We start from the raw sequence: 57311 nt of genomic DNA, 5'->3' as shown, positions 1-57311 counted from the left end.
GGCCACCGGGACCCGCACGGCTGCGCCGGCGCTGGTCTTCCAGGCCGAGGCAGTGACGCCCACGGAGCGGCGCTCCGGGACAATGACGCCGTGACCGCTGAAGGCGGAAACAGAGCGGATGATGGCACCCAGGTTGCGGGGATCGGTGATGCCGTCCAAGGCAACAAAGAGCGGCGCGTTGGCAACGTGCCCCTTCTTCCACTTGTCCACGGTTTCCTCGGCGAGGTCGTAGGCGTCCTGGTACTCGTACGGCGGGATCTGCAGGACCAGGCCCTGGTGCACGGCGTCGTCGGTCATCCGGTCCAGCTCGGGCTTGCCGGTTTCCAGCAGCGGGATGCCGCGTTCGGCGGCGAGCTTCAGGGATTCCTTGACCCGGTCATCCATTTCGATGCGGATCGCGATGTGCAGCGCCTTCGCGGGGATGCCGGCACGCAATGCCTCCACCACGGAGTTGCGGCCGGTCACCACTTCTTCGGTGGCGCGGCCCTTGGGTCCGGTCCTGCTGGCGCCGGCGCTGCGGGCACCCGTGCCGCGCTTGGCGGCGGAACGCTCGGACAGCTGCTTGGACTTGTGGGCCTTGTGGTACGGGCGGTCCTCGGCTTTGGGGGTGGGACCCTTGCCTTCGAGAGCCTTGCGGCCATGTCCACCGGTTCCGATGGTTGGGCCCTTCTTTGCCTTAATAGACCGGCGACCGTTGTTGGCCATTGTGTTCCACCCTTGATTGTGTTGACTGAGTCTGCCTACCAGTCTACGGACAGCAGAAAAATCGGCTCAATCGGGGCGGATCCGAGGGCTCAGCCGCGTTTCAGGCTCCAGGTGGCGCCGTCCGGGCCGTCCGCCACCACCACTCCCGCCGCGGCAAGGGTGTCCCGGATGGCGTCCGAGGCTGCCCAGTCCTTGTCTGCCCGTGCTTTGGTCCGGGCGGCGAGCTGGGCCTGGACCAGGACGGCGAGGGCGCCGGTTTCGCGCCCATCCCCCGCCGGGCCGGAAGCAACATCGTTCAGGCCCAGGACCCGGAGCATGTCGTGGACCTGGTGCAGGGCTCCTCGGGCCTCCTCCAGCCGGCCTTCGGTGAGCGCTGTGTTGCCCAGCCGGACCGTCTCGTGGAGCACCGCCAGTGCCGCCGGCACGTTCAGGTCATCGTCCATGGCGTTGCCGAAGGCTTCGGGAACGGTTCCGTAGGTGGCGAAACTGTAGGTCCCGCCGTCGGCCAGGGCCTGGACCGCCCGGCCCATAAAGCCTTCAATGCGTTCGACGGCGGCGGCGGCCTCCTGCAGCGACGTGGGCCGGTAGTCCAGGATGGACCGGTAATGGGCCTGGCCCAGGTAATAGCGGACCACGCGGGCGGGGGCCAGTTCCAGCATCTCCGCCGGGCTGACGGTGTTTCCGATGGACTTGGACATTTTTTCGCCCTGGTAGGTGACCATGCCGTTGTGCATCCAGAAGTTGGCGAAGCCGTGGCCCGCCGCCTGCGACTGGGCCATTTCGTTCTCATGGTGCGGGAAGCGGAGGTCCAGCCCGCCGCCGTGGATGTCAAACTCGGTGCCCAGGTATTTAGTGACCATGGCGGAGCATTCCAGGTGCCAGCCCGGCCGGCCGGTCCCCCAGGGGGATGCCCAGCCGGCGGACGCGGGTTCGCCTGCCTTGGCGCCCTTCCAGAGGGCGAAGTCGCGGGGGTCCTTTTTGCCGCGGGGGTCGGCGTCCGGCGCGGCCTGCATGTCATCGATGTTCTGGCGGGTCAGGGACCCGTACCGGGCCCAGGACCGGACGTCGAAGTACACGTCCCCGGAGTCGTCCACAGCAGGGTACGCGTGGCCGCGGTCGATCAGGTCCTGGATCAGGGCATGCATTTCCGGGATGTGCCCGGTGGCCCGCGGTTCATAGGTGGGCCGGCCGACGCCCAGGGCGTCGTAGGCCTTCAGGAATTCCTGCTCGTAGCGGTACGCCAGCGCCCACCACTCTTCGGCCACAATTTCACCGGGGCCGCCGCTGAACTCCGGGCTGAAGGACTGGGCGGACTTAGCCAGGATCTTGTCGTCGATGTCCGTGACGTTACGGACCACCGTGACCCGGTGTCCGCGATGGGTGAGCCAGCGTGTCAGCTGGTCGAAGGCGATGGCGGAGCGGATGTGCCCCACGTGCGGCATCCCCTGCACCGTGGCCCCGCAGTAGTAGAGGCTGGCCGTGCCCGCGACGAGGGGAACGAAGTCGCGGACTTCGGCGGAGGCAGTGTCATAGAAGCGCAGGGTCACCGGTCCAGATTAGCCGATGGGGCCGGCTGCCCGGGGATAGACCAGGGCGGTGGCCATGGCGGAGATGCCTTCGCCGCGGCCGGGGAATCCCAGCCCGTCGCTGGTGGTGGCCGTGACGCTGACGGGCGCCCCCGCTGCATCGCTGAGGACGGTCTGGGCTTCCTCGCGGCGCGGGCCGAACTTTGGCCTGTTCGCCACGAACTGGACGGCGACGTTACCGATCTCAAAACCGGCGGCGCGGACGATCCGCGCCGCTTCTGCGAGGAGGGTCACACCGGAGGCGCCGGCGAATTCGGGCCGGTCCGTCCCGAAGTGTGTGCCCAGGTCGCCGATGCCGGCGGCGGAGAACAGCGCATCCGCCGCGGCGTGGGCCACGGGGTCGCCGTCCGAATGGCCCGCGAGGCCGCGTTCGCCCGGCCACAGGAGTCCGCCGAGCCAGAGGGGACGGGCAGGTTCGCCGGGGTCGTAGGCGTGGACGTCGATGCCGATGCCGGTCCGGGGAATGATCATTGCGGGCTGGTCCACGGTCATCCCTCCACCCAACGGGCGCCGAGCGGGCCTTCCAGGAGGCCTTCGGCGAGGATCAGGTCCAGCGGTGTGGTGATCTTCAGGGACTGGGTGGAACCCCGGACCGCGTAAACGGGAGTCCCCAGCATTTCCACCAGCATGGCGTCGTCCGTCACGGCAGCCGCCGATGCCGGGTCGAGCGCCGCTGCCGCGGCATGTGCCTTCAACAGGGTTGCCAGCCGGAAGCCCTGCGGGGTCTGGACGGCGCGGAGTTCCTCGCGGGGCGCCGTCCCGGTCACGAGTTCGGGGGCGATGGCGGCGTCCCCGCCGTCCGTGGCCACCACGGTCTTAACGGTATCCACTACGGCGACGGCGGGAATCACCGCTTCCGCCCCCGCGTCCAGCGCGTCGGCCACGCGGTGGAAAACGGCTTCGGGGGTGAGGGCGCGGGCGGCATCGTGCACCAGGACCGCCTCCACGCCTTCCATCAGGGCAGCGAGGCCGGCCCGGACCGAGCCGGCGCGGGTGGCGCCGCCGTCCACCACTGTCAGGAGGGGTCCGCCGTCGGCCAGCTCGTCCCGGAACGCATCGCACTGGGCGCGGAGCCCGTCGTCGCCGGCCGGCAGGGCCACGCAGATCTGCACGCCGACGCCGGCGGCAACAATGCCCCGCAAGGCATGGATCAGGATGGTGTCGCCGCCCAGGGGCACTGCCGCCTTGGGCATGCCGTAGCCGAGCCGTTGCCCTGATCCTGCTGCCACCAGGATCACCGCGGTGACCGGGCGGGTGGATGAATTCCTCATGCGGACCAGCCTACGTCCAGGAAGCCTTGCCCGGCCAAGCCCCCAGCCGGCCCTGTTTTTGGGCAAAAAGAAGCCCGGCGGCACTCCAGGTGCCACCGGGGTTCGATTCTTAGGAAGCCAGGACCTCGTCGAGAACGCTTGCTGCCTTCTCTTCGTCGGTCTTTTCTGCCAGCGCCAGTTCTGAGATCAGAATCTGCCGGGCTTTGGCCAGCATGCGCTTCTCGCCTGCGGAAAGGCCCCGGTCGTGATCGCGGCGCCACAGGTCGCGGACGACCTCTGCCACTTTGATGACGTCACCGGAGGCAAGCTTCTCGAGGTTTGCCTTGTACCTGCGCGACCAGTTGGTGGGTTCCTCGGTGAACTCGGCACGGAGGACGTCGAAGACATGCTCCAGGCCTTCCTTGCCCACCACGTCCCGGACCCCAACAAGATCTACGTTTTCTGCTGGAACTTCAATGGTCAGATCACCCTGGGCCACCTTGAGCTTGAGATACATTTTCTCTTCGCCCTTGATGGTGCGCATCTTGATTTCTTCAATTTTCGCAGCACCGTGGTGAGGGTAAACTACTGTCTCGCCAACCTCAAATACCATGTGGACATTTCCCCTTTCCCGGCACCCAGTTTATCACGATTAAGGCATATGACCGGCCGCGGAACGGCCCCGCAACCGCAGAAATACGCGGAAAATAGGCCCAATCAGCCCGTCGGGACCCCTTGACGAAAGCGGATAATAGTGCATCTGGCCGGGGCTGCCAAGGGTGTTGCGCAGGTCTTCGAATCCGCGTTTGAGCCCCTTTGCGGATAGGCTAAGGGCTGAATAATGTTTCAAGACTCTCGAGGAGTACTGACGTGCGTTTCACTGCGATGAACCGGGCCGGGCGCGGCAAAATGGCACTGACGGCTGCCGCCCTGTGCGCGGGCCTGCTGACGGTATCGGGCTGCGGATACATCACGCCGCAGCAGACCAAGGAGCAGTACGCTGCCTCGGACGGCATCGTCGCCGACCTGGGCCCGCTGCAGCTGCGGAACTTCCTGGTCGTTTCCGCTGGCGAGGATCAGCCGGGCCGAGTGCTGGGCGCCGTCTACAACTCCTCCTCGCAGGATGTGACGCTGACCGTCAACGGCTCCGAAGGCTCGCAGACCGAGGTCCCCGTCAAGGCCAACTCGTACACGCTGCTGAACAACAGCACCGACGAGGCCATCCTCAGCACCACCGGCGGCATTCCCGGGTCACTGGTGGACCTGAAAATCAGTGAGAGCGGCACCAACGTCAACGAAACCGTCAAGGTTCCGGTGCTGGACAGCTCCATCGCCGAGTACAAGGACTACGTCCCGGCAGGCACCACCGCCGAACCCACGGACACCGCGTCGCCCACGCCGTCCGCCTCCGAAGAAGCTGCCCACTAAGGCGGCCACCGCAGCGCAACACAAAAGGGAGGGGCCAGCTGGCCCCTCCCTTTTGTGTTGCCGCGCCGCGGCGCGGTTTACGGTTCGAACTTGTAACCCAGCCCGCGGACGGTCACCAGGTACCGCGGCGCCGAGGGGTCAGGCTCGATTTTGCTGCGGAGCCGCTTGACGTGTACGTCGAGGGTTTTGGTGTCGCCCACATAGTCCGAGCCCCAGACGCGGTCGATCAACTGGCCCCGGGTCAGTACCCGGCCCGAGTTGCGGAGCAGCATTTCCAGCAGCTCGAATTCCTTGAGCGGCAACAGGACCTGGCCGCCGTCCACGCTGACCACGTGCCGTTCGATGTCCATTCGCACGGGACCGGCCTGGACCGTGGCGGAGATGAGCTCTTCCGGCTCCCCCTGGCGCCGCAGCACGGCCCGGACCCTGGCCACGAGTTCGCGGGACGAGTAGGGTTTGGTGACGTAGTCGTCAGCACCGAGTTCCAGGCCCACCACTTTGTCGATTTCGGAGTCCTTGGCGGTCAGCATGATCACCGGGACGCTGGAACGCTGGCGCAGCTGGCGGCACACCTCGGTGCCGGAGAGGCCCGGCAGCTGCAGGTCCAGGAGCACCAGGTCCGCCCCGTTGCGGTCGAACTCGGTGATGGCGTCCAGGCCGTTGTCCACAACCTCCACCTCGAATCCTTCCTTGCCCAGCAAATAGGACAGCGGATCGCTGAACGATTCCTCGTCCTCCACAATCAAAATCCTGCTCAAGCGCTAGCTCCTCGTTCTGTGGCGCCGGTGGCGCGGGGTACATGGGTGAGAGTAGGTTTACGGGCGGTGGCCGGCGCACTGGCGGGCTCCGCCGCGTCGTCGTCCTGGCCTTCCATTTCCGGCAGCCGGAGGGTAAAGGTGGAACCCTGGCCGGGCTGGGACCACAGGGTGATTTCCCCGCCGTGGTTGGCAGCGACATGCTTGACGATGCTCAGGCCCAGGCCCGTGCCGCCGGTGTGCCGGGAACGCGCGGCGTCCACGCGGTAGAAACGCTCAAACACGCGCTCCTGGTCCTCGGGGCTCAGGCCCTCGCCCTGGTCGGTCACTGAGATGGCGACCAGGCCTTCCTTCGAGCGGACCCCGATCCCCACACGGGTGTTGGGTGGCGAGTAGCGGATGGCGTTGTCGATCAGGTTGCGCAGCGCGGTCACCAGGAGGTCCTGGTCGCCGAAGACCCTGCCTTCGGTCCGGCCGCCCACCACGATGCTGATGTTTTTGCTTTCGGCAGGAAGCTGCGAGCGGTCCACGGCTTCGGTGATGACGGCGTTGACGTCCACCGGTCCGCCCTGCTGGGTGACGCTGGCGCCCTGCAGACGGGAAAGCTCGATGATGTCCTGCACCAGGGCCGCGAGCCGGCCGGATTCCTTGTGCATGCGCTTGGCGAACCGGCGGACGGCCAGCTCGTCATCCGCGGAGGACTCCAGGGCCTCGGCCAGCAGCGAGATGGCGCCGACCGGGGTTTTGAGTTCGTGGGACACGTTCGCCACGAAGTCGTTGCGGATTTCCTCGGTGCGGGTGATCTCGGTCCGGTCATCCGCGAGCAGGAGGATGAATTCCTCGCCGAGCATGGCCGCCCGGATCTGGACGATGATGGTGCCCTGGCCCAGCGGGCCGCGGGGCAGCTCCAGCTGCTTTTCCAGGATCACACCGTCGCGGCGGACCCCGGCTGTCATGTCCAGGAGTTCCTTGTGCACCACAGTGTGGCCGCGGACCAGCCCGTAAGCGTAGGCGGCGGGACTGGCGCGCACCACCCCGTCCACGGCGTCCACCACCACGAAGGCACGGCCGACGACGGCCAGCACCTCGGCGGCACCGGCCGGGAGTGCGATTTCGCCGGCGTCGACGTCCAGGATTTTGCGCTGCCGTTCGCTGACCCGGTACGCGAGCACGCCAAAGGTGCCAAGCGCCAGTCCGATCAGGCCGGCCAGCATACCGATGAGCATAGGATCCACAGCTCCACCTTATGCTCTGGCCGGGACCCCCACGGCGCGTCCGGGCGGCCTGCGCCGACGGTTCAACTAACGTTCACCTGCAGGGGCTCAACCGTTCACCGGCCACTGGCAGAGTAACGGGTTGGAGTGCCGAACGGCGACATGATTCCTGCTGCCCGCACGCGGGCGGGCGGGAGTTCCAAGGAAAGGACGCCCCGTGCGTAAGGTTTTTCAGGAAGAGCTCACCCAGGTAGGTGACCAGCTTGTGGAGATCTCCAGGCTGGTCAGCGAGGCGATGGACAAGGCCACCACGTCTTTCGAGGTGGCCGACGTGGACCTCGCCCAGGATGTTATTGCTGCTGACGCACGCATTGACTTCCTGCAGAACAGCCTCGACGAACGGGCCATCGACATCCTGGCCCTCCAGGGTCCCGTGGCCAGCGACCTCCGGATGATCGTGGGTTCCCTGCGGATGAGCGCCTCGCTCGAACGCATGGGTGACCTGGCCCGGCACATCGCCCAGCTGGCGCGCCTGCGGTTCCCGTCCACGGTGATCCCGGCAGCCATGACGGAAACCTTCAGCCGGATGGCGGAACTGGACCAGAACATCGCGGACAGCCTCACCAAGCTGCTCGAAACCCGCGACCTGGAAGTGGCCCGGGACATCCTGAAGGCCAACTCCGCCATCAACGACCTGCACTTGAGCGTGTTCAAGGCCATCGCGGCTCCGGAGTGGGCCGAATCGCCGGCAACCACGGTGGATGTGGCCCTGGCCAGCCGCTACTTCGAGCGCTTCGCCGACCACGGCGTTTCCGTGGCGCAGAAGGTCACCTACCTCGTCACGGGCGCCTGGCAGCCCAACGGCACCGACCACGGCTGAGGCTTTCCCACAAAATGGGCTGAACGGCAGCAGGACGACGGCGGGCCGGTGACCTTGGATTTCCAAGGTCACCGGCCCGCCGTCGTACGTCCTGAAGTCCTACTTTTTGCCCTGGTTCGCCACGGCCTGGATGGCTGCCGCCGCGGCGTCCGGGTCCAGGTAGGTACCGCCGGCCTTGACGGGCTTGAAGTCCTCGTCGAGGTCGTATACCAGCGGGATGCCGGTGGGGATGTTCAGGCCGGCGATGGCGTCGTCGCTGATGCCGTCCAGGTGCTTGACCAGGGCCCGCAGCGAGTTGCCGTGCGCGGTGACCAGGACCGTTTTACCGGCCTTGAGGTCTTCCTTGATGTCCGACTCCCAGTAGGGCAGCAGCCGGACCAGGACGTCCTTGAGGCATTCGGTGCGGGGCACGGCGTCGCCGATGTCCGCGTAACGGGGATCGCCCACCTGGGAGAACTCGGAGTCGTCGGCCAGGGGCGGCGGCGGGGTGTCGTAGGACCGGCGCCATTCCATAAACTGCTCCTCGCCGTATTCGGCGAGGGTCTGGGCCTTGTCCTTGCCCTGCAGCGCGCCGTAGTGGCGCTCGTTGAGGCGCCAGTCGCGCTTGACGTCGATCCAGCCACGGTCGGCCTTTTCCAGTGCCAGGTTGGCGGTGTTGATGGCCCGCTTCAGCCGGGAGGTGTAAAGGACGTCCGGCAGGACGTTGTGCTCCACCAGCAGCTCGCCGCCGCGGACCGCCTCCTTGAGGCCCTGCTCGTTCAGGTCAACATCCACCCAGCCGGTGAACAGGTTCTTGGCGTTCCATTCGCTGTGGCCGTGGCGCAGCAGAATCAGCTTGTAAGTCATGATTTTTATCCTAACCGAGCGGGGTTGCCGCCCGCCCTGCGTTACACGGCACCCTGCGTAACCCGCCCCGGGATAAAGTGGGGCCGTGGTGCAAAAGGCTGAACGGGTGGTTGCCCCGCAGATTTCCGGCAGGGGTGTCCCCCGCCGGCAGGGCGGTCCGGTGGGAAACGTCACCCGCGGCACCACCAACCCCAACCGGATGCGCCGGGTGGACCGCTGGCTGACCGGGCCGCAGGCGTGGCGCCTCCGGTCCGCGGCTGAGCCCCTGGTGGTTGACCTGGGCTACGGCGCAACGCCGGCCACCGCCGTCGAACTCTATGAGCGGCTGGCGGTCGCCAGGCCTGACGTGCGGGTCTGCGGCATCGAGATTGAGCCCGATCGGGTCCGGGCGGCGCTCCCCCTGCAGCGGCCGGGGCTGAGCTTCCACGTGGGCGGTTTTGAACTGCCTGTCCCCGGCCGGCCGGTCCTGGTCCGTGCGTTCAACGTGCTGCGCCAGTATGAGGAAGCGGACGTGGCCGGGCTGTGGCGGCTGGTGCAGGACCGGCTCGCGCCGGAGGGGCTGTTCATCGACGGGACCTGCGATGAGATCGGCCGCCGGGCGTCCTGGATTGCCCTGGACGCCCGGGAGCCGGTGTCGCTGAGCTTCTCCGTCCGGTTCGGCAGCTTCGCGATGCCTTCGGACGTGGCGGAGCGGCTGCCCAAGGCGCTGATCCACCGCAACGTGCCCGGCGAGCCGGTCCACGCTCTGTTGCAGGCCATGGACAGGGCCTGGCTGGAGAGCGCTGCGCTGGCGTCATTTGGCAACCGGCAACGCTGGCTGGGCATGTGCCGGCGGCTCCGCGCCGGCGGCTGGCCGGTCCAGGACGGGCCGGCGCGGTGGCGGCTGGGTGAGCTGACGGTCGGTTGGGCGGCGGTGGCGCCGCTACCCGTTCCGCCGGCGGGTCACCAGGGGCCGTAGGGGCCCATGTTGCGGCTGCCGCCGCGGCCTGCGTCCTTGACGGCGGGCCGGACGTCGGCGAGGTACACGGACGCTGCCACCACTGCCGCAAGGCCGAAGAGGCCTAGGGTGCCGAAGATCCCACCGCCGCTGCCGAACAGGGAGATCACGCCCACCAGGGCTGCGCCTCCGGTGAGGGCGAGCCAGAAGGGCTTGGTCCGCTTTCCGGTGGCCTCGAAGGCGTTGGCGCGGTGCCGGGCGCAGTCCACCACGGCCCACAGCTCGAGTCCCAGCGCCACCAGCGCCAGGATAAAGAACACTGCCCGTTCTACGGGCACAATAATCAGTTCACCGTCCACGGACCCAGCCTAGCGTCCCAACCGGTCCAGCGCCTGCTGCAAATCGGCCCAGAGGTCTGCGGCGTTCTCCACACCGACGCTGAGCCGGACCAGGTTCTCCGGAACACTGGCCGGCTCCGCGGCGTGCCGGCGGCGCCGCTCGATCAGGGATTCCACCCCGCCCAGCGAGGTTGCGGGCAACCACAGCTCCAGTCCCCTGACCAGCGCATCGGCGGCTTCGGCGCCCGTGAGCCCTGCCACGGGGGCCACCTGGATGCAGACAATGGACCCGAAACCGTTCATCTGGCTCCTGGCCCGTTCGTGGCCCGGATCCGTGGCCAGGCCGGGGAACCGGACGGATTCGATCCGCGGGTGGGCGCTGAGCTGCTCCGCGAGGATCTGGGCGGACGCCTGGGACCGCTCCACCCGGAGCGCCAGGGTGCGCAGGCCACGCAGGGCAAGCCAGGCTTCGAACGGCCCGGCGATGCCGCCGTGGATGATCCGGTGGTGGAGCAACGCGGCCCGGATTTCGGGGTTGGCGGTCACCAGGGCGCCGAGGACAACGTCCGAATGGCCGGCCAGGTATTTGGTCACCGAGTGGAGGACGACGTCGGAACCCAGTTTCAGGGGCTGCTGCCCCAAGGGCGTGGAAAAGGTGTTGTCCGTCACCACCATGGCACCGGCCCGGTGGGCGGCTTCGGCCAGGACGGAGACTTCGGCGATGCCGAGCATCGGGTTGGTGGGGCTCTCCAGCCACAGCATGCTGGCCTGGCGGCCCTCCGGACCGGCGGGGGCCAGGGCTTCGATCACGGCCGCAGTATCCGCGATGTCCACGGTGCGGAGCTCGATGAAGCCCTTCTGCGCCAGTTCGGCTGCCATCACCAGGGTGCCGGAGTAGCTGTGGGTGGGCATCACCAGTACTCCTCCTGCGGGGATCAGTGACAACGCGGAGCTGACGGCTGCCAGGCCGGACGCGTAGAGCAGCCCGGGCAGGTCCGAGCCTTCGAGCTGGCCCAGTGCCTCCTCGAAGGGGTCCCAGGTGGGGTTCGAGTACCGGCCGTAGCCGCGGTCGCCGTCGGCCAGCGGGCCCGTACCGAAATAGGTGGAGGAGAGGACCAGGGGCGGGTTGACGGGCTGGTCGCGCTCCCGCGGCGGGCGTCCGGCAGCCACCACCAAGGTGTCCGGGGACAGGGCGGCTGCCTGCTGTTCAGAAAGGCTCATGCGCAAAAGCGTACTGTCCGGCAGGGAGCGGGCGGAAAGCAGGGCCGCCGGCCGGGCACCGGGCGGTTATCCCCAGCGCGGCGCCCCAATCGGGGATTGCGGGCCGGGATCGGTAGGCTGGTGCGGTGAGCACACTAACGGCCGGCCTATTCATCGCGTTTGAAGGCGGCGATGGTGCCGGCAAGTCCACGCAGGCAGCCCGGCTGGCTGAATCACTGGAATCCCGCGGGCTGACAGTGCTGCGCACCCGCGAGCCCGGCGGGACTCCCATCGGCGAAAAGCTCCGCTCGCTGGTCCTGGACCATGGCCACGGCCACATCGACGCCCACACCGAGGCGCTCATCTTCGCGGCATCCCGCGCGGCACACGCCGGCCAGGTGATCAGGCCGGCACTGGAGCGTGGCACGGTTGTCCTGACCGACCGGTATATCGACTCCTCCGTGGCGTACCAGGGTGCCGGCCGGAACCTGGGCCAGGACGCCGTCCGGACCCTGAACGAGTGGGCCACCTCGGGCCTGCAACCGGACCTGACCGTCCTGCTGGACGTTGACCCGGCCATGGGCCGCCGCCGCCGCACAGCCGGCGAAGCTGCCGAGGACCGGCTCGAATCCGAGGCGGATGAGTTCCACTCCCGGATCCGCGACGCATTCCTTGCCCTGGCCGGCGCCCGGCCCGGAACCTACCTGGTGCTCCCGGCGCACCTGTCCGTGGCGGACCTCGCCGCGCGGATCCTGGAACGGGTGGAGGCGCTGCTGGCCGGCGGCGCAGCAACCCCTGCCGGCCTCCCCGCGCCTTCCCAGCCGGCCGCTTCCCCTCCCGCCGCTTCCCTTCCCGAGGTTTCCCACCCGGCCGCTTCCCTTCCCGAGGTTTCCCACCCGGCCGCTTCCCTTCCAGCTGCTTCCCTTCCGGCCGACGGCGGCCCAGGTGATCTGCCGTGACCGTCTGGGATGACCTGCAGGGCCAGCCCGCCGTCGTCGAACAACTGCGCCAGGCGGCCAGCGGCGACAGCCTGACCCACGCCTGGCTTTTTACGGGACCGCCCGGCTCCGGCCGCTCCAACGCGGCGCGGGCGTTTGCGGCGGCCCTGAACTGCGACCAGGAGGATGTGGCGCTCCGGGGCTGCGGGCACTGCCCCGCCTGCCGCACCATCCTGGGCGAGACCCACTCCGACGTCACCTTCGTCCGGACGGAAAAGGTGACCATCACCATCGACGAGGCCAGGGACCTGGTGGCCACCGCCGGTAACCGTCCCTCGTCCGGGCGGTGGCGGATCATCGTGGTGGAGGACGCCGACCGGATGGCCGAGCGCACCACCAACGTGCTGCTCAAGGCCATCGAGGAACCAACGCCGCGGACCGTATGGATGCTGTGTGCCCCCTCCCCCGCCGATGTGCTGGTGACCATCCGGTCCCGGTGCCGCAGCGTCGCCCTGAGGCTTCCGCCGGCTGCAGACGTTGCTGCGCTGCTGGTCAAACGCGACGGGGTGGAGCCCGGACTCGCGGAACGGGCCGCCCGCGCCGCGCAAAGCCATGTGGGCATCGCGCGCCGGCTGGCCCGCGACCCGGCCGCCCGGGAACGCCGGCTGGAGACGGTGCGTTTCCCGTTGGGACTCCGCGGTGTTACCACGGCGGTGATGATGGCGGATAAACTGGTGAAGATCGCCACCGCGGAAGCGAACAGTTCCAACGAGGAGCGCGACGCCGCGGAGAAGATTGCGTTGCTGGCCACGCTCGGTGCCCCCGAGTCAGGGACGTTGCCGCCGGCCATGCGGAGCCAGGTCAAACAGCTCGAAGACGATCAGAAACGGCGGGCCAAGCGGTCCATCACAGACTCCCTGGACCGGACCCTGACTGACCTGCTGTCGTTTTACCGCGATGTGCTGATCATCCAGCTGGGGAACGCTGTGGAGCTGGTGAACATTGAACTGCGCAGTGAGCTCGAAGAGTTCGCCCGGCGGTCAGCTCCCGAAGCCACCCTGGCCCGGATGGATGCCATCAATAAAGCCCGCGAACGCATCACCACCACCAACGTTGCACCGCTGTTGGCCATAGAGTCCATGGCAGCCAGCCTGATCTGAGACCTCCAAGGAGACCCGATGACTGCCCGCCCCCTGCCCGCACGCGCCCGACCCCTTGCCGTGGCGTTCCGTGCCGCCGGCGCCCTGGCCCTCTCGCTGGTACTGGCCTCCTGCACGCTGGTTAATGGCAGCGGGAACCAGGAAGCCGCCACCGCCAAGGCCGATCCCTCCATCGTCGCCTCGGCGCCGGAAGGCCTGGCGGACTTCTACGCCCAGGAAGTGGTCTGGGAGCCCTGCGAGCAGGAATTCCAGTGCGCCAGGGTCACTGTTCCCGAGGACTACGCGGATCCGGACGGTGAAACCATCCAGATTGCGGCGCTGCGGGCACCTGCCACGGGCACCAAAACCGGCAGCCTCCTGGTCAACCCCGGCGGACCCGGCGCCTCCGGGTACGACTTCGTCAAGGACGCGGCCGGGACCCAGTTCCCCACCACCGTCCGGGACGCTTTCGACCTGGTGGGCTTCGACCCGCGCGGCGTCAAGCGCTCAGCGCCAGTCACCTGCCTGAACGATGCCGAGCGGGACGAGGCACGGGCCAAGATCTACGACCTGGAGACCGACGCCGGCCTGGCCGCCGCACTGGCCGACAACAAGGCCATCGCCGCCCGGTGCGCGGAGCAGACCGGCCCCGTGATGGCGCACCTTGACACCGTCAGTTCCGCCAAGGACATGGACATCCTCCGCGCCGTGGTGAATGACGCGAAGCTCAACTACGTTGGCTACTCCTACGGAACGTTCCTGGGCTCCACCTACGCCTCGCTGTTCCCGGACAACGTGGGCCGGATGGTGCTCGATGGAGCCCTGGATCCGTCCATCAGCAACGAGGAGCTGACCAGCGGCCAGGCGAAGGCCTTTGAAAAGGCCATCCGCGCCTACGTTGCCAGCTGCCTCCGCCAGGACGGCTGTCCGCTGAGCGGCGACGTTGATTCCGGGGTCCAGCAGATCCGGGACCTCATTGCCGCCGTGCAGCAGACCCCGCGGACGGCAAAGGACGGCCGGCTGGTTAACGCCAACATGTTTGTGAGCGGCCTGATTACCCCGCTGTACAACGACCAAAGCTGGCCGGCCCTCACGCAGGCCCTGGAAGCGGCCACGTCGGGCGATGTAAGCCTGGTGCTGCGGCTGGCCGACCTCGGCGCGGACCGCACTGCCAACGGCACCTATTCGTCCAACTCCACGTTTGCCTTCAACGCCATCAACTGCCTGGACTACCCCATGGTCACCGATCCCGCCGCCATGCGGGCCGAGCAGCAGCGCCTGATGCAGGAGTCCCCCACCTTCGGCTACTTCTTCGCTTACGGCGGCACCAACTGCACGGACTGGCCATACGGCAACATCCGCACCCCGGCGCCGGTGGAGTACACCGGCGGGTCCCCGATTGTGGTCATCGGCACCACGGGAGACCCCGCGACGCCGGTGGAATGGGCCGGGTCCCTCCGCAGGCAGCTGGGCAACGCCGCGCTGATGACCTGGGAAGGCGAAGGGCACACCGCCTACGGCCGGTCGAACAGCTGCCTGGAGGACGCCGTGGACCGTTACCTGCTGAGCGGCCAGGTGCCGGCCGACAACACCGTGTGTTGAGGCGCCGGCCATTTTGACCCGGGCGCCGGGACTCCATTACAGTTGACTCTTGCATGAAGCGCCCGGTTCGCCGGAAAGTTCGTGCGGTGCTTCCTTAGCTCAGTCGGTAGAGCGTTTCACTCGTAATGAAAAGGTCATCAGTTCGATTCTGATAGGAAGCTCGGGAAAAACCCCGTATCGTCGCGGAAATCTGCGACTGTATGGGGTTTTTTGCTGGTTAACGCTGCACTTAGGCCAACCGTGCGCGCACGATCTCGCTGACTGCCTTGCCGTCGAACCGGCCCGCAATGCGGGGCGTGACTGATTTCATCACCGTTCCCATGGACCGGACCGTCAACTCGTGGCCGTCGGCCTTAAGCCCGGCGACTACCTCGTCCACGATGGCTTCGGCATCTTCGCGCGTCAGCGCCTGGGGCAGGTACGCCTCGATGATGTCCGCCTCTGAGATTTCCGCTGCGGCGCGCCCGTCCTCGCCGGCCGCGGCGTAGATGGCTGCGGTGTCCCGGCGCTTGGCAGCTTCCTTCTGCAGCAGGGCCGTGACCTGCAGGTCGTCGAGCTCAACGGGGGTCTTGCCGGATTTTTCCCGCGTCTCAATCTCGCCCAGCACGTTGCGGACGGTGGTCAGCGCCGTCTTGTTCCCATTCTTCATATGGGTGACAACATCGGCTTTCAGGGTGTCCTTCAGGGACATGTCGATTCCTCGTTCCTCGCTCGGGCCACGCGCTGCGGGGCTGCCCGCACCGTGACGGCGGCGCACCCTTTGTGGCGCGTCCCCGCACCCATTGGATCATCCACGGTGGGCACTACGCCCCATCCTCCGTTGCAGGAACCGGGAGCTCCTGATGTTACCGTTCATTAATGTCATCTCTGCGAACTGCACTGGCCGGGCTCCTCACGCGACCGGCCGGGAAAATCTCCGCCCCGCGACTTATCGGCGCCGTGGCCCTGGGCGGTGCGCTGGTCTTTGCCGGCATCAGCCACCTTACGTTTGCGCGGCAGGAATTCCAGGCGCAGGTTCCGCCGTGGTTCCCCGCGGACAAGGACTTTGTGGTGCTGGCATCCGGCGTTGTGGAGGTAAGCCTGGGGGCGGCGTTGATCGTCCTGCGGCGGCGCCGGGTTCCGGTGGGGCTGGTGGCCGCCGCCTTCTTTATAGCCATTTTTCCCGGCAACATCTCCCAGTACGCGACCGGCACTGACGGGTTCGGACTGGATTCGGACCGGAGCCGCCTGATCCGGCTGTTTTTCCAGCCGGTGCTGGTGGTGTGGGCGCTCTGGTCCACCGGTGCCTGGCGGGAGCTGCAGACGGCGCTGGCGGAAGCCAAGCTCCGGCGCTGACCGCCCGGGACATCAGCCGGTGCGTACGGCAAGCCCCAGCCGGCCATCGCGCATGGTGGCCACGTCATCGGTCAGCGGCACAAACTCGGTGTCGTGCGTAACCATCACGGTTGCCACCTGGAACTCGTCGGTGATGCGACGCAGCAGTTGCACGATTTCCCGGCTTCTGTCGTGGTCCAGGGCTGCCGTGGGTTCATCCACCAGCAGGATCCTGGGTTTCCCCATCAACGCGCGCGCAATATTGACGCGCTGGCGCTGCCCGCCTGACAGCTGGTGCGGACGCTTGCCGGCGCAGTCCGCCAGGCCCACCAGTGACAGCAGCTCCTTAGCCTTGGCGCCCGCATCCCGGAGCGGTGCACCCCGCAGGTGGGCGCCGATAATAAGCTGTTCGACGGCGGTCAGGGACGCCAGAAGGTTCGGCTGTTGGAAGATGATCCCGATGGTTTCCCGCCGCAGGGCACTGAGCTCCCGCTGCCCCAGTCCGCCGGCGTCGGTGCCGGCTATCAGCACCAGCCCGGACGTGGGCCGGACCAGGGTCGCGGCAACGGCGAGCAGACTGGACTTTCCGGATCCGGACGGACCCACCAGGGACATCATCCGGCCGGCCTGCACGGTGAGGTGGACGCCGTCGAGGGCCGTGACGATGCCTTCCCCGTCCGGATACTCAAGGGTAGCGTTGACGAGGGACAGCGGCGCGGAATCGGAGTTGGCTGACATGGGTTAAATCCTTCTGATGGCTGGAGATGGCGTGCAGGCTGGGTTGGCTGCGGCATTATGGCGGGGCAGGTCAGTTGCCACCGAGGGCAAGCAATGGGTCAACCCCGGCGACGCGGCGTACCGCCAGCGCTGCGCCGGCCAGGCCCAAGCACACAATGCCGAGCACGGGTACCAGGGTGGTGACGGGTGAGACCAGGAACGGCGCCGCCTGGCCGGCGAGCAGGCCGCCAACAACGCCGGCACCACCACCAACGGCCGCGCCGGCCACCAGGACCAGCGCCGCCTGCGCCATGGCGTCCCGCAGGATGTAGCCGCTACCGGCACCCAAGGCCTTCAGCACCGCGATGTCCCGGGTCCGCTGGATGGTCCACACGGTCAGGAACGCCACAATGACCAGCGCGGAGATGCCGTACAGGAACCCCTGCATCAACATCAGCGATCCGTTCTCGCTCCGGAACGAACCCAAAGCCTGGAACGAGCCTGTGCGGGTGGCACTGACGGTGCCGGCAGCTGCGTTGGCCGCCGCTTCGTCCGCGCCGGCCGGCCCGAGCGTGACGGCGGCCACGGTGCCGGCCTGGGCAGGCCCGGATACATGGGCCAGCGAAGCCCAGACGGGCAGGTCCACCCACACGACGCTGGTATGGGAGTACCACTGGTCGGCCACAACGGCGGCGACGGACAGTTCCATGCCGCCCACAGTCACCGGGTCGCCGACAGACAGCGACAGGTCGTCCGCAACCCCCGAGCCGAGCACAGCGGTACCTGCCGTGACCGGGCCAGGCGCCAGGCCGCCGTCGGGCGCTACCCCGAAGACTGCGACGTTCGCGGTGGCCGTGACCTCCCCGTCCGGGCCGGCAGCCTGCACGCGGGACTGGCTGATCCCCACCGCCTGGGCGGCCTCGACGCCTGGCTGGTCCCGCCAGAGTGCCACCTGGTCCGCAGTGACGGCGCTGTCGGTAAAGGATGCCTTGGCGCCTGCACCGGCCGGCCCGCCGAACACTATCCTGTCCACGGTCCCGGTGCCGCCGCTGCCCAGCCGGGCGATCGCGGACGTGGACTGGTCGGCCAGGCCTGCTGTCAGGCCGGAGAGCAGGACCAGGAGCAAGGTGATCAAAGCGACCACGCTGCCCATCAGGGCAAACCTGCCCTTGGCAAAACGGATGTCGCGGATGGCGAGGAACACGTTGGACTTCTTCCGGTAGGGCGGGGTGGCTTTCCCTTTCAACTCTCCGCCGGTGCACGCCGCGTGCCATCGTGCAGGCGGTTGATCCCTGCGGCCCATGGTGTGGAGACCGGACTCAACCGATCGGTTGATCCGCTGGTTGCCGCCGGCGCATAGGCTGGACAGATGCCAGCCACCGAACCAGCCAGCCCGCCTGCGGCGCCTGGTTCCGCCGCCCCTCCCGCGCCGCCGGCAGGTCATGAGGGCGGATCTTCGGCAGCCATCCTCCGCGTCCTGCGGATCACCCTGCATGTGGGCTTTGCGGTCCTGCTGGCCGTGGCAGCGGCAAGGCTGTTGCTGGCCGGCGATCCCCATCCGCTGCGGCCGGCCCTGATGGGCGGCGCCGCACTCCTGGCGGCCGCCTACCTGGCGGGCACCATCCTTGAAAAGCGGTTCTCGGCCAGCGGCCAGGGCTTCGATCCGCGCCGTTACGGCCTGCCGTGGCTGGCGACGGTCACGGTGCTGTGGGCCGTGCTCCTGGCCGGCAGCGCGGACTTTTCCTGGCTGGCGTTCCCGCTGTTTTTCCTGCACCTGCACCTGCTGCCCCGGCGGGCTGCACTGGTGGGCATCGCCGTGATGACGGCCGCGGTCATCGGCGCCCAGTGGGCTGCCGGCGGGCTTCCCGTTCCACATGCGGCGGTGGTGCTGGGGCCCGCGCTGGGCGCGGCGTTTTCGGTGGTAACGGGGCTGGCGTACCGGGCCCTCTACCTGGAGGCGGAAAGCCAGCGCCGGGCCGCCGACGAACTCCGCAGGACCCGGGCGGAACTCTCAGCTGCCCAGCACAACACCGGTGTCCTGGCCGAGCGCACCCGGCTGGCCCGCGAAATCCACGACACCCTGGCCCAGGGGCTTTCCAGCATTGTGCTGATGGCCCGGGCCGCGGAGAAGTCTTTGCAGGACGGCGACACCACCACCGCCCGCGACCGCCTCCGGGTGGTTCAGGAAACCGCCGCCGGCAACCTGGCCGAGGCCCGCAGCTTTGTCCGCGGCCTCTCCGCCCCGCAGCTGCAGGACGCCTCCCTGGTGGACAGCCTGCGCCGGCTCTGCGCGGCCACGGAAGCCGCAGTTGCGGCCCGCGGGAAGGTGCTCCGCTGCCGCTTCGAACTGGACGGTGTCCCCGTTGAACTGCCACCGCCGCACGCCGTGGCACTGCTCCGGGCGGTCCAGGCCAGCCTGGCCAACGTCACTGCCCACGCGCAGGCCTCCGCAGCCGTGGTGACGCTGGCGTTCCTGGGCAACGAGGTCACGTTGGATGTTTACGACGACGGCATCGGCTTTGACCCGGCAGCACAGGTCGCGGAGGCGCGCCCCGCAGCGGACGGGCGGGGCTTTGGCCTGGGTTCCCTGGCCGCGCGGGTGGCGGCGCTGCACGGCACCCTGGAGCTGCAGTCGGCGCCCGGGGAGGGCACCGTGGTGGCCATCCGGCTGCCGTTGCCCGGACCGGGCACCCCATGACCGCCATCCGGGTGCTGCTGGTGGACGACCACCCCGTGGTGCGGGCCGGCCTGCGCGCCATGCTCACCGATTTTGCGGGCATCCTGGTGGCGGCCGAAGCCGCGGACGGGCAGGCCGCCGTCGACGAACTGCAGCGCCGGCAGGTCCTGGGCGATCCAGTGGACCTGGTCCTGATGGACCTGCAGATGGGCGCCGGGATGGACGGTGTGACCGCCACCCGGCTGATCCGGCTGCTGGACCCGGCTCCGCCCGTCCTGATCCTCACCACATACGACACCGACGCCGACATCCTTGCCGCCGTCGAAGCGGGCGCCAGCGGCTACATGCTCAAGGACGCGCCACCGGAGCAGATCCAGCAGGCGGTGCTTGCCGCCGCTGCAGGCCAAAGCGCCCTGGCACCCAAAGTGGCCGCGCTGCTGATGGACCGGATCACCAACCCCGGCACGGCCCTCACCCGGCGTGAGGTGGAGCTGCTTGAACTGCTCGCCACCGGGCTGTCCAACCGGGCCATGGCGCAGCGGGTGTTCATCTCAGAGGCCACAGTCAAGACCCATCTGGTCCACATTTACGGAAAGCTGGGCGTGGACAACCGCACGGCCGCCATTGCCGAGGCGACCCGCCGCCGCATTATCCGGTCCCCCGGCCAGCAGGCCTGACTCCGCGCGCATGCCTAAGATGGCGTGCATGGACGACGACCAGCTGGCCGGCATCGCAGACACGCTGTACAGCACATCCCTGGACGACTTCGTGGCCGTCCGGGCGGCCGCAGCCAAGGCGGCGGCCGCCGGAGACAAAGCCCTCGGGGCCGCGGTCCTGAAGCTGCCCAAACCATCGGTGGCGGCCTGGGCCGTGAACATGCTGGCCCGAGACAAGCCGGACGTCCTGGCGGGCCTCGCGGACCTGGGCCACCGGATGCAGGCCGCGCAGGCGGACCTCGACGCGGCGGCCCTCCGCGGGCTGGCCCGGGAGCGCCGCACCCTCCTGGCAGCCGCGGTCGACACCGCCCGGACAGTGTCCACTGATCACGGCAGGACCATCAGCGGCGCCATGGCCACGGACGTCGAAGAGACGCTGCGGGCCCTGACGGCCGATCCCGGGGCCGCCGGCGCCGTACGCAGCGGCCTGCTCCTCAAGGCGCTCGCGGCTGATGGCGTGAACGCCGTGGACCTTGACGGCGCCACTGCAGTCCCGGGAGCAACAGCACCCGCGGGCGTTTCCTCCGCGTCGCGGGCAGAACCCGCCGTCGACGAACCCGCGGACACCGAACCACTACAGAAGCGCCCGACGCCGGAACCCGCCAAAGCCCCGGCCCGCACCAAGCCACGGCTCGAGGCGGTCCGGCAAACCCCCCGGGCGGCCTCCGCACCAGCGCTGGACCGGGCGAAGGAATCACTCGCCGGGGCCCGCGCCGAGGAAGCCAGGACCGCGCAACTCGCGGCGGACCTGCTGGAACAGTCGGAACGCTCGCGTGCCACTGTCGCTGACCTGGAAACGGAAACCGGGCAGCTCCGCAGCCGGCTCAAGGCAGCCGAGGAGCAGCTCGCTGCGGAGCGGAAGGCCCTGGCCGCGGGCGCAGCGGAGGCCAAGCAGGCCGCCCGGGCAGCGGCGAAAGCTGAGCGGACGGCCATGCTGGCGCAGGAACGGGTGCTCCGCCTGGGCAACACGCGGGACTGATCCCGGGGAATGTCGTACCCCGGTTGCAGACTTGAAGCATGGAAACGCACACCGTTCAGGAATTTCACGTCACGTACTTTGACGCCGACTGCGGCCGCGCCCGGGCTGAAGTCTTCGACACCTTGGCCGGCGCCCGGCGGTTCGCCGACCGGCACAGCACCGGTGCGGACGGCTGGGCCGTGGTGGACACCGTCACCGTCGAGCAGGTCCGCCTCGCCGCTTAGCGCCGGGCACAGCGGGGCGCCGCAGCAACGCGGTTAACGCGGGAACCCGCACCGCCCATGCGGGCAGTACGGGTTCCGGCGGCTTCACGCGGCCGGCGTGGGGGCCGTGCCGGTGCCTGACCGTGGTGGTCAGGCGAAGTCGGAAACGGCCGGGTCGGCACCGATCCGGCCTTCGCCGGCAGCGGTGCGGTCCAGGCCGTTGAGGGCCTCGATGTCGCCGGCGTCCAGGGCCACTTCGAGGGCCGCGAAGTTCTCGCGGATCCGGGATTCGGTGACGGACTTGGGGATGACCACGTTGCCGATCGCCAGGTGCCAGGCGATGACGACCTGCGCCGGGGTGACCTGGTGCTTGGCCGCGACGGCAGCCACTGCCGGGTCTTCCAGGAGCTCGCCGCCCTGGCCCAGCGGAGACCAGGCCTGGGTGAGGATGCCGTTCGCAGCACCGAACTCGCGGAGTTCGCGCTGGCTGAAGTAAGGGTGCAGTTCGATCTGGTGGATGGCCGGAACCACGCCGGTTTCATCGATCAGGCGCTGCAGCCCGGCCGTGGTGAAGTTGGAGACACCGATGGACTTGACCCGGCCGCGCTTCTGCAGCTCCACCAGGGCCTTCCAGGTGTCAACGTACTTGTCCTGCTTGGGCTGCATCCAGTGGATCAGGTACAGGTCAAGGGTTTCCAGGCCGAGCCGGGCCATGGACTCTTCGAAAGCGGCCAGCGTTTCCTCGTAGCCCTGATCCGCGTTCCACAGCTTGGTGGTGATGAACAGCTCTTCCGGGGAGATGCCGGAGGAGGCGATGGCGCGGCCCACGCCGGCTTCATTGCCGTAGATCTTCGCGGTGTCGATGTGCCGGAAGCCTGCTTCGAAAGCCTGGCGGACCACTTTTTCCGCTACGTCGTCCTCAACCTGCCACACGCCATAGCCGAGCTGGGGGATCGTGTTTCCGTCATTGAAAGTCAGTGTTGGTGAAGAAGTCATGCCCTCATCCTGCCAAACCGCTGCCGCCTGAAGGGGTGAATCCGGCCGGACTATGCCAGGCGCTTAACCGGGAATATCCTGCTGTCCTGCTGCCGGAGCGTCCCCGCGAAGGTGCCTCTCGGCGTCGGCCACCTGTTCAAAAACCGATTCGGCCCGGCGCCGCACAGAGGCTGCCCCGACCGGAACCGGGCCAACGGCCAGCCGCAGCATGGCGGCAGCTTCAGCGGTGGTGGCCAGGGAATTGCCGGCCTTGGACAACGCCCGGTGCACCCCGGACAGGGCCACGGGAATGTCCAGCCCCTCGCTGGGGGAACGCCGCTGGGCTTCCACGCAGATGATCCGGACGCGGTCCAGGAGGGCTGCGAGGCTGTTGGCGACCTCCACCAGCTCGGCATACAGCTGGTCGTCCTCGACGCCTTCCAGGACCTGGTGGAACCGGTCAAGGCCGCGGTGGAAGCGGTCGTGGGCGCGCCGCCACAGCCCCTTGCCCAGTTCTGTGTCGTCCTTGCGCCCTTGCCTGGCGGCGCTGAAAAAACCCAAGCTGGCCTACAGGTACTGTCCGGGACCGTGGTCCGGATCGTTGGGCTGGCCAGGCTGCGCGGGCGATCCCGGCGGGGTGCCGGCTCGTTGGGGTTCGCCGTTGTCGCCGATTACTACCCCGGGGGCAATCACAGTGCCGGGCGGCAGCTGGCGCAGCTGGAGCTGGGCGGAGTGTTCCCTGGCTGCGTGCTGGGCAGCGATGGCGGTTTGGATGCCGTGGAACAGGCCTTCCAGCCAGCCCACGAGCTGGGCCTGGGCGATGCGCAGCTCGGCGTCCGAGGGCGTGGCGTTATCGTCAAAGGGCAACCGGATCCGGTCCAGTTCCGCCACCAGCTCGGGCGCCAGCCCGTCTTCGAGTTCCTTGATGGAGCGGGCGTGGATCTCGGCCAGCCTGCCGCGTGCGGCGTCATCCAGCGGCGCGGACTTCACCTCGGCAAGGAGCTGGCGGATCATGGTGCCGATCCGCATCACCTTGGCCGGCTGGTCCACCAGGTCCTGCAGGTTGCCGCCTTTGGTCCGGGCGCCGGCCCCGGGCGCGGGTTCCGCCGGAGCGGACCCGCCGTCGCCGGGCCGGTCCCCGTCAAGGGTGGTGCCTTCCACCGGTAGGTCCTCGGCTGCCTGTGCGGGGATCGGATCGCTCATGCGTTCATACTCTCATGAGCGATCCGTCCCCGGCCCCCGTGTGAACGTCCCTGACGGGGTTGTCCGCTTCAGGCTCAATCAGCAGCAGCGGCCCTGGGGGTTGGCGTCCTGGCGGTCCGTACGGTCACGCCAGAACTCCCGCTCTGTCAGGGGCGCCGACTGGTGCCCCATAGCCTGGTGGTGTTCCAGGTACCGGGTGTAAGCGTCGGCGCCCATCACGCTGCCCAGGTAGCGGGCAGCGCCCCTGACGCCTTTGGCCAGGACCGCCATGGGCGCCGGCATCAGTGGTGTCCCGCCCGTTCGAACCGCTGGCTGGCGGGCACCTTGTCCCACTCAGCCAGCAGGGCACGCTCGGCGGCCGTGGGGATGACCCCGGCCGGGGCGAACACCTTCGATGGCACGGCCGGGTCCTCGTTGCCTTCAGGCCGCCCGGCGGCGTCCCGGGTCCGGAAGGCCTTTACGGTTGCCAGCAGGGCGGTGGCGATCACGATGATGCTCAGCACCACAAAGATCACCGACAGCCAGCCCTGGATCCCGGTGTTGCGGACCACTGCCTCCATGGCAGCCACAGACTTGGCCGAGCCGAACTCGGTTTTCCCGTCCGCCAGCGCCTTGCTGAATGCTGCGTTGTTGGCGAAGTAGCCCACCGACGGGGTGGCGGAGAAGATCTTCTGGAAGCTCGCCGTAATGGTGACGACGGCGGCGAATGCCAGGGGCAGGGCCACAATCCACAGGTACTTGAACGTGCCCTTCTTGGCCACAATGGCCAGACACACGGACAACGCGATGGCGGCCAGCAGCTGGTTGGCGATGCCGAACAGCGGGAACAGGGTATTGATCCCGCCCAACGGGTCCGTGACGCCCATCAGGAGCACCGCACCCCACGCCCCCACCATGATGGCGGTGCAGAGCCAGGCTCCGGGCCGCCAGGAGGCTTCCTTGAACTTGGGAATGAAGTTGCCCACCGAGTCCTGCAGCATAAAGCGGGCAACGCGGGTGCCGGCGTCCACGGCGGTCAGGATGAACAGGGCCTCAAACATGATGGCGAAGTGGTACCAGAACGACATCATGGCCGTGCCGCCGATGAACTGCTGCATGATGTGGGCCAGGCCCACTGCGAGGGTGGGGGCGCCGCCGGTGCGCGAGATGATGCTTTCCTCGCCCACGTTGGCAGCTGTCTGGGCCAGGAAATCGGGGGTGATGTTCACGCCGGCGAGGCCCAGGCTGTTCACCCAGGTGGCGGCAGTTTCGACGGTGCCGCCGGTCAGCGCGGCCGGGGCGTTCATGGCGAAGTACAGGCCGCGGTCGATCGAGATGGCAGCCACCAGGGCCATGATGGCCACAAAGGATTCCATCAGCATTCCGCCATAGCCAATAAAACGCGTCTGCCGTTCCTTCTCCACCAGTTTGGGGGTGGTGCCGGAGGAAATCAGGGCGTGGAAGCCGGAGAGCGCGCCGCAGGCGATGGTGACGAACAGGAAGGGGAACAGCGCTCCGGAGAACACCGGGCCGTTGTCGCGGCCGGCGAACTCGCTGAACGCCGGCACGGTGATTTCAGGCCGGACCACAATGATGGCAAGTGCCAGCATCACGATCACGCCGATCTTCATAAAGGTGGACAGGTAGTCGCGGGGGGCAAGCAGCAGCCAGACCGGGAGGATGGCGGCGATGAAGCCGTAGATGATCAGGCCCCACGCCAGGGTGACCTTATCCAGGGTGAAGAGTTCGGCGCCCCACGCGGTCTCGGCCACAAAGCCGCCGCCGATGATGGCGGCCATCAGCAGGACAAACCCGATGAGGGAAACCTCCATGATTTTGCCGGGCCGCAGGTAACGCAGGTAGACACCCATAAACAGCGCAATGGGGATGGTCAGTCCCACGGAGAAGACACCCCAGGGGCTTTCGCCGAGCGCGTTGACCACAACGAGCGCCAGGATGGCCACGATGATGACCATGATCAGCAGCGTGGCTACCAGGGCTGCGGTGCCGCCCACCACACCAAGTTCCTCGCGCGCCATCTGGCCCAGGGAACGGCCGCCGCGGCGCATGGAGAAGAACATCACCAGGTAGTCCTGGACTGCGCCGGCAAGGACCACGCCGATGATGATCCAGATGGTGCCGGGAAGGTAGCCCATCTGGGCTGCGATGATCGGCCCCACCAACGGGCCCGCGCCGGCGATCGCGGCGAAGTGGTGCCCGAACAGGACGTTCCGGTCGGTCCGGACGTAGTCCTTGCCGTCAGCCTTATATTCGGCGGGGGTGGCGCGTTTGTCGTCAGGTTTGGTCAGGTAGCGCTCGATGACCTTCGAGTAGAAGCGGTAGCCGATGAGGTACGTGCAGACGGAGGCGAAGACGAACCAGATGGCGTTGACGGTTTCGCCGCGCACAATGGCCAGCATGAACCAGGCCACGCCGCCCAGCAGCGCAATGGCGGCCCACAGGGCGATTTTCGCCGGTGTCCACTTCCTGTCCTCGGCTTCCAGGACGGCGTCGTCCACGGCGACGGCGGGCAGGGCCGGGTCAGTGGCCACGGCACCTTCCCCCGGCGATGGATTCCGTCGTTGCTCAGGTGTTGGTGCCATGTCTCCTCCTTGAGAGTGTTCACTGTTGCTTGCAGGCACCTTACCAACGCATCCGGCTGCGGGGACGGCTTTCGGGTTATGCCGCCGGCGGGGTGCGGCGAACGGCGGGCATGGGGCGGCGAACGACGCCGGCACCTGGCTTGCAGGGTGTGCTCACGTCTTGGGCGGGCCGGGCAGCGGGCGTCCGGCCGGGCAGTCCGGCCGGTCGGATGGATGGGGTTTGCCGCTGTTGGGTCGGTACGGGATTGGCGGCTGGGTTGCAGCTGTCGGTACCTGCGTGGCAGTGCCGCCAAACAGGCAGGGCCCCCGGCCGGGTGTCCGGTCGGAGGCCCTGTCCCGGGGCAGTGGTGTCCGGTGGTCAGGCGTGCGAGTAGGTGAGGCAGTCGGCGTTGTCCGCGCCCGGGCCAACGTGCACGGCGGGGGCGTTGCACATCAGGTGGTCGTTGTGAACGCATTCGGAGCGCTGGCAGGCCCCGACATCGGCGAGGACCTTGGGCAGGCCGCCACTGTGGCCGGTGTCGATGAAGGTGGCGCAGGAGGCGTGGTCTTCCGTTCCCCCCACAGTGATGGCATGCGCTGTGCAGCCTTCATGGTCGTTGAACGAACAACGGGTGACACTGCAATCGGCAACGTGGGTTGTCATGAGCTTCCTCCGTGGGCTCCGCCGCCCCTGGCAGGCGGCTCCTGCAACCCACGCTAGGCCTGTTGCGGTCAATCAAAAAGACCCAATTGTGTGACCTATTGGCTTCTGGCCCCAGCCCGGACCCGGCCATGCCCGCAGGCCGTCAGGTTCCTTGCTCCCGCCGGCCCGTGGGCAGGGCCGCCCTGGTGAACGTCCAGGCGAGGGCGGCGGCCACCAGCGGGACTGCCAGCACCAGGACCAGCAGGTACGTCCACGGGACCGCCAGCGCGATCCGCATTTCCGTGGCTGCCACGAGCAGCACAGCGGGGACCACGCCGGCCGCTGCACCCAGTGCCGCGCCCAGCCCGGCCGTGAAGAGCGCCTGGCTTCCGGCGAGCGCTTTGCGGAGCCTGGGTGCGGCACCCACCGCGGCCAGGGTCCTCTGGTCCCGGCGGCCATCGGCGAGCGCCAGACCGGTGGTGATGCCGGCGGCGCTGACGGTGATCAGCGCGCTGGCCAGCACGATGGCCCACATCTGCCAGGAACTGTCCCTGGGGATCCCCGGTTCCACCCAGAGGGCGGCGCCGGGGTGTTTGTACGTCGAGGCAATAACGCCGTTGGCAGTGTCAACCTGGGCCGCGGAGGGGTGCTCCGTGAGCTGGACCAGCAACTCACTGGGACGCGGCTCCATCCCCAGCCGCGCTGCCGTGCCGGCGGAAATGACGCCGTAGTAGGGAACCGGAACCAGCGGTTCCACCACCGCCGCCACCAGGGGGACGCTGCCGACCGGGTCATACTGCATTTGGCGCCCCGCTGGTTCGGCCATGGGCCGGCGAAGGTCCAGGGTTTGAAGTTCCACCGTCCCGTCGCGGACAAAGACCTGGTTGGTCACCACCATTCCGCCGTTCGCCAGGACGGCCAGGGCAGCCGGCCCGGGTTCCACGCCCAGGACGGCACGGATCTCGTCAGCGCCGCCCACCACGATGGACCGGGGCGAGCCGGTCCCCTGGGCCAGCGGTCCCTTGCAGCGCGGGTCGCCGGGATCCTGCAGCCGCCCCATCGGCGTCACGGGGCAGGCGTTGCCCGGCGGGGTGCCCAGCGCGTACTGGAGGCAGTTCCTGGTGGCCGTCCGGGCGGGGGCAAGGTCTGCACCGGGACCATCGAAGCAGTTCAGCGGCGGGGCGGGCGTGGCGACCACCCTGGTCCAGGCCACGGTGCCCAGGGCTCCGCTGAGCGCGGCGGAAAGCTGCTCCGGCGCCACTGCGGTGGCTGGCTGCGGGGTGCCGTCCACCAGGGGCGGCTGCTCCAGCGACAGGGGCAGGAAGGCCTGGTTCTCAAGGGCGGTCCAGGAGTAGGTTTCGCGGATCCCGGCCTGCTGGCTCGCCGCCAGGACCAGGGCACTGCTGGCCAGCGCCGCCGCGGCCAGGACTGCGGCCACTGCGGGCACCGTGCGGTTGCGGTTCCTGGTGGCATCGCGGGCAGCCAGGCGGAGCGCCAGTGGCAGCCGCCCGGTCCGGCGCGGGAGAAGGGTAAGGAGCCACCCGGTCAGCAGTGACAGCGCCACCACGGTCAACACCGCACCCCCGGTCAGCAGGCCCGAGGCTGCGGGGAACAGCTCCGCCAGCCGGTCCGGATCGCTGGTGGAGTGTCCCACGAACCAGCTTCCGGCGAAGGCACCGGCGGCGGCCAGCAGTAGGGCAGCGCCGGTGATGGCACTCTTTTTCGCGCTTCCGGCCGGGGCGCGCCCGGTCTTCAGCGCCCCCAGCACCGCCCGGCGGGCCACGTGGTGTGCAGGCGACCGCGCGGCGAGAAGGCAGGCGGCAAGCCCCATCACCATGGCGACGGCTGTAGGCACCGGGTCCGGGTGCACCCCGGCCAGGCGGGCCGAACCGGCAGCCCGGACCCACAGCACCACAAGGGCTGCCGCGCCGAACCCCAGGGCCGCGCCCAGCACAACGGCGGTCCCGCCCAGCCACAGGCCTGCCGCCGTGACGACGGCGCGGAGGGTGGGCGCTTCGGCGCCGGAAGCGGCCAGCAGTGCAAGTTCGCGGATCTGGCCTTTGGCGCCAACGGCAAAGGCGGTGCCCGCCAGCAGGCCGACCTCCAGCAGTGCCAGCGCTCCGATCAGCGCAAACGTTGCATACATGCCGAGTTCCGCGGCCAACCCCTGGTCCGGCAACGGGCCGCCGTCGAACGTTTGCTGGTCCGCGGGCGGCGGATTGAGCACCACGTCACGGGACAGTACGGCCACCCCCGCCCGGTTGGCCGCCCGGACCTGCTGCCACGTGACGGGTTCGGGTCCGGCGAGGTAGTAGGACGTGGTGACAGAGTCCGCGGCCACCCCGGCCAGCAGCCCGGCCGGAACCTGGTCCGCCGCAAGGTAGAGGAACGAATTGCCGTCAGAGGTGTCGGCGTCACGGAGGATGCCCACGGGTGTGAACGTGCCGGCGGAAGTGGTGATGGTGGTGCCCGGCTCCAGGCCGAACCGGTCCAGGAACCCTGGGGAGGCCAGTACCTCGGCCGGGGACTGCGGCGCGCGGCCGGAAAGCAGTGAGTAGCGGCCGGCGAAGGCCGGGTGGAGCGCGTCGACCACCCTCGCGCCGAAGGAGGCGTCGCCGTCGCCCACCCGGGTGATCAGCTGGAGCTGCCGGTGCGGGACCACCTCATACCCCGCCGGGACAAGGTCCAGCGGGTCACTGCCAACGAACCCGGGATCGTGCGCACCGGAGCTGGAGACCACCCTGGTGTCATCCAGCGGGTCCTGGACGGAGTCGCCGTTGGGAACGGGAAGAGTGCTGAACCGCGCCTGCATGCCGCCCAGTTCATAGCGGACGGTCTCATCGGGAGTGCGGTGCAGGCTTTGGTTCAAGGTCGCAGCCCCGGTCATGGCCGCGACGGGCAGCAGGATCAGCAGGACAATCAGCACCGACCTGCCGCGGTGGCGGCGGATGTCCCGGCGGGCCATCCGGAGGGCAACGCGGAAGCTGCCCCGCCGCCCGCCAGGCGCCGGAGCCAGATTCAACGGCATCAGAGGCCGGCCTGGGTCAGCAGCATCGTGGGATCATGCATGGCCGAGGCCTGGTCCACGATCCGGCCATCACGCAGGAACACCACCCGGTCGGCCCAGGCCGCGTGCCGGGCCTCGTGGGTAACCAGCATCACGGCGGCACCCGCATCGGCGCGGGCCCGCAAAACCTCCATCACCCCGTGCCCGGTGGTGGAGTCCAACGCTCCGGTGGGCTCGTCGGCAAGAATCAGGCGCCGCTCGCCCACAATGGCGCGGGCGATTGCCACCCGCTGCTGCTGTCCGCCGGACATCTGGTCCAGGAAACGGTCCGCCAGCTCCGGGATACCCACCTGGCGCAGCGCGTCGGCGGCCTGCCGGCGGGCCTTTTTCAGGGGTGTGCCATCCAGTTCCAGCGGCAGGCTGACGTTCTCCGCGGCCGTCAGGGTGGGGACCAGGTTGAAGTCCTGGAACACATACCCCACAGCGCGGCGGCGGAGCCGTGCCAGGTCATTCAGGCCCAGCCCGGCAAGGGGGGTGGATTCCACAAAGACCCCGCCGCCCGTGGGCTTATCCAGTCCGCCTGCGAGAGCGAGGAGGGAGGATTTCCCGGATCCGGACGGCCCCATCACGGCCACAAATTCTCCTGCTGCCACGCTCAGGTCCACTTCGCGCAGGGCCGCCACCGCCGTGGCGCCCGCGCCGAATGTCCGGCTGACTTTGGCGAGTTCGAGGACCTGCTGCGGACCCTGGACGCTCATCGGCGGGTATCCGCGGTGGGCGTGGCGTCTTCCGGGACCCCGGCGGATAATGGGCGGGTGACGGCCTGGCCGGCGGCCTGCGCCTGTTGGACCATCCGCGCCTCGCAAAGGTCAAGCCACCGGACTTCCGCTTCGGTCTGGAAGATCAGCGAGTCGAGCACCAGCAGCCAGGCCGTATCTCCTGTCCGCGGTGTGCCGGCGGCGTCCCGGCGGGCCCTGGTGTAATCCTGCAGCGCCCTGATGGAGGCAACGCGCTGCGCCTGGATGATGGCCTGGACATCCACTCCCGGCAGCGTCATGGCGAGCGCGAGCTTGATGGCGAGCTCATTCCGCGGCGGGTTGTTCCGTTCCACCGGTGCGGCGAACCAGCCCCGGACTTCAGCAGTCCCGGCGGCGGTGATGCTGTACACCACGTGGCCTTCGCCGTCGTCGCCCTCCTTGGCCACCAGGGCGTCGCGTTCCAGCCGGTCCAGGGTGGTGTAGACCTGCCCGATGTTCAACGGCCAGGTAGCGCCCGTACGGTTTTCAAACTCGACCCGGAGCTGGTAGCCGTACCGCGGCTGGTCCTGCAGGAGGGCGAGGAGGCTGTGGCGGATGGACATACGGCTCCCTTGCGTGGCTGGCTGCCGGTATGCACGGACCCCCAAGACCCGTGCATACCGCGTATAGACGAGCCTAGCCGGAGTGAAGTCCCCTGGCAATACTGAGTATCTAGCGCCTGCGCCGCCGGAACGGCGGACTACATCACCAGCAGGATCTTGCCCACGTGATCGCCGGTATCGAAGTACCGGTGCGCCGCCCTGACCTGTTCCAGCGGGAAGGACCTGGCCACCAAGGGGCGGATCCGGCCGTCACTGACCAGCGGCCACACCGCGTCGCGCACCGCCGTCATGATGGCGCCCTTTTCGGCGACAGGCCGGGGCCGCAGGGCCGTGGCCACCACCGCACCGCGCTTGGACAACAGCTTGCCGAGGTCGAGTTCGCCCGTGGCACCACCCTGCAGCCCGATAACCACCAGCCTGCCGTATTCGGCCAGGGCATCCACGTTCTGGCGGAGGTATTTGGCTCCCACCACATCCAGGATCACATCGGCCCCCTTGCCCCCGTTCTGGCGGCGCAGGCTCTCCGGAAAGTCCTCTTCCCGGTAGTTGATGGCGATATCCGCACCGAGGAAGGCCGTGGCGGTGCCAACCTTCTCATCGGACCCTGCGGTGGTGGCAACCCGCGCGCCGAAGGCTTTGGCCAGCTGGATGGCGAACGTGCCGATCCCGCCGGTGGCCCCGTGGATCAGGACCGTTTCGCCGGCCTGCAGCTGCGCGGTCATGATCAGGTTCGAATAAACAGTGGCCGCAACCTCGGGCAGGGACGCGGCGGTGACCAGGTCCACGCCGTCCGGCAGCCGCAGGACCTGCTCGGCGGGGACCGCCACCTGCTGGGCATAACCGCCGCCGGCCAGCAGGGCCACCACCTTGTCGCCCAGGGAAAACGCCTTGGCGACCCCGGGCCCGAAACCCGCGATCCGGCCGGAAACCTCCAGGCCGGGAATTTCGGACGCACCGGGCGGGGGCGGGTATACGCCCTTGCGCTGCTGCACGTCCGCGCGGTTCAGGCCGGCAGCCACCACGTCGATCAGCACCTCGCCCGTACCCGGCACGGGGGCGTCCACCTCGCGGACTTCCAGCACCTCCGGGCCGCCCGGTTCCGATATAAAGACGGCTTTCATGGACCTCTCCCGTTCCTGACTGAATACTGGCCTGCCACCAGTGTGCACCGGACACTTTCCGGGCTCTGTTTTGTTGCACGCAAGTGCCTATGAAACACTACTCGTTGAGGAAGGTTGTCCGAGCGGCCGAAGGAGCTAGTCTTGAAAACTAGTGTGCGGTAACCCCGTACCAAGAGTTCGAATCTCTTACCTTCCGCGGAATAACCCCGGCGTGCCAGTGATCTGGCCGCCGGGGTTTTTTGCTTAACCGCCCGATCCGCACCCGCCGCACAGGGCGCTTGCCAGTGTCAGGGGCCCGCCATAGTCTCTGGAGTGATCCGGCCGCTGGGGCCGGACAGCTGACCTTGCACCCAGGAGATTCCATGCCCACTCCGGATTTCATCAACGGTTCGCCCTGCTGGATCGACCTTATGACCAGCGACACGGACCAGGCCTGCGCGTTTTACGGCAGCCTGTTCGGCTGGGAATTCGAGGTGGGCGACACCGAAAAATACGGCGGGTACATCATGGCTGCCAGGAACGGCAGCACGGTGGCGGGCATCATGGCCCGGCAGCCGGACCAGGTGGGCATGCCGGACCTGTGGTCCGTCTACCTGCGCACCGATGACGCTGCAGCCACCGCCGACGCCGTGGTGGCGCATGGCGGTTCCATCCACCTGGGTCCCCTGGAGGTCCCGGAGCAAGGCACCATGCTGTTCTTCCAGGACTCCGCCGGGGCCGCCACCGGCGCGTGGCAGCCAGGGGCCATGCACGGCTTCGATATCGCGGCCGAGCACGCCGCCCCGGCCTGGTTCGAACTCCATGCGAAGGACTACCGGGGCGCCCTGGAGTTCTACGCCACCGTGTTCGGCTGGCAGCCCGCTGTCCTGAGCGATACCCCGGAGTTCCGGTACGCCACCTCCGGCGAGGGTGAAAACGCCCACGCCGGAGTCATGGACGCGTCCGCCTACCTGCCGGCCGACGTCCCGCCGCACTGGCAGGTTTACTTTGCCGTGGACGACGCCGACGCCAGCGTGGCCGCGGCGCTGACCCTGGGTGCCACCTTGCTGGAGGGGCCGCAGGACAGCGGTTTCGGCCGGGTGGCGCAGCTCGCCGACCCCACCGGCGCGCGGTTCAGGATCGTGGAAGACAACCGGCAGCAGCCTGCCGGCTAGAACCTCCGCAGCCCGTTACGGGGGCGTAAATTCTTCGCCGGACCAACCCCAGCCGGCCAACCCCAAACACTACCCGCGGGTAGTGTTTGTGATGTCCAGCACACAAGCCGAATGCACGTCCCATCAATACTGCGTTCATTTGGAGGTGTTGTGATGGCCCGGGCCACGCCTTTTCGGCATTGCCCCGATCAGCACACCTGGCGGCAATCCCCACCCCTTCCGTCGCGTCCCTACAGGGGCAAACCAACGAAAGCCGGAGCAGAATGCATCACTCAACCTGGAAACTGGCGCTGGGCACAGCGCTGTCAGTGGGGCTAATAGCCGCCCCGCTGGCAGCCCTGCCCGCCGCCGCCATGGACGCCGCACCAGCGGCCGCGGGCACTTCCCCCGTCACCATCAATGAGGCCTACCTGAGCGGGGGCAGCGGCGGGGCAGCGTTCAAAAACAAATTTGTCGAACTCTACAACTCATCGGACACGGCCGTTCCGCTCAGCGGCTGGTCGCTCCAGTACCGGGCCGCCGGCTCCACCGGCAACCCCAGCGGAGTGGCTCCCCTGACGGGCAGCATTCCCGCCAAGGGCCACTACCTGGTCCAGGGTGGAAGCAACGGCGCCAGCGGCGCGGCCCTGCCTACCCCTGACCTGGTGGCCGGCAGCATCAACCCCGCCGGCGCCGGCGGCACCCTGATCCTGGCCAGGCAGCCGGGTGCCCTCGCGGTGACCACCGGCAGTGCGGTCGAGCCCGCCGACGTGGCAGACCTCCTGGGCTACGGCGGCTCCAACACCTTCGAGACGGCCCCGGCGACGGCGCCGTCGGGTAACTCCGATGTCCGGTCCCTGAACCGCGCTCCCGGGGTGGACACCAACAGCAATGCAGCTGACTTCACCCTCGCCGCGGCGATCACGCCGACGAACGCGGGCGGCACCGCCCCTGACCCGGATCCCACGCCGGATCCTGATCCCGAGCCCGCCCCGGATCCGGTCACGCGCACCATCGCCGAGATCCAGGGCACCGGAACGGCCAGCCCCATGGTGGGGGCCACTGTCACCACCCGCGGAAAGGTCACGGCAGCCTTCCCCACCGGCGGCCTCAACGGCTACTACCTGCAGACGCCCGGCACCGGCGGTGACCTCAATGCCACCAACCACGCGGCCTCGGACGGCATCTTCATCTACTCCCCCGCCACCGTGGCCGGCGTCCGGATCGGTGACCATGTCGAGGTCACCGGCGCCGTTGCCGAGTACTACGGCATGACCCAGGTCAACGTGACCGAGGCCGCCGGCTTCACCAAACTTGCCGAAGCCGCGCCCGAGGTGAAGGCCACCGCCTTCACCCTTCCGGCCAGCGAAACCTTCCGGGAATCCCTCGAAGGCATGCTCCTGGCCCCGCAGGGTCCCCTCACGGTGACTGACAACTACACCTTGAACCAGTACGGCGAAATCGGCCTGGCCGGCGGCACCGGACCGCTGGTCCAGCCCACCGCCGTCGCGCCCTTCGGGTCAGCCGAATACACCGCCACCGTGGCCGGCAACACGGCGCGTGGCATCAAGCTCGACGACGGCTCCAGCACCAACTTCCTCAAGGACGCGGGCACCAAGGCAGAGATCCTGCCGTACCTGACCACAACGGACCCGGTCCGCGTCGGATCCCCCGCAACATTCACCACGAACGTGGTGCTGGGCTATTCCAACGACGCCTGGAAGTTCCAGCCGCTGACGCACCTCACCGCAGCGAACAAGGACACGGTGCAGCCGGCATCCTTCGGCGCCACCCGCACCGAAGCGCCGCATGCTGTAGGCGGCAACGTCAAGATCGCCTCGTTCAACGTGCTGAACTACTTCCCCACCACCGGTGACACCCTTGCCGGCTGCACGTTCTACCCGGACCGGGCAGGCAATCCCATCACGGTCCGCAGCGGCTGCGACGCCCGCGGTGCCGCCAACGCAGAGAACTTCGAGCGCCAGCAGGCAAAGATCGTTGCCGCCATCACCAAGGCCGGCGCGGACGTGGTCACGCTGATGGAAATCGAGAACTCCGCCCAGTTCGGCAAAAACCGCGACGACGCCCTGGCCAAGCTGGTGGCGGCGCTGAACATCGAGACGCCCGGTATCTGGGACTACGTCCGGACCCCCGCCAACGCTCCCCCGCTGTCCGATGAAGACATGATCCGCACGGCCTTCATCTTCAAAAAAGCGGCAGTCGAAACGGTGGGCGAGTCCATCATCCACAACGACACCGCGGCATTCGCCACCGCCCGCAAACCGCTGGCACAGGTTTTCAAGCCGGTGGGCGGCGCAGCCGGCACCGAATTCATCGCCATCGCCAACCACTTCAAGTCCAAGGGCTCCGCAGCCACCCCGGACGACACCGACAAGGGCCAGGGCGCTTCGAACCTCGCACGTACCGCCCAGGCCAAATCCCTGCTGGCGTTCACCGAGGGCCTGCAGGCCAGCAAGGCCACCGATAAGGTCTTCCTGATCGGCGACTTCAACTCCTACGGCCACGAAGACCCCATCAATGTCTTCACCGCCGCCGGTTACGTCAACCAGGACAACAAGGCCCGCAACACCGACGGCTCCGCGAAGCATTCCTACCTCTTCGGTGGCCTGGTGGGTTCCCTGGACCACATCCTCGCCTCCCCCGCGGCTGACGCCGTGGTGTCCGGTGCCGACATCTGGAACATCAACTCGGTGGAGTCGGTGGCCCTTGAATACAGCCGCTACAACAACAACGTCACCGACTACTACGCCCCGGACCAGTTCCGCGCCAGCGACCACGATCCCGTGGTGGTGGGCCTGAACCTGCAGTCCGCTCCAGCCAGCGTTGACCTGAACTTCCTGGGCATCAACGATTTCCACGGCCGGATCGACACCAACACCGTCCAGTTCGCCGGCACCATCGAGAAGCTGCGGGCAGCCGCTGCCCCGGGCGCCACGGCGTTCCTCTCCGCAGGCGACAACATCGGCGCCTCGCTGTTCGCATCCGCCGTTGCCAAGGACCAGCCCACCATCGACGTGCTGAACACCCTGGAGCTGAAGGCATCCGCGGTGGGCAACCACGAATTCGACGGCGGCTGGGCGGACCTGCGGGACCGCGTGATCGCCGGCGGCACCAACGCGAAGTTCCCGTACCTGGGCGCCAACGTCTATGCCAAGGGCACCACCACCCCGGTCCTGCCGGAGTACACGGTCCTGGACATGAACGGCATCAAGGTGGCCGTGATCGGCACCGTCACCCAGGAAGTCCCGTCGCTGGTCACCCCGGCCGGCATCACCGGCCTCGAGTTCGGCGACCCCGTAGCGGCCATCAACCGGGTGGCTGCCACCATCACCGCCGGGAACCTGGCGGACGTCATCATCGTGGAGAACCACGACGGCGCCGGCTCGGGAACCCCGGACGGCGCAACACTGGAGCAGGAAGTGGCAGCCGGCGGACCGTTCGCCAAGCTGGTCACCGAAACCTCAGCCGACGTGGACGCCATCTTCACCGGCCACACGCACAAGGAATACGCCTGGGACGCACCCGTCCCCGGTGTTGACGGCAAGACCCGGCCGATCGTCCAGACCGGCAACTACGGCGAAAACATCGGCCAGATCCAGCTGACCGTGGACACCGCCACCAAGGCCGTGACCGCGTACAAGGCCGGGAACGTCAAACGCACCACCGACCCCGCCGCCGGGCTGATCGCCGCCTACCCCCGCGTCGCAACGGTGGACGGCATCGTCAAGAAGGCCCTCGCCGACGCAGCCGTCATCGGCGACCAGCCCATCGGTTCGGTCACCAAGGACATCACCACCGCGTTCACCCCGGACCCCGCAGGAGGCCCCGCCAAGCGTGATGACCGTGCCAGCGAGTCCACCCTGGGCAACCTGGTGGCCGATTCCCTGTTGGATTCGCTGAAGTCCGCGGACCTCGGCGGCGCTGAGATCGGCGTCGTCAATCCCGGCGGCCTGCGCAACGAGCTGTACTACGCCCCGGACGGCACCATCACGTACGCCGAGGCCAACGCGGTACTGCCGTTTGTGAACAACCTGTGGACCACGTCGCTGACCGGCGCGCAGGTGAAAACCCTGCTGGAGCAGCAGTGGCAGACCAACGCCGACGGTTCGGTTCCCAGCCGCGCCTACCAGCAGCTGGGCCTGTCCAAAAACGTCAATTACACCTACGACACAGCCCGCGCCGCCGGTGACCGGATCACCTCGATCCGCGTGAACGGCACCCTGATCGATCCGGCGAAGTCCTACCGGATCGGCACGTTCAGCTTCCTGGCAACGGGCGGCGACAACTTCCGGGTCTTCACGCAGGGCACCGGCACCAAGGACTCCGGCCTGGTGGACCGCGACGCCTGGATCGGGTACCTGCAGAAAAGCGGTCCCGTGGCACCGGACTTCGCCCGGCGCTCCGTGGCCGTAGCCAACAGCACAGCGGCCGGGGTCAAGCCCGGCGAGCCGGTGACGCTGGCCATCACCAGGCTGGACCTCACCTCCCTGGGCAGCCCGGTGAACACCTCGCTCACCGCGGTGTTTACCGACGCGGCCGGAAAGGTGACCCGGCTGGGCACGGTTCCCGTGGCAGCCGGAACCGCCGCCGTCAGCCTGCCGGTTCCCGCCGGAGCTGCGGCGGGCGCTGCCACCCTGGTGCTGACCGCCGCGGAATCCGGAACGACCGTGACTGCGGACGTGACGGTTGCACCCGTCACTCCGCCGGCACCGGTCTGCAAGGCCCCCACGGCCCCCACCAAGTGGTACGACGTGCTGGGCTGGATCCGCTACGGCATCCAGTGGCTCCAGTACCAGGTGTGCCTGCGGGGCTGATCCGCCCCTGACGTCCAACGCCCGCCCACATCCCTGGGCGGGCGTTGTGCGTTAACCGGGGCGGGGGTCAGGCGGCCAGGATGGCGGCGGCGATTTCGTCGGCGTCCCTGAGGGTCCGCTGGGCGCTGCGGTAAGCGGGGCTGCCGGGCTGGGCCGCTTCAGCGGCGATGGCGGTACCCCACTGGGCCGATGAGAGCTGCAGGCCCAGCACGTAGAGGCCCTCGGTGACCGACCCGTTCGCGGCAAGCGGCCGGTACGGGTGCGGCGCCACGTCCAGGCCTGTTGACTGGATGGGGGCGCCCTCGGCAGTCATCATCAGCCGGGGCCGGACCAGGCCGTCCGCCAGGAGTTGTTCCAGCAGCGGCGAGTCATTCGCGGACACCCGGTTGCCCGGCGCCAGGGCCTCCACCATGGTCCGGGCTGCCACCGGCGCATCGTGCACCCAGGGCGAGGTGACGGTGAACGTCCGGCTCTTGCGGTCCACGCCGAACTTGGGGTCGGGTCCGGCAAAGCTGACCACCCCGGCGGTGGCCAGGGCTGCGAGCTGCTCGGAGCGGAGGGCGGGCGGGCCGCTGGCCAGGCCCTCCACGAAGTTTTCGAACCAGCCGCGCAGGCCGGCCACCCACGATTCGTCGGTGATGCCGCCGTCGGCCACTGCGGTTTTGAGGAGCGCCCGGCCGTGGTGCAGGGCACCGATGGCCATCTTGACGGGATCGTCCTCGCCCAGGCCGGACCGGCGGGCGTCATCCAGCAGGTATTCCACCACTGCGGCGTCCTGCTCCGCCCGGGACGCGAACGTCCGGCCGGCCAGGGGCGCAGCCAGCCCACGAAGGTCCAGGCGGTGCCGCGGTCCCACATGCACGGCCAGCACACTCTCCACGGTGTCTTCCCAGTTCGCGGCCGTGTGGGCGTGCGGGTGCAGCGCCTCATCCAGGGCAGCCAGGAAAGCGTCAGCGTCCGGGACCGCGCCGGGCTGCGAGCGCACCAGCGTGGCGTAGTAGGCCCACAGCGTGTCCCGGTGCAGGAGCGGCCACAGGTCGAAGTCGAAACCGGGCCTGATCCCTGCCTTCCGGAGCCGGCCCAGGGCCTCTTCGGTGAAGTAGCGGAGGGATACCGACGCCGGGTAGTAGCCTTCCAGCGCCGCCTTGGCCCGGTACGGGGTTCCGCGGCGGGACGCGGCAATGATGAGGGGTTCCTGGCCGGAGGGCTGATACTCCAGCCGGCCGCCGTTGCTGAGGAACGTGCCGCCGCGGCCTTCGGTGAGCTGGCCGATGGTGTCGAAGAAGTTCAGGCCCATCCCGCGGACCAGGACGGGTTCGCCGGCGGGGACACTGTCCCAGTCGACGTCGGCGGGGACCGCGGGCGGCAGGTAGCGCAGGCCAAGCTGCTGCGCAGCGGCCTGCAGTTCCCGCTGCTCCGGGTTCAGGCGTGACGGGATGTGCCCCAGCGCCAGCACCACGGACCCTGCCGTCAGCACGGCCCCGGCGGCCAGGCCGACGTCGAACATCCCGTCGTCGCGGCGGTGGACCGACAAGGCGCTGGTTTCGTGGAACTCAAGGGTGACATCCTGCGGTGCGTGGTCCACCAGCTGCTCGAGGGTGCTGCGCAGGTACCGGCCGTAGAGGGCGCGGCTGGGGAAGCCGGTGGAACCAAGACCCGCCAGTTCGGCCCGTTCAGCTGCTGAAAGGGAGGACGCCGGGTGCTCCTGCTGACGGATCCGCCACTGGTCGAAGGTGGTGCCGGCCACCGGAGCCGGGAGTTCGGGGTCCTCGGGAATCAGCGTCGGATAAAACGACTGGGTGTTCATCAGGAACAGCCGGGACTGGTGCGGCTGCCAGACATGGCCGGGCCCGGCCGGGTAGGGGTCAACCACGTCGATGTGGAGCCGCGGACCGGCCGTTGCGGCGGGACGGGCTGCGGTGTGGGCGAGCAAACGCTCCAGCACACTGGTGCCGCGGGGACCGGCACCGATGATGACGGTCCGGATGCTCTGCGTTGTTTCCACGGCATCCAGCGTATCCGCTAAGGGCTGAACGCTTGACTTGCCCGCAGGCGGAAGATGTTGTTTGGATGGGGCGCATGACCACCACAGCAGCTGATTCATCGTCCGCCACGGGTGCGGCGCCGGAGCCTACCGACGAAAACGTCTGGCTGGAGGAGATCTACGGCGAAGAACAGCTGGCCTGGGTCCGGGAGCAGAATTCCCGGACGGAGGACCTCCTGGAGGACGCGGAGTACGCAGCCCTGGAAAGCAGCATCCTGGAGGTGCTGGACGCCACGGACCGGATCGCCATGGTGGGCAAGCGCGGGGACTGGTACTACAACTTCTGGAAGGACCAGGACAACCCAAAGGGCCTGTGGCGCCGGACCACGTGGGAGAGCTACTGCACGGATACGCCCGAGTGGGACGTCCTCCTGGACGTGGACGCCCTGGCCGCCAGGGAAGGCGTGGAGTGGGTCTTCCACGGTGCCACGTTCCTGCGGCCCGCACCCGGGGAACCGCACCGCCTGGCGCTGCTGGCCCTCTCCCCCGACGGCGGGGACGCCAACCGGTACCGCGAATACGATGTCCAGTCCCGCGGGTTTGTGGACCCGGCCGACGGCGGCTTCGACCTCCCCACAGCCAAGGGCAACGTGTCCTGGCTCGACGCCGACACCCTGCTGGTGGCCTCCACGGCCGAAGGTCTGCCCATGACCGCCTCCTCGTACGCCCGGACGGCCGTCACCCTCAAACGCGGTACGGCCCTGGCTGACGCGCCGCTGCTCTTCGAAGTGCCGGCGGACCACATGGTGGCGGTGGTGGCCCACGACTCCACCCCCGGCTTCGAGCGGACCTTCGCCATTGACTACATCGATTTCTACAACCAGACCAACCTGGTGCTGCGGGACGGCGGCTGGGTGGCGGTCGACGTGCCCACGGACGTCAACCTGAGCGTGCACCGGGAGTGGCTGCTGTTCCGTCCCCAGCAGGACTGGACCCTGGCCGGCACCACGTATCCTGCCGGCTCGCTGCTGGCCACGAAGTTCGAGGACTACCTCGCAGGCGGCCGGAACATCTCGGTGCTGTTCGCCCCTGACGCCGCCACGTCATTGCAGTCCTGGAGCTGGACCCGGAACTTCCTGCTGCTGAACCTGCTCAAGGACGTCTCCGCCGAGATCCGGGTCCTGGACCCCGCCACACCATCGGGCAGCCCGGACGCCGCCTGGACCTCCACGATCCTGGATGCCTGCCCGCCGCTGCACGACGTGAACGCCTACGCGGTGGACGATGAGGACACCACGGACGGTGGCGGCGCGGGCGACGATTTCTGGCTCATCGCCACGGGCTTCACCACACCCAGCACCCTGTTCCGGGGCTCACTGGAGCGCACGGACGCCGGCGGCCAGGACTCCGGCGCCCCCGCGGTCCTGAGCCGGCACGCCGAAGTGAAGTCGTCGCCGTCGTACTTTGCCGACGGCGGCTACGAGGTCCAGCAGCACTTTGCGGTTTCCGAGGACGGCACCCGGGTCCCCTACTTCCAGATCGCCGCTCGCGGCCTGGCCCTGGACGGCCAGAACCCCACGCAGCTCTCCGGCTACGGCGGCTTCGAAGTGTCCCGGACCCCGGCCTACAGCGGAACCGTGGGCCGGGCCTGGCTGGAGCGCCGCACCACCGGCGCGGCCGGGGCGGACGGCGGCGGGACGCACTCGCGCGGCGGCGTCTACGTGGTGGCCAACATCCGCGGCGGCGGCGAATACGGGCCGTCCTGGCACCGCGCGGCCCTGAAGGAAAACCGGCACAAGGCGTACCAGGACTTCGCGGCCGTGGCCCGGGACCTGATCTCCCGCGGCGTGACCTCAAGGGAGCGGCTGGGGTGTGTGGGCGGGTCCAACGGCGGCCTGCTGGTGGGCAACATGCTCACCTCGTACCCCGAACTTTTCGGCGCGGTCTCCTGCGGGGTGCCGCTGCTGGACATGCGCCGGTACACCAAACTGTCCGCCGGGCACTCGTGGATCGCCGAATACGGCGATCCGGACGTAGCGGACCAGTGGGAGTACATCCGGACCTTCTCGCCCTACCACCTGCTCAAGGACGGTGTGGAATACCCCGAAACGTTCATCTGGACCGCCACCTCGGACGACAGGGTGGGTCCCGTGCAGGCCCGCAAGATGGCTGCCCGGATGCTGGCCATGGGCATCCCCAACGTGTGGTTCCACGAAGCGCTTGAGGGCGGCCACGCCGGCGCCTCCGACAACCGGCAGGCAGCAGCGCTGCAGGCCCGAAGCCAGCACTTCCTGTGGAAGGCCCTGGCCGGCGGGGCCGGGTGAGCCCCGTGCTGTCCATAAGGCCGCCCACGGCGGCGGATGCCGGCCGGCTGGCCGAGGTGCACGTCCGCTGCTGGCAGGAGGCCTACCGCGGCATCCTGTCGGACAGGTTCCTGGCGGCACTGGAACCGGCAGACCGGCTGCCGTTGTGGACGCAGCTGCTGGCGGATCCGCCGGCAGGAAGCCTATGGGCAGCATACGACGGCGGCACGGCGGTGGGGTTCGCCGGCGTCCGGCCCGTGCCAAGCACCGCAGGCGTGGAACCGCCAGCGGCGGACCGTGAACTGTGGGGGCTGTACCTCCTGGCCTCGCACCAGGGCCTGGGTCTTGGTGGCCGACTGCTGCGGGCAGCGCTTGGCACCGATGCCGCAAGCCTTTGGGTGGCCTCGGAAAACGCCCGGGCCATCGGTTTCTACCGGCACTTCGGCTTTAGGGCCGATGGTGCGGCGGACCTGGTTCCGGAGTGGGAAAACCTAGCCGAAATGAGGATGGTCCGGCCCGGGCAGGCCGGGATTTCCGGCTGAAACCGCGAGCCCGGGAAGCCTGCTGCGGACAGGGCGCCTGCCGTTTTGCACTGCATGGCCACATCTGCGTATTCTTGGTGGGCTAGGAATAGCAATTGGAGACGTGCCAGAGCGGCCGAATGGGCTTCACTGCTAATGAAGTGTGGGGCACAACTCCACCGGGGGTTCAAATCCCCCCGTCTCCGCGTTCGGCCCCGGTCCTTGACCGGGGCCTTTTGCGTACCTGGCCTTTTGCGTACCCGGGGCTTCTGAACACCCAGGCAGCCGGCAGGGCCGGGCGTGTGTCCGGCCTGCCGGTCCGCAGGACGGACAGCACCACCGGCGCCGGCGGGCCCGGTGGCAGGATAAAACGATGTCAACAAGCAAGCAGGCCGCCGCGGAACCGGGTACCGGGCCGGCCTGGAACCCGCGCCTTGCCCTCCTGGTGGCGGCGGCGTTTTTTATGGAGTTCCTCGACGGAACCATCCTCACCACCGCCATCCCCAACATCTCCGCTGACTTCGACGTCCCCGCGGCGGACGTGAACATCACCATGACGGCGTACCTGTTGACCGTGGCCGTGGGGATTCCCATCAGCGGCTGGCTGGCGGAACGTTTCGGCGCCCGTCGGGTGTTTTGCCTGGCCCTGGCCGTGTTTACGGTGGCTTCACTGGCCTGCTCGCTGAGCCAGGACCTGACGGCCCTGACCATCAGCCGGATCATCCAGGGCGCGGGCGGGGCCATGATGGTGCCGGTGGGCACGCTGGTGGTGCTCCGCGGCACGCCCAAGTCGGAGCTGCTGCGGGCCACGGCTTTCCTTGTCTGGCCCGGATTGCTCGCCCCCGTGCTGGCCCCGCTGATGGGCGGTGCGCTGACCACGTATCTTTCCTGGCACTGGATCTTCCTGATCAATCTGCCCCTGGGCCTGGCCGCGTTTGTGGCGGCGCTGCGCCTGGTTCCCGTTTCCGCGGGCGATCCCGGGCGGCGGCTCGACTGGCCCGGCCTCGCACTCACCACCATGGGTGTTGGCGCCCTGGTGGTGGGCCTTGAGCTCGCCAGCGGTCACCCGGAGACGCCGTGGGCTGCCCTGTCGGCGGCGGCAGGGGCGGTGTCCCTGCTGGGAGCGGTGCTGTGGATGCGCCGCGCCCGGAACCCGCTGTTCAACCTGGAGGTGTTCCGGACCCGCACGTTCCGGGCCATGGCCACGGGCGGTTTCATTTATCGGTTGACCATCAGCTCGGTCCCGTTCCTGCTGCCGCTGATGTTCCAGTCGGGCTTCGGCTGGTCGCCGTTGCAGGCAGGCATCATGGTGGCGGCGGTCTTCATCGGCAATATTGGCATCAAGCCGGCCACCACGCCGCTGATCCGGCGCTTCGGGTTCAAGGCGATGCTGGTGTTTGCTTCCCTGTCGTCAGCGGTGACCTTCGCCTTGTGCGCCGCGCTGACCCCGGATACCCCCGGCGCCCTGATCTTCGCCCTGTTGGTCTTTAGCGGCGTTTTCCGGTCCATCGGGTTCTCCGCTTACGCGTCGGTGCAGTACGCGGACATCGTCCCCGCCATGCTGACCTCGGCAAACACGGTGTCGGCCACCCTGGTGCAGCTCGCCGCCGGGGCCGGCATCGCCGTGGCGGCCCTGTTGATCCGGCTTTTCGACGGGGTGGCCGTTTTTGGGCAGGACCAGGCGGCCCCGTTCCGCGGCGCGTTCCTGGCCATGGCTGTCCTGATGCTGGCCAGCACCGTGGACAGCCTCTTTTTATCGCGGCACGCCGGCGCGGAAGTCAGCCGGCCCGGCAACGCAGCAAACGCAGCCGGACCTGCCTGAACCCGGACCTCCCCGCGCGCCCTGCCCGTCAGCCGGCCTGAGCCAGCACCAGCGGCAGCACGGCTCCCGCCCCGGCCTGCAGGAGGGCACGGCCGGCCACGGTCACCGTCCAGCGGCTGTCCACGAGGTCGTCGATGAGCATCACGCTCTGGCCCTGCACCCCGGCCAGGGCTTCTTCCAGTTCGGGGCCCACCACCAGCCTGTCCCAGACGCCGGCCAGGCGGTAGGCGCTGTTGCCGCCGCGGGCGCCGGTGGGTCCGCCGTGGGCCAGCTGCAGCTCCCCCAGGTAGGGGATGCGGCCAATCTCGGAGATGCCCCGTGCCAGCGAGCCCACCAGCTGGGGCTTGCTCCGCGACGGGATGCTGATGATGGCGGCCGGCCTCCCGGCGCCGCTCCAGCCGGCGCTGCGGCCGTCCCCGGTGCCCCATTCGCGCAGGACCTGCACGCAGGCCTGCAGCATGCCCGGCTCCACGGGCTGGTCCTGGGCCCCTGAAGCGAAGATCCCCCGCAGGGCCCCACCCCACCCCAGGTCCGTCAGCCGCGCCAGGACCCGTCCTTCCGACAGGCCCTCCCCCGCTTTAAGCTTCCCCTTCACCGGGACGCCCAGCCGGTCCATGCCGCTGGGCCACTGCAGCCTGGCTTCCAGCGGGCCGCCCGCCCGGCTGAGGGTCTGGCCCGCGGCTGCCGTGGCATCGGCAGCCACATCGGCCTGGAACCATTGCCCGGCGCAGTTGTCGCAGCGGCCGCAGGGGTGGGCCGTTTCGTCGTCCAGGACGGAGGTTATGTACTCCATCCGGCACCCGGCGGTGTCCTGGTAGATCACCATGGAGTCCTGCTCGTCCACCCGGGCTTCGGCAATGCGCTCGTACCGCTGGGCATCGTAGATCCAGGGCTGGCCGGTGGAGCGCCAGCCGCCGCCAACGCGCTCCACTGCGCCGTCCACGGACAGTACCTTCAGGAGCAGCTCCAGCGGGGTCCGGCGAAGGTCCACACGCGCTTCGAGCGCCACCGTGGACAAGGCGGATCCGGCTTCGGCCAGGGCGGTGAGCACTGCCGCAGCCTTTTCCTCTGACGGCATGGAGGCGGTGGCGAAGTACTGCCAGATGTCACGGTCCTCCGAGCCAGGGAGCAGCAGGACGTCCGCGTTGGCGGCGCCACGGCCGGCGCGGCCCACCTGCTGGTAGTAGGCAACCGGAGAGGACGGCGCCCCGAGGTGCACCACAAAGCCGAGGTCCGGCTTGTCGAAGCCCATGCCCAGCGCGGACGTGGCCACGAGGGCCTTGACCTGGTTGTCCTTCAGGAGCTGCTCGGCACGTTCGCGGTCCGCCGGATCGGTGCGGCCGGTGTAGGCAAGGACCTCGTGGCCTGCCTCCGCCAGCAGCCGGGCGGTGTCCTCCGCCGCGGACACCGTGAGGGTATAGATGATGCCGCTGCCGGGGAGCTCCGCCAGGTGCGTGAGCAGCCAGCCCAGACGCTGCCGGGAGTCCGGCAGCCGGAGGACGCCCAGCCGCAGCGAGTCACGGCCCAGGGCGCCGCGGATGGTCAGGACACCTGCGCCGAGCTGCTCCTCGATGTCATGGACCACACGTGAGTTGGCGGTGGCCGTGGTGGCCAGCACGGGGACGGTGTCCGGCAACTGCGTGATCAGGTCCGCAATGCGACGGTAGTCCGGCCGGAAATCGTGGCCCCAGTCGGAAATGCAGTGGGCCTCGTCAATGACCAGGAGCCCGGTCCGCCGGATCAGCTCCGGCAGCTGGGTTTCGCGGAACGCCGGGTTGGTAAGCCGTTCCGGGGACACCAGCAGGACGTCCACCTCATCATTTGCCAGCTGTTGGCGCACCGCATCCCATTCCAGCTGGTTTGCGGAGTTGATGGCCACCGCCCGGACTCCGGCCCGCGCCGCGGCGGCCACCTGGTCCCGCATCAGGGCCAGCAGCGGCGAAACGATCAGGGTTGGCCCCGCACCGCGCCGGCGCAGCAGCAGGGACGCCACAAAGTAGACCGCCGATTTGCCCCAGCCGGTGCGCTGGACCACCAGGGCCCGCCGGCCGCCGTCGACCAGTGCCTCGATGGCTTCAAACTGGCCGTCGTGGAACGCGGCGTCAGGGTGGCCCACCAGGCCACGCAGGACTTCCAGCGCCTGCCCGCGGGTGCCGCCGGGAGCCGGGGCATCACCGGCCACCAGGGTGCCGGTGGGGGCGGTTCCGGTTTCTGTGGAAGGGGACATTGCGGTGGCGTTCTGGTTATCGACCATTGATTCAGTATCCCAGCCGGCACCGACACCCCGCCCAACCGGAGTCCCGTTTGTGGACAACCGGGCCGGGGGCCGTGCCCCGGCGGCGTCACAAAATGCCGCCGCGCCCGCGCCTGAACAGCCGCTTCACCGGCCCACGTAAGATAAAGCCCGTGACTAGCGAACAGACAAAGACTTTTGATCTTTCAGCATCCTTCAAGGCCTACGACGTCCGTGGCATTGTGGGCGAGTCCATCACCGCCGAAATTGTCGAAGCCGTGGGGGCCGCCTTTGTGGACATTCTGGAACTTGAGGGCCAGACCATCCTGGTGGGCGGGGACATGCGTCCCTCATCCCCCGAGTTCAGTAAGGCCTTCGCCGACGGCGCAGCCACCCGCGGCGCCAACGTTGAGCTGCTGGACCTGATCTCCACCGATGAGCTGTACTTTGCCTGCGGGTTCCTCAACCGGGCGGGCGCCACGTTCACCGCCAGCCACAACCCCGCCGGCTACAACGGCATCAAGATGTCCAAGGCCGGGGCCGTGCCCATTTCCTCCGAAACCGGGCTCAAGGACATCCAGGCCCTCGCCGAGCAGTACCTCAACACCGGCAGCATCCCCGCAGCGGAAACCCGTGGCCTGATCGGCGTCCGTGACGTCCTCAAGGATTACGCCGAGTACCTGCGCACGTTGGTGGACCTCACCGGTTCCCGCCCGCTCAAGATCGTGGTGGACGCAGGCAACGGCATGGCCGGCCTGACCACCCCCGCCGTCCTCGGCGACACGTTGCTGCCCAAGCTTCCCTTCGACATCGTTCCGCTCTACTTCGAGCTGGACGGGTCCTTCCCCAACCACCCGGCCAACCCGCTGGAGCCGGAAAACCTCCGCGACCTGCAGGCAGCGGTGGTGGCGCACGGTGCCGATATCGGCCTCGCCTTCGACGGCGACGCCGACCGGTGCTTTGTGATTGACGAAAAAGGCGAGCCGGTGTCGCCGTCGGCCATCACCGGTATGGTGGCGCGCCGCGAGATTGCCCGCGCGAAAGCCCAGGGCGAAAGCACCCCCACGATCATCCACAACCTCCTCACCTCCCGCGCGGTTCCGGAACTGGTGGCGCACGACGGCGGCCGCGCCGTCCGCACGCGTGTCGGCCATTCCTTCATCAAGGCCGTTATGGCTGAGGAAGGCGCGGTGTTCGGCGGCGAGCACTCAGCCCACTTCTACTTCCGGGACTTCTGGAACGCGGACACCGGCATGCTGGCCGCCATGCACGTCCTCGCCGCGCTCGGCGAGCAGGACGGCGCGCTCTCCGACCTGGGCCGCGAATATGAACCGTACGTCAGCTCAGGCGAGATCAACTCCGAAATCGAGGACAAGGCCGGCGCTGTGGACCGCGTCCGGCAGGACTTCGCCGCCGAGGACATCACCATCGACACCATGGACGGCAGCACGTTCACGGCCAACGACGGCAGCTACTGGTTCAACCTCCGCCCCTCCAACACCGAACCTTTCCTGCGGCTCAACGCAGAGGCCACGGACCGCGCCACCATGGAACGCGTCCGCGACCGGGTCCTGTCGATCGTGCGGGCCTGACCCTTGGCGGAAGAGAACGGCGTTGCCGCCGCGGACCAGACCACGAACGGCGACCTCCCATGGCGCGATTCGGTGCCCGAGGCCACGGCCACGGACCTGGAAAACCTCCTGGGGACCGGCGTCAGCGCAGCCCAGGAACAGCTGGAGCGCAACGGCGGTTTCCTGCCCTTCGCCTTGACCGTGCAGAACGACGGCGAGGTGCGCCTGGTGGCGGTCTCCCCCGCTGACTCCCCGGCAGGGGAGGACGCGGATTTCGACGCCGACGCCATGATCAGCGACCTGCACGCCCTGCTGCGCCAGAACCGGGACGATTTCCGGGCGGCGGCAGTGGTCTGCGACATCATGCTGCTCGAGGAGGACTCGGACGCCATCTCCGTGGCCACCGAGCACCGGGACGGCGCAGTGTTCGCCGCCGTGCTGCCGTACGCGGCCAACCAGGCCACCCACACGTGGGAGTTCGGGGAACTCGCGGCAGACACCAACGAGCCCGTTATCTGGGTGGACTAGACCAGAGCTGCCGTGAAGATCAACGCGTTCGCGGATGTCAGCCTGCGGGCACTGCTGGTGCTCGCCGCAGTCCCGGACGGGACCCTGCTCACCACCCAAAACATCGCCGATGCGGTGGGGACGCCGTATAACCACGTGAGCAAGGCAATGGCCAGGCTGCGGGCCCTTGGCCTGATCGATGTGGAGCGTGGCCGCTCCGGCGGTTCCCGGCTGAACCCTGCCGGCCGCCGGGTCACTGTTGGCCGGGTCCTCCGGGAGCTTGATACGCGGACCGATCCTGCGGACTGCGTGGCCCCCGGCGGACCGTGCCCGCTGATCAACGACTGCAAGCTGCGGGCCGCGCTGGCCAGGGCCCGCGAGGCCTTCTACCGGGAGCTCGACACCGTCGTGGTGGCGGAACTGCCCGGAAGCGGCCAGATGGCGCCGGTCTTCCAACTGATTGGCCTGCGCCCCGGGCTCTGACCCGACCGGTTTTACCCGCACCCAGCTGCCCACCCACGAGGGATTTGACCCAAATTTCTACGCAGTGTAGAAATGGGGCATAAATACTTGCATTAAAAATGCAAGTATTTCGGCCGAACGAAGGCCCCGGTCCCTACTTCAGGAGTTCCCATGCTGTCGGACAAATCACGCCCCGTCATCGAAGCCACCCTCCCGCTGGTTGGCTCACGGATCGGTGCCATCACCACCACCTTCTACGACCGGCTGTTCACCGCCCACCCGGAACTGCTGGACGGCCTGTTCAGCCGGTCCAATCAGCGCTCCGGCACCCAGCAGCAGGCCCTGGCCGGCAGCATCGCCGCATTTGCAACCCATTTGGTGGACAATCCAGGAACTCTGCCCGAGGCTGTCCTGGCGCGCATCGCCCACCGCCACGCGTCGCTTGGCATCAGCGAACCGCAGTACCAGGTGGTGTACCAGCATCTGTTCGCCGCCATCGCCGAGGACCTCGCCGCAGTCATCACCCCCAACATCGCCGCAGCGTGGACCGAGGTCTACTGGCTGATGGCGGACGCCCTGATCAAACTCGAAAAGGGACTGTACGCCAGCCAGGCCAACAGCCGCATGTGGATGCCCTGGACGGTCACCGCCAAAACCCCCGCCGGCAGCGGCGCCCTGACCTTCACACTGGAACCTGCCGACGACACCCCCGTCACTGCAGCGCTGCCCGGCCAATACATCAGCGTCAAGGTCGCGCTGCCGGACGGGATCCGCCAGGTCCGCCAGTACTCCTTGTCGGGGGACGCCGGCACCGGCCGCAGCTTCACCGCCAAACTCGACGACAGTGGCGAGGTCTCCCCCGTCCTGCACCGGGACGTCCAGGTTGGCGACATCCTGGAGATCTCCAATCCCTACGGCGGAATCACGCTCAAAGACGGTACCGGCCCCGTAATCCTGGCCTCGGCCGGTATCGGCTGCACCCCCACAGCCTCCATCCTGCGCTCGCTCGCGGCGGCCGGTTCGGAGCGGCAGGTCCTGGTGCTGCACGCAGAAAGCACAATGGACAGCTGGGCGCTGCGCAGTCAGATGACGCATGACGTCGCGCGGCTGGACGGCGCGGAACTGCAGCTGTGGCTGGAGGAGCCCGCAGCCGGATCCAACCAGGGCTTTATGTCCCTGCGGGAAGTGGACCTGCCAGCCGGCGCCGCCCTCTACCTCTGCGGCCCCCTGCCTTTTATGCGCAGCATCCGCAGCGAGGCCATCGACGCCGGCATCCCCGCCACCTCGATCCACTACGAGGTGTTTGGTCCCGACATCTGGCAGGCAGGCTGAGCTGCACCGACCCCGCGCCCGCCGCTGTCCAGTGGCCACTGCCAAATTCGGCGGCACCGCGGCAGCATAACGACGGCGGCCCCGCACCTTTTCGGAAAAAGGTGCGGGGCCGCCGTCGTACGCGTAAGAATCAGCCGAGGCGTTCCTTCAGCCCGGCGAGTTCCGACTGGAGTGCGTCCGGGAGCGAGCCGCCGAAGTTGGCGTACCACTCCTCGATCGATGCGAGCTCGGTGGCCCATTCGGCGGGATCCACGCGGACGGCGTCCTCGACCTCCGCCGGCGTCATGTCCAGGCCCTTGAGGTCGATCGCGTCGCCGGTGGGCACAAACCCGATGGGGGTCTCCACGGCGTCAGCCTTGCCTTCAAGGCGCTCGATGGCCCATTTGAGGACCCGGGCGTTGTCGCCGAAGCCGGGCCAGGCGAAACCACCCTCGGCGTTCCGGCGGAACCAGTTGACCAGGAAGATCCTGGGCAGGCGCTCCGGGTTGCCCTTGGCGGACAGGTTGACCCAGTGGTTCAGGTAGTCGCCGGCGTCGTAGCCGATGAAGGGCAGCATGGCCATGGGGTCGCGGCGGACCACACCCACCGCGCCGGCTGCCGCGGCAGTGGTTTCCGAGGACAGGGTGGAACCCATGAAGATGCCGTTGGACCAGCTGCGGGCCTCGGTCACCAAGGGGATGGTGGTCTTGCGGCGGCCGCCGAAGAGGATCGCGGAAAGCTCCACGCCGTCGGGGCTGTTGTACTCCTCGGCAAGCATGTCGATCTGGTCGATCGGGGTGCAGAAACGGGAGTTCGGGTGCGCGGCCGGGGCGTCGGAATCAGGCGTCCAGGAGTTGCCCTGCCAGTCGGTGAGGTGCGCCGGCACTTCCTCCGTCATGCCCTCCCACCACACGCCGCCGTCGTCGGTCAGCGCCACGTTGGTGAAGATGCTGTTGCCCTTGGCGATGGCGCGCATGGCGTTGGGGTTGGTGCCCCAGCCGGTCCCCGGAGCCACGCCGAAGAGGCCTGCCTCGGGGTTGACGGCGCGCAGCTCGCCTTCCTTGCCAAAACGCATCCAGGTGATGTCGTCACCCAGGGTTTCGACCTTCCAGCCATCGATGGTGGGGTCGAGCAGCGCGAGGTTGGTCTTGCCGCAGGCGGACGGGAAGGCAGCGGAGACGTAGTACGTCTTCTGTTCCGGCGAGGTGAGCTTGAGGATGAGCATGTGCTCGGCCAGCCAGCCTTCGTCGCGGGCCATCACGGACGCGATCCGCAGGGCGTAGCACTTTTTGCCCAGCAGGGCGTTTCCGCCGTAGCCGGAGCCGAAGGACCAGATGGACCGCTCTTCCGGGAAGTGCACAATCCATTTGTCGGTGTTGCAGGGCCACGGCACATCCGCCTGGCCTGCTTCGAGCGGGGCACCCAGGGAGTGCAGGGCGGGGACGTAGAAGGCGTTGGTCTCCGTGATCCGGTCCAGGACGTCCGTGCCGATCCGGGCCATGATGCGCATGGAGGCGACAACGTAGGCGCTGTCAGTGATTTCCACGCCGAACTTGGGGTCCTCGGCGTCAAGGTGGCCCATCACGAACGGGATGACGTACATGGTGCGGCCGCGCATGGAGCCGGCGAACAGGCCGCGCAGCTTCTCCTTCATGCTGGCCGGTTCCATCCAGTTATTGGTGAAGCCTGCATCGCGCTTGTTTTCCGAGCAGATGAAGGTCTGCTCTTCAACCCGGGCAACGTCTGCCGGGTCGGAGAACGCCGCGAAGGAGTTCGGGAAGGTGTCCTGGTTCAGCCGGGTCAGCGTTCCGGCTGCCACGAGCTCATCGGTGAGGCGGGTGTTTTCAGCTTCAGAGCCGTCCACCCAGTAGATACGGTCCGGCTGCGTGAGCCCGGCAACCTCTTCAACCCAAGCCAGCAGGCCGGCATGGGTGGTGGGTGCATTCTCAAGCAGCGGCTTGTGCGCCAGATCGCTCATATCGGATCCCTTCCTGGGGTTCATCGGTGTGTGCTAAATGCTATGGTCCGGACCACTGGGTTTTTTGGGGCCCATTCCGTCGCTTCCGGCGGCCGGAATGGCAAAACCGCGGAAATACGCGGAAAACTCTGGCCAAAATCCCACTTTTAGTGACTAAGGTCACGTAGACCGGTCTAGTTGTGCAGATTACAGGCGTTTCGATTTGGCACACGGCCAACCCTCGCGTAAAGTAATTCGAGGTTCAGGGAGTGCGGTTCTTCTCCTGGGACACGGAATGCGCCCATAGCTCAGCTGGATAGAGCGTCTGTCTACGGAACAGAAGGTCAGGGGTTCGAATCCCTTTGGGCGCACCAACAAGGTCCGCACCGGTTCGCCGGTGCGGACCTTTTTTGTGTGTCGGTGCTGGTTTTCCGACCAGACCCTGCATCCGCCGTACCGCCGGCCCCGGGTCTGCCACGCGCTTCTTCACACGTTGCCCGGCGTAGGCTTTTCCCATGATGCCCGAGGCCCTTGAGCGCGAATTTGATGTAGTGGTGATCGGCGCTGGCGCCGTTGGTGAGAATGTGGCGGGCCGGGTGGTCCAGGGCGGGCTCTCCGTGGTGCTGGTGGAAGCCGAACTGGTGGGCGGCGAGTGTTCCTACTGGGCCTGCATGCCCTCCAAGGCGCTGCTCCGCCCGGGAACCGCCCTGCATGGAGCGCAGACCACCCCCGGCGCCAAGGAATCGGTGACTAAACCCCTCGATGCCGCCGCGGTGCTGAAGCGGCGGGACTATTTCACGTCCAACTGGCAGGATGACAGCCAGGTTGACTGGGTCAAGGACACCGGGATTGAGCTGGTGCGCGGCCACGCATGGCTGACAGCGCCCAGGCAGGTGGAGGTGGCCGGTCTGGACGGCGTGCAGCACCGGCTGCAGGCACGCCACGCGGTGGTCCTGGCCAGCGGCTCGATGCCCACCATACCTCCCATCGATGGGTTGGAGGACCTCCAGGTCTGGGGTACCCGGGAGGCCACATCTGCCAGCGAAATCCCGGCGTCCCTGGCCGTCCTGGGTGGCGGCGTTGCCGGCGTCGAACTGGCACAGGCTTTTGCCCGCCTTGGCGCGGCCGTAACCCTTGTAGCGAGGAGCAGCCTGCTGGGCAGCTTCCCCACCGAAGCCGCCGACCTTGTGGCCGCAGGCCTGCGGGCAGACGGCGTGGAGCTCCGGCTGCACACCGCCACCAACAGCATTAAGGAGAACGACGACGGGACGTTCAGCCTGGCGCTGGGCGACGGCACCACCGTAACGGCGGATAAGGTCCTGGTCTCCACCGGGCGGCACCCGGCCCTCGAGGGCCTCGGCCTGGAAAGTGTTGGCCTGGGCCCGGACAGCAACGGCCGCTTCAACCTGGCCACAGACAATACCGGCCTGGTGGCAGGCGCACCTGGCGACGAGCCGTGGCTGTATGCCGTGGGCGATGCCGCCGGCAGAAACCTCTTCACCCACCAGGGCAAATACGGGGCCCGGGCCACGGGGGACGCCATCAGCGCCCGGGCCAACGGAACCCTCAAAGGCGCAGCCCCCGATTGGAGCCGGTACGCCCAGACCGCCAACCAGCACGCCGTGCCGAGCGTGGTGTTCACCGACCCTGAGCTGGCAATGGTGGGGCGCACCCTGGACACCGCGAGGAAGGACGGCTGCAACGCCTCCTCGGTGGAGTTGCCCATCGAGGTGGCCGGCTCATCCCTGCACTCCGAGCACTATGAGGGATGGGCCCAGCTGGTGATCGACGAGGACCGCAAGGTGCTCCTGGGCGCCACCTTCGCCGGACCCGACGTGGCGGAGCTTTTGCACGCGGCCACGATCGCCATTGTGGGTGAGGTTCCGCTGGACCGGCTGTGGCACGCCGTCCCCTCCTACCCCACCATCAGCGAGGTGTGGCTGCGGCTCCTGGAGAAATACGGGCTCTAAGCACGAGGCATAGCTATTTGAACTGACCAGTCAGTTCGGTTAGGCTGGATACAGACGTATCCCCTGAAAGGCCTTCCTTGCTCTCAGCACACCAGCTTCACGTCCCCGGACGCCGGGACCCGCTAGTCCCCGCCACCTCACTCTCGGTGCGGCGCGGCGGGCTCCTTCTGGTCACCGGCGCCCGGCAGGACCAGCGGACCGCGCTGGCCCTTGCCCTCAGCGGCCGGATGAAGCCAGGCGGGGGAACCATCACCTGGGACGCCAATCCGCGCATCAAAGTGCTTCGGCAGGCCAGTGCGCTGGTGGACGCGGTGGACGTCAACGAGCCCGAGCGGCACCTCAGTGTCCGCGACCTGGTGACCGAGGACCTGGCACTCATCCCCCGCCGCTACCGTGGGGCGCTGCTCAGCAAACCCTGGCTCAAGGTCCACAGCTTCGAGGACATCGCGGACCTCTGGACCGAGCAACTGGGCCCGAAGCGGCGCCTCGAACTGTTGACGGCGCTGGCCCTGGCGAACCCGCACACGGACCTTGTGGTGGTGGATTCCCCGGACCGGCACAGCGCGGATCCCCAGGACTGGCTGCCGCGGCTGATGCAGTTGGCGGCCGACGGCGGCCGGCAGCTCGCCGTCGTCGCCACCGTCAGTGCCGTCCCGGCGTTATGGTCGGGGGCTGTCGCGGAAATCGGCAACGCTGTGCCCGGGCAGGAAAACGACGGGCCGGAAACTGCCGTACCAGAGCCCACCACGCCGGGTTCCGTGGCCGTGCGCTCCGGCGCAGTGGAGCCACAGCCGGCGGAGCCCACTCCTGCTCAGCCGGAGCCGGCCACCACAACGCAGCCGGAGCCGGAGCCAAGAGTGCCGGCCAGACACATAACCGAAACCGAAACTGAGGTTGCCAAGTGACAGTGCTGCGGCTGGCCCGCTCCGAACTCAAGCGCATGACCGGTGGCCTGCTGCCCAAGCTGACCATTCTTGCCCTGACAATGGTCCCGCTGCTGTACGGCGCGGTGTACCTCTACGCCAACTGGGATCCGTACGGCAACCTGGACCACCTGGACGCCGCCCTGGTGGTGGAGGATACCGGCGCCACCGCTGCCGACGGCAGCACCCTGGCGGCCGGCGAAAAAGTGGCCGACAGCCTGGTGGACGGCAACGTCTTTCACTGGATCCCTGTGGCAAGCACGCAGGAGGCGGATCAGGGCGTCAGCAACGGCGACTATGCCTTTGCACTGAAAATTCCGCAGGACTTTTCCGCCAACCTGGTCTCGCCTGGCAGCTTCGACTCCGCCAGCCAGGCCATGCTCAATGTCACCACCAACGACGCCAACAACTACCTCCTGAGCACCATTGTGGACAAGCTGACCACCGCGGTGCACAGCACCGTGGCCACGGAGGTGGGCGAAGAGACTGCCAACCAGCTGCTCACGGGCTTCGGCACCATCCACACCCAGATGCTCAAGGCCGCTGACGGCGCGGGGCAACTGGCCGATGGCGTAGCCACCCTTCGGGACGGAACCGCTACCCTGCATGATGGAACAACTGCCCTGAACAGCGGAGCCAACGAACTCTACGCGGGGCAGGTGAAGCTCCGCGACGGTGCCAACCAGCTGACGGAGGGTGCCGGCTCCCTGAGCAGCGGGCTGTCCCTCCTTAGGGACAAAACGTCCATGCTCCCCACCGATTCAAAGACGCTGGCGGACGGTGCGGCGCAGGTCGCGGCTGGAAACGCGCAGCTCAACACCAAGGTCCAGGACGTTGCCGCACAACTGGAGGCCGCGGACAAAGGCCTCCGGGACCGGGTGGTGGCATCCAACACCCGGCTGATGGACGCAGGCGTGATCACGAAGGAGCAGGCAGACAGCATTCTTGCCGACTTCGACGCAGTGGCCGCGTCCAACCCGGTCACCACGGCCAAAACGAAGCTGCAGACCGACGCCGCCCAGATCCAGCAGCTGGCGGACGGCGCAGAAGCTGTCAGCGTCGGCGCATCCCAGCTGGCTGCCGCTACCCCCGCCCTGAAGGACGCCATTGTGCAGGCTTCAGGTGGTGCGGACCAGCTGCACACCGGCGCCGCCACCCTGGCCACCGGCGAACAGACCGCCGTGGACGGCACAGGTTCCCTGGTGGCCGGAGCCGGAAAGCTCGACGACGGCGCCGCCCAGCTTGCCGCGGGTGCCGGCACAGCCGCGGACGGGTCCAGGACCCTGGCAGACGAAATCGGCGAGGGCGCGGGCCAGGTACCCAACCCCGACGACACACAAAAGAGCAACCTCTCCCGCGTGATCGCCGATCCAGTGTCCGTCAGCAACGTCTCGCAGGCGAAGGCAGGCTCGTACGGGGCGGGGCTGGCACCCTTCTTCCTCACCCTCGCCATGTGGATCGGAATCTTTATGCTGGTCCAGGCGA

General features: G+C 68.2%; 48 protein-coding genes, 4 tRNA genes and 1 pseudogene (2 of these 53 running past the window's edge). 27 read left to right on the top strand and 26 right to left on the bottom strand.

The window, feature by feature from the left end; all coding sequences use genetic code 11:
* From rlmB to ACRB8A_RS03710, 5 genes are all read right to left on the bottom strand, one after another.
* Window positions 1-705: the 5' portion of a 23S rRNA (guanosine(2251)-2'-O)-methyltransferase RlmB gene (gene rlmB, locus ACRB8A_RS03730; protein ID WP_050687530.1), read on the bottom strand. It extends 285 nt beyond the left edge of the window; the window shows 705 of its 990 coding nt (coding positions 1-705); its start codon is at window positions 703-705; its stop codon lies off the left edge, out of view.
* 89 nt (window positions 706-794) lie between these two features.
* Entirely contained in the window at window positions 795-2252 is a 1458-nt protein-coding gene (gene cysS, locus ACRB8A_RS03725) for a cysteine--tRNA ligase (RefSeq protein ID WP_432245618.1), read from the bottom strand.
* Between the two features lie 9 nt (window positions 2253-2261).
* Complete coding sequence (ispF, locus tag ACRB8A_RS03720) at window positions 2262-2762, bottom strand: 2-C-methyl-D-erythritol 2,4-cyclodiphosphate synthase (RefSeq protein ID WP_432246010.1); 501 nt, start codon at window positions 2760-2762, stop codon at window positions 2262-2264.
* Window positions 2763-2779: 17 nt separating this feature from the next.
* Window positions 2780-3562 carry a 2-C-methyl-D-erythritol 4-phosphate cytidylyltransferase gene (gene ispD / locus ACRB8A_RS03715; RefSeq protein WP_432245617.1) on the bottom strand — a complete coding sequence of 261 codons (783 nt, stop codon included), beginning with the start codon at window positions 3560-3562 and terminating at the stop codon, window positions 2780-2782.
* Between the two features lie 109 nt (window positions 3563-3671).
* A complete protein-coding gene (locus tag ACRB8A_RS03710) occupies window positions 3672-4154 on the bottom strand; it encodes a CarD family transcriptional regulator (protein WP_011690592.1) in 483 nt (160 codons plus the stop codon).
* A 257-nt stretch (window positions 4155-4411) separates the two neighbouring features.
* Here ACRB8A_RS03710 and ACRB8A_RS03705 point away from each other — a divergent pair, with 257 nt between their 5' ends.
* The gene (locus ACRB8A_RS03705) at window positions 4412-4969 is read left to right on the top strand and encodes a hypothetical protein (RefSeq protein ID WP_432245616.1); all 558 of its coding nucleotides are present in this window, start codon (window positions 4412-4414) and stop codon (window positions 4967-4969) included.
* 77 nt (window positions 4970-5046) lie between these two features.
* Here the strand turns inward: ACRB8A_RS03705 and ACRB8A_RS03700 are convergent, their stop codons facing one another.
* Window positions 5047-5727 (bottom strand): response regulator transcription factor, encoded by a 681-nt coding sequence (locus tag ACRB8A_RS03700; protein ID WP_050687521.1) that lies wholly within the window; start codon window positions 5725-5727, stop codon window positions 5047-5049.
* Window positions 5724-6950 carry a sensor histidine kinase gene (locus ACRB8A_RS03695; protein WP_050687519.1) on the bottom strand — a complete coding sequence of 409 codons (1227 nt, stop codon included), beginning with the start codon at window positions 6948-6950 and terminating at the stop codon, window positions 5724-5726. Before ACRB8A_RS03695 ends, ACRB8A_RS03700 begins: the two co-directional genes overlap by 4 nt.
* Before the next feature lie 205 nt (window positions 6951-7155).
* On the opposite strand from ACRB8A_RS03695, the gene phoU reads away from it, so the two are divergent.
* Window positions 7156-7818, top strand: a complete 663-nt coding sequence (gene phoU / locus ACRB8A_RS03690) for a phosphate signaling complex protein PhoU (RefSeq protein ID WP_050687517.1) — start codon at window positions 7156-7158, stop codon at window positions 7816-7818.
* Between the two features lie 99 nt (window positions 7819-7917).
* Here phoU and ACRB8A_RS03685 read toward each other — a convergent pair whose 3' ends face one another.
* Window positions 7918-8664 (bottom strand): phosphoglyceromutase, encoded by a 747-nt coding sequence (locus tag ACRB8A_RS03685; RefSeq protein WP_050686160.1) that lies wholly within the window; start codon window positions 8662-8664, stop codon window positions 7918-7920.
* Window positions 8665-8749: 85 nt separating this feature from the next.
* Here ACRB8A_RS03685 and ACRB8A_RS03680 point away from each other — a divergent pair, with 85 nt between their 5' ends.
* Window positions 8750-9622 carry a class I SAM-dependent methyltransferase gene (locus tag ACRB8A_RS03680; RefSeq protein ID WP_285241929.1) on the top strand — a complete coding sequence of 291 codons (873 nt, stop codon included), beginning with the start codon at window positions 8750-8752 and terminating at the stop codon, window positions 9620-9622.
* Here ACRB8A_RS03680 and ACRB8A_RS03675 read toward each other — a convergent pair.
* Both ACRB8A_RS03675 and ACRB8A_RS03670 read right to left on the bottom strand, forming a co-directional pair.
* Complete coding sequence (locus ACRB8A_RS03675; RefSeq protein ID WP_050686158.1) at window positions 9607-9960, bottom strand: DUF2516 family protein; 354 nt, start codon at window positions 9958-9960, stop codon at window positions 9607-9609. The genes ACRB8A_RS03680 and ACRB8A_RS03675 overlap by 16 nt on opposite strands.
* A 9-nt stretch (window positions 9961-9969) precedes the next feature.
* Window positions 9970-11160, bottom strand: a complete 1191-nt coding sequence (locus ACRB8A_RS03670; protein WP_285241928.1) for a trans-sulfuration enzyme family protein — start codon at window positions 11158-11160, stop codon at window positions 9970-9972.
* Window positions 11161-11285: 125 nt separating this feature from the next.
* On the opposite strand from ACRB8A_RS03670, the pseudogene tmk reads away from it, so the two are divergent.
* From tmk to ACRB8A_RS03650, 4 genes and pseudogenes are all read left to right on the top strand, one after another.
* A pseudogene (gene tmk / locus ACRB8A_RS03665) lies at window positions 11286-11939 on the top strand (dTMP kinase); the annotation flags it as partial.
* Between the two features lie 155 nt (window positions 11940-12094).
* Complete coding sequence (locus ACRB8A_RS03660; RefSeq protein WP_432245615.1) at window positions 12095-13237, top strand: DNA polymerase III subunit delta'; 1143 nt, start codon at window positions 12095-12097, stop codon at window positions 13235-13237.
* 18 nt (window positions 13238-13255) lie between these two features.
* Entirely contained in the window at window positions 13256-14818 is a 1563-nt protein-coding gene (locus tag ACRB8A_RS03655) for an alpha/beta hydrolase (RefSeq protein WP_432245614.1), read from the top strand.
* 88 nt (window positions 14819-14906) lie between these two features.
* Window positions 14907-14979 (top strand) — tRNA-Thr (locus tag ACRB8A_RS03650).
* 68 nt (window positions 14980-15047) lie between these two features.
* Here the strand turns inward: ACRB8A_RS03650 and ACRB8A_RS03645 are convergent.
* Window positions 15048-15509, bottom strand: a complete 462-nt coding sequence (locus ACRB8A_RS03645) for a GatB/YqeY domain-containing protein (RefSeq protein WP_285241926.1) — start codon at window positions 15507-15509, stop codon at window positions 15048-15050.
* A gap of 167 nt (window positions 15510-15676) precedes the next feature.
* Here ACRB8A_RS03645 and ACRB8A_RS03640 point away from each other — a divergent pair, with 167 nt between their 5' ends.
* Entirely contained in the window at window positions 15677-16153 is a 477-nt protein-coding gene (locus ACRB8A_RS03640) for a DoxX family protein (RefSeq protein WP_432245613.1), read from the top strand.
* Between the two features lie 12 nt (window positions 16154-16165).
* Here the strand turns inward: ACRB8A_RS03640 and ACRB8A_RS03635 are convergent, their stop codons facing one another.
* Together ACRB8A_RS03635 and ACRB8A_RS03630 are read right to left on the bottom strand one after the other, a co-directional pair.
* Window positions 16166-16870 (bottom strand): ABC transporter ATP-binding protein, encoded by a 705-nt coding sequence (locus ACRB8A_RS03635; protein WP_056600218.1) that lies wholly within the window; start codon window positions 16868-16870, stop codon window positions 16166-16168.
* Window positions 16871-16940: 70 nt separating this feature from the next.
* Complete coding sequence (locus ACRB8A_RS03630) at window positions 16941-18053, bottom strand: ABC transporter permease (protein ID WP_432245612.1); 1113 nt, start codon at window positions 18051-18053, stop codon at window positions 16941-16943.
* 165 nt (window positions 18054-18218) lie between these two features.
* Here ACRB8A_RS03630 and ACRB8A_RS03625 point away from each other — a divergent pair, with 165 nt between their 5' ends.
* Genes ACRB8A_RS03625 through ACRB8A_RS03610 form a run of 4 tightly spaced genes read left to right on the top strand, consistent with a single transcriptional unit; the run spans window position 18219 to window position 21445 of the window.
* The gene (locus ACRB8A_RS03625) at window positions 18219-19547 is read left to right on the top strand and encodes a sensor histidine kinase (protein WP_432245611.1); all 1329 of its coding nucleotides are present in this window, start codon (window positions 18219-18221) and stop codon (window positions 19545-19547) included.
* Window positions 19544-20203 carry a response regulator transcription factor gene (locus ACRB8A_RS03620; RefSeq protein ID WP_050686150.1) on the top strand — a complete coding sequence of 220 codons (660 nt, stop codon included), beginning with the start codon at window positions 19544-19546 and terminating at the stop codon, window positions 20201-20203. Before ACRB8A_RS03625 ends, ACRB8A_RS03620 begins: the two co-directional genes overlap by 4 nt.
* A gap of 28 nt (window positions 20204-20231) precedes the next feature.
* Complete coding sequence (locus tag ACRB8A_RS03615) at window positions 20232-21221, top strand: hypothetical protein (RefSeq protein WP_432245610.1); 990 nt, start codon at window positions 20232-20234, stop codon at window positions 21219-21221.
* A 38-nt stretch (window positions 21222-21259) separates the two neighbouring features.
* A complete protein-coding gene (locus ACRB8A_RS03610; RefSeq protein ID WP_050686148.1) occupies window positions 21260-21445 on the top strand; it encodes a hypothetical protein in 186 nt (61 codons plus the stop codon).
* Between the two features lie 129 nt (window positions 21446-21574).
* Here the strand turns inward: ACRB8A_RS03610 and ACRB8A_RS03605 are convergent, their stop codons facing one another.
* The 10 genes from ACRB8A_RS03605 to ACRB8A_RS03560 form a co-directional block, all read right to left on the bottom strand.
* Window positions 21575-22420, bottom strand: a complete 846-nt coding sequence (locus ACRB8A_RS03605) for an aldo/keto reductase (protein WP_050686147.1) — start codon at window positions 22418-22420, stop codon at window positions 21575-21577.
* Between the two features lie 63 nt (window positions 22421-22483).
* Window positions 22484-22960 carry a hypothetical protein gene (locus ACRB8A_RS03600; protein ID WP_050686146.1) on the bottom strand — a complete coding sequence of 159 codons (477 nt, stop codon included), beginning with the start codon at window positions 22958-22960 and terminating at the stop codon, window positions 22484-22486.
* Between the two features lie 6 nt (window positions 22961-22966).
* Window positions 22967-23602 (bottom strand): bacterial proteasome activator family protein, encoded by a 636-nt coding sequence (locus ACRB8A_RS03595; protein ID WP_050686144.1) that lies wholly within the window; start codon window positions 23600-23602, stop codon window positions 22967-22969.
* Between the two features lie 78 nt (window positions 23603-23680).
* Window positions 23681-23884: a YbdD/YjiX family protein gene (locus ACRB8A_RS03590; protein WP_050686142.1), complete on the bottom strand. Its 204-nt coding sequence runs from the start codon at window positions 23882-23884 to the stop codon at window positions 23681-23683.
* Window positions 23884-26184: a carbon starvation CstA family protein gene (locus ACRB8A_RS03585; RefSeq protein WP_050686140.1), complete on the bottom strand. Its 2301-nt coding sequence runs from the start codon at window positions 26182-26184 to the stop codon at window positions 23884-23886. Before ACRB8A_RS03585 ends, ACRB8A_RS03590 begins: the two co-directional genes overlap by 1 nt.
* A 358-nt stretch (window positions 26185-26542) precedes the next feature.
* A complete protein-coding gene (locus ACRB8A_RS03580; protein ID WP_050686138.1) occupies window positions 26543-26827 on the bottom strand; it encodes a DUF1540 domain-containing protein in 285 nt (94 codons plus the stop codon).
* Window positions 26828-26969: 142 nt separating this feature from the next.
* The gene (locus ACRB8A_RS03575; protein WP_432245609.1) at window positions 26970-29834 is read right to left on the bottom strand and encodes a hypothetical protein; all 2865 of its coding nucleotides are present in this window, start codon (window positions 29832-29834) and stop codon (window positions 26970-26972) included.
* Window positions 29834-30571, bottom strand: a complete 738-nt coding sequence (locus ACRB8A_RS03570; RefSeq protein ID WP_050686133.1) for an ABC transporter ATP-binding protein — start codon at window positions 30569-30571, stop codon at window positions 29834-29836. The genes ACRB8A_RS03575 and ACRB8A_RS03570 overlap by 1 nt, the downstream gene beginning before the upstream one ends.
* Complete coding sequence (locus ACRB8A_RS03565) at window positions 30568-31173, bottom strand: PadR family transcriptional regulator (RefSeq protein WP_432245608.1); 606 nt, start codon at window positions 31171-31173, stop codon at window positions 30568-30570. The genes ACRB8A_RS03570 and ACRB8A_RS03565 overlap by 4 nt, the downstream gene beginning before the upstream one ends.
* Window positions 31174-31310: 137 nt before the next feature.
* Complete coding sequence (locus ACRB8A_RS03560; RefSeq protein ID WP_050686131.1) at window positions 31311-32294, bottom strand: NAD(P)H-quinone oxidoreductase; 984 nt, start codon at window positions 32292-32294, stop codon at window positions 31311-31313.
* Between the two features lie 108 nt (window positions 32295-32402).
* On the opposite strand from ACRB8A_RS03560, the gene ACRB8A_RS03555 reads away from it, so the two are divergent.
* The 3 genes from ACRB8A_RS03555 to ACRB8A_RS03545 all read left to right on the top strand — a co-directional run bounded on the left by ACRB8A_RS03555 (window position 32403) and on the right by ACRB8A_RS03545 (window position 38262).
* Window positions 32403-32490, top strand: a tRNA-Ser gene (locus ACRB8A_RS03555).
* 166 nt (window positions 32491-32656) lie between these two features.
* Window positions 32657-33448 (top strand): VOC family protein, encoded by a 792-nt coding sequence (locus ACRB8A_RS03550; RefSeq protein WP_432245607.1) that lies wholly within the window; start codon window positions 32657-32659, stop codon window positions 33446-33448.
* Window positions 33449-33711: 263 nt separating this feature from the next.
* Window positions 33712-38262 carry an ExeM/NucH family extracellular endonuclease gene (locus tag ACRB8A_RS03545; protein WP_432245606.1) on the top strand — a complete coding sequence of 1517 codons (4551 nt, stop codon included), beginning with the start codon at window positions 33712-33714 and terminating at the stop codon, window positions 38260-38262.
* Window positions 38263-38329: 67 nt separating this feature from the next.
* On the opposite strand, the gene ACRB8A_RS03540 is transcribed toward ACRB8A_RS03545, so the two are convergent.
* Entirely contained in the window at window positions 38330-40267 is a 1938-nt protein-coding gene (locus ACRB8A_RS03540; protein ID WP_432245605.1) for an FAD/NAD(P)-binding protein, read from the bottom strand.
* A gap of 74 nt (window positions 40268-40341) precedes the next feature.
* Between ACRB8A_RS03540 and ACRB8A_RS03535 the strand changes: the two genes are divergently transcribed.
* From ACRB8A_RS03535 to ACRB8A_RS03520, 4 genes are all read left to right on the top strand, one after another.
* Window positions 40342-42570 (top strand): prolyl oligopeptidase family serine peptidase, encoded by a 2229-nt coding sequence (locus tag ACRB8A_RS03535; protein ID WP_432245604.1) that lies wholly within the window; start codon window positions 40342-40344, stop codon window positions 42568-42570.
* Window positions 42571-42575: 5 nt separating this feature from the next.
* Complete coding sequence (locus tag ACRB8A_RS03530; RefSeq protein ID WP_432245603.1) at window positions 42576-43091, top strand: N-acetyltransferase family protein; 516 nt, start codon at window positions 42576-42578, stop codon at window positions 43089-43091.
* Between the two features lie 97 nt (window positions 43092-43188).
* Window positions 43189-43276: transfer RNA gene (locus ACRB8A_RS03525), tRNA-Ser, on the top strand.
* Between the two features lie 167 nt (window positions 43277-43443).
* Entirely contained in the window at window positions 43444-44892 is a 1449-nt protein-coding gene (locus tag ACRB8A_RS03520; protein WP_432245602.1) for an MFS transporter, read from the top strand.
* A 28-nt stretch (window positions 44893-44920) separates the two neighbouring features.
* On the opposite strand, the gene ACRB8A_RS03515 is transcribed toward ACRB8A_RS03520, so the two are convergent.
* Window positions 44921-47146, bottom strand: coding sequence for a RecQ family ATP-dependent DNA helicase (locus tag ACRB8A_RS03515; protein ID WP_432245601.1), 2226 nt, complete (start codon window positions 47144-47146; stop codon window positions 44921-44923).
* 152 nt (window positions 47147-47298) lie between these two features.
* On the opposite strand from ACRB8A_RS03515, the gene ACRB8A_RS03510 reads away from it, so the two are divergent.
* From ACRB8A_RS03510 to ACRB8A_RS03495, 4 genes are all read left to right on the top strand, one after another.
* Window positions 47299-48717 (top strand): phosphomannomutase/phosphoglucomutase, encoded by a 1419-nt coding sequence (locus ACRB8A_RS03510; RefSeq protein ID WP_285241910.1) that lies wholly within the window; start codon window positions 47299-47301, stop codon window positions 48715-48717.
* Between the two features lie 3 nt (window positions 48718-48720).
* Window positions 48721-49224, top strand: coding sequence for a hypothetical protein (locus ACRB8A_RS03505; protein ID WP_056600168.1), 504 nt, complete (start codon window positions 48721-48723; stop codon window positions 49222-49224).
* A 12-nt stretch (window positions 49225-49236) separates the two neighbouring features.
* The gene (locus ACRB8A_RS03500) at window positions 49237-49686 is read left to right on the top strand and encodes an RrF2 family transcriptional regulator (protein ID WP_050686112.1); all 450 of its coding nucleotides are present in this window, start codon (window positions 49237-49239) and stop codon (window positions 49684-49686) included.
* Between the two features lie 150 nt (window positions 49687-49836).
* Window positions 49837-50997 carry a globin domain-containing protein gene (locus ACRB8A_RS03495; protein WP_432245600.1) on the top strand — a complete coding sequence of 387 codons (1161 nt, stop codon included), beginning with the start codon at window positions 49837-49839 and terminating at the stop codon, window positions 50995-50997.
* Window positions 50998-51127: 130 nt separating this feature from the next.
* Here ACRB8A_RS03495 and ACRB8A_RS03490 read toward each other — a convergent pair whose 3' ends face one another.
* Window positions 51128-52954: a phosphoenolpyruvate carboxykinase (GTP) gene (locus tag ACRB8A_RS03490; protein WP_432245599.1), complete on the bottom strand. Its 1827-nt coding sequence runs from the start codon at window positions 52952-52954 to the stop codon at window positions 51128-51130.
* 276 nt (window positions 52955-53230) lie between these two features.
* On the opposite strand from ACRB8A_RS03490, the gene ACRB8A_RS03485 reads away from it, so the two are divergent.
* The 4 genes from ACRB8A_RS03485 to ACRB8A_RS03470 form a co-directional block, all read left to right on the top strand.
* Window positions 53231-53307 (top strand) — tRNA-Arg (locus ACRB8A_RS03485).
* 141 nt (window positions 53308-53448) lie between these two features.
* Window positions 53449-54903 (top strand): dihydrolipoyl dehydrogenase family protein, encoded by a 1455-nt coding sequence (locus ACRB8A_RS03480; RefSeq protein WP_432245598.1) that lies wholly within the window; start codon window positions 53449-53451, stop codon window positions 54901-54903.
* 77 nt (window positions 54904-54980) lie between these two features.
* Window positions 54981-55808, top strand: a complete 828-nt coding sequence (locus ACRB8A_RS03475; RefSeq protein WP_432245597.1) for an ABC transporter ATP-binding protein — start codon at window positions 54981-54983, stop codon at window positions 55806-55808.
* Window positions 55805-57311, top strand: the 5' portion of a protein-coding gene (locus ACRB8A_RS03470; protein WP_432245596.1) for a YhgE/Pip family protein. 530 nt of this gene lie beyond the right edge of the window; only the first 1507 of its 2037 coding nucleotides appear in the window; its start codon is at window positions 55805-55807; its stop codon lies off the right edge, out of view. Before ACRB8A_RS03475 ends, ACRB8A_RS03470 begins: the two co-directional genes overlap by 4 nt.

This window comes from Arthrobacter sp. G.S.26 (assembly GCF_050847375.1).
Lineage (GTDB): Bacteria > Actinomycetota > Actinomycetes > Actinomycetales > Micrococcaceae > Arthrobacter.
This window is presented reverse-complemented; position numbering and strand designations above follow the sequence as displayed.

Coding starts and splice junctions, on each gene's coding strand:
- ACRB8A_RS03560 (WP_050686131.1), bottom strand. CDS start 32,294: ATGAAAGCCGTCTTTATATCGGAACCGGGCGGCCCGGAGGTGCTGGAA.
- ACRB8A_RS03520 (WP_432245602.1), top strand. CDS start 43,444: ATGTCAACAAGCAAGCAGGCCGCCGCGGAACCGGGTACCGGGCCGGCC.
- ACRB8A_RS03620 (WP_050686150.1), top strand. CDS start 19,544: ATGACCGCCATCCGGGTGCTGCTGGTGGACGACCACCCCGTGGTGCGG.
- ACRB8A_RS03535 (WP_432245604.1), top strand. CDS start 40,342: ATGACCACCACAGCAGCTGATTCATCGTCCGCCACGGGTGCGGCGCCG.
- ACRB8A_RS03590 (WP_050686142.1), bottom strand. CDS start 23,884: ATGCCGGCGCCCATGGCGGTCCTGGCCAAAGGCGTCAGGGGCGCTGCC.
- ACRB8A_RS03595 (WP_050686144.1), bottom strand. CDS start 23,602: ATGAGCGATCCGATCCCCGCACAGGCAGCCGAGGACCTACCGGTGGAA.
- ACRB8A_RS03635 (WP_056600218.1), bottom strand. CDS start 16,870: ATGTCAGCCAACTCCGATTCCGCGCCGCTGTCCCTCGTCAACGCTACC.
- ispD (WP_432245617.1), bottom strand. CDS start 3,562: ATGAGGAATTCATCCACCCGCCCGGTCACCGCGGTGATCCTGGTGGCA.
- ACRB8A_RS03565 (WP_432245608.1), bottom strand. CDS start 31,173: ATGTCCATCCGCCACAGCCTCCTCGCCCTCCTGCAGGACCAGCCGCGG.
- ACRB8A_RS03495 (WP_432245600.1), top strand. CDS start 49,837: ATGCTGTCGGACAAATCACGCCCCGTCATCGAAGCCACCCTCCCGCTG.
- ACRB8A_RS03550 (WP_432245607.1), top strand. CDS start 32,657: ATGCCCACTCCGGATTTCATCAACGGTTCGCCCTGCTGGATCGACCTT.
- ACRB8A_RS03490 (WP_432245599.1), bottom strand. CDS start 52,954: ATGAGCGATCTGGCGCACAAGCCGCTGCTTGAGAATGCACCCACCACC.
- ACRB8A_RS03710 (WP_011690592.1), bottom strand. CDS start 4,154: ATGGTATTTGAGGTTGGCGAGACAGTAGTTTACCCTCACCACGGTGCT.
- ACRB8A_RS03575 (WP_432245609.1), bottom strand. CDS start 29,834: ATGCCGTTGAATCTGGCTCCGGCGCCTGGCGGGCGGCGGGGCAGCTTC.
- ACRB8A_RS03610 (WP_050686148.1), top strand. CDS start 21,260: ATGGAAACGCACACCGTTCAGGAATTTCACGTCACGTACTTTGACGCC.
- ACRB8A_RS03545 (WP_432245606.1), top strand. CDS start 33,712: ATGCATCACTCAACCTGGAAACTGGCGCTGGGCACAGCGCTGTCAGTG.
- ispF (WP_432246010.1), bottom strand. CDS start 2,762: ATGATCATTCCCCGGACCGGCATCGGCATCGACGTCCACGCCTACGAC.
- ACRB8A_RS03480 (WP_432245598.1), top strand. CDS start 53,449: ATGATGCCCGAGGCCCTTGAGCGCGAATTTGATGTAGTGGTGATCGGC.
- ACRB8A_RS03585 (WP_050686140.1), bottom strand. CDS start 26,184: ATGGCACCAACACCTGAGCAACGACGGAATCCATCGCCGGGGGAAGGT.
- ACRB8A_RS03605 (WP_050686147.1), bottom strand. CDS start 22,420: ATGACTTCTTCACCAACACTGACTTTCAATGACGGAAACACGATCCCC.
- ACRB8A_RS03515 (WP_432245601.1), bottom strand. CDS start 47,146: ATGGTCGATAACCAGAACGCCACCGCAATGTCCCCTTCCACAGAAACC.
- ACRB8A_RS03645 (WP_285241926.1), bottom strand. CDS start 15,509: ATGTCCCTGAAGGACACCCTGAAAGCCGATGTTGTCACCCATATGAAG.
- ACRB8A_RS03625 (WP_432245611.1), top strand. CDS start 18,219: ATGCCAGCCACCGAACCAGCCAGCCCGCCTGCGGCGCCTGGTTCCGCC.
- ACRB8A_RS03580 (WP_050686138.1), bottom strand. CDS start 26,827: ATGACAACCCACGTTGCCGATTGCAGTGTCACCCGTTGTTCGTTCAAC.
- ACRB8A_RS03570 (WP_050686133.1), bottom strand. CDS start 30,571: ATGAGCGTCCAGGGTCCGCAGCAGGTCCTCGAACTCGCCAAAGTCAGC.
- ACRB8A_RS03640 (WP_432245613.1), top strand. CDS start 15,677: ATGTCATCTCTGCGAACTGCACTGGCCGGGCTCCTCACGCGACCGGCC.
- ACRB8A_RS03655 (WP_432245614.1), top strand. CDS start 13,256: ATGACTGCCCGCCCCCTGCCCGCACGCGCCCGACCCCTTGCCGTGGCG.
- ACRB8A_RS03685 (WP_050686160.1), bottom strand. CDS start 8,664: ATGACTTACAAGCTGATTCTGCTGCGCCACGGCCACAGCGAATGGAAC.
- ACRB8A_RS03615 (WP_432245610.1), top strand. CDS start 20,232: ATGGACGACGACCAGCTGGCCGGCATCGCAGACACGCTGTACAGCACA.
- ACRB8A_RS03695 (WP_050687519.1), bottom strand. CDS start 6,950: ATGCTCATCGGTATGCTGGCCGGCCTGATCGGACTGGCGCTTGGCACC.
- ACRB8A_RS03670 (WP_285241928.1), bottom strand. CDS start 11,160: ATGAGCCTTTCTGAACAGCAGGCAGCCGCCCTGTCCCCGGACACCTTG.